At 63.4% G+C, this 55,169-nt stretch carries 57 protein-coding genes (2 of these 57 only partly in view); 26 read left to right on the top strand and 31 right to left on the bottom strand.

Annotated elements, in window-relative coordinates:
- Together pyrF and NKH35_RS06345 are read left to right on the top strand one after the other, a co-directional pair.
- Positions 1-508 carry the 3' portion of an orotidine-5'-phosphate decarboxylase gene (pyrF, locus tag NKH35_RS06350; protein WP_023687488.1) on the top strand. Its footprint begins 206 nt before the window's first position, so the window shows 508 of its 714 coding nt (coding positions 207-714); the start codon falls outside the window, past its left edge; the stop codon is at positions 506-508.
- 13 nt (positions 509-521) lie between these two features.
- Positions 522-809, top strand: coding sequence for a DUF1330 domain-containing protein (locus NKH35_RS06345; RefSeq protein ID WP_023741329.1), 288 nt, complete (start codon positions 522-524; stop codon positions 807-809).
- An 18-nt stretch (positions 810-827) separates the two neighbouring features.
- On the opposite strand, the gene NKH35_RS06340 is transcribed toward NKH35_RS06345, so the two are convergent.
- The 8 genes from NKH35_RS06340 to NKH35_RS06305 form a co-directional block, all read right to left on the bottom strand.
- Positions 828-2,081 (bottom strand): low temperature requirement protein A, encoded by a 1,254-nt coding sequence (locus tag NKH35_RS06340; protein WP_352913815.1) that lies wholly within the window; start codon positions 2,079-2,081, stop codon positions 828-830.
- A 90-nt stretch (positions 2,082-2,171) separates the two neighbouring features.
- Positions 2,172-3,233 (bottom strand): D-alanine--D-alanine ligase family protein, encoded by a 1,062-nt coding sequence (locus NKH35_RS06335; protein WP_352913813.1) that lies wholly within the window; start codon positions 3,231-3,233, stop codon positions 2,172-2,174.
- A 95-nt stretch (positions 3,234-3,328) separates the two neighbouring features.
- The gene (locus tag NKH35_RS06330) at positions 3,329-4,204 is read right to left on the bottom strand and encodes an SMP-30/gluconolactonase/LRE family protein (RefSeq protein ID WP_352913916.1); all 876 of its coding nucleotides are present in this window, start codon (positions 4,202-4,204) and stop codon (positions 3,329-3,331) included.
- Positions 4,204-4,845 carry a 2-dehydro-3-deoxy-6-phosphogalactonate aldolase gene (locus NKH35_RS06325; protein ID WP_352913811.1) on the bottom strand — a complete coding sequence of 214 codons (642 nt, stop codon included), beginning with the start codon at positions 4,843-4,845 and terminating at the stop codon, positions 4,204-4,206. Before NKH35_RS06325 ends, NKH35_RS06330 begins: the two co-directional genes overlap by 1 nt.
- Before the next feature lie 21 nt (positions 4,846-4,866).
- Positions 4,867-5,811: a 2-dehydro-3-deoxygalactonokinase gene (locus tag NKH35_RS06320; protein WP_352913913.1), complete on the bottom strand. Its 945-nt coding sequence runs from the start codon at positions 5,809-5,811 to the stop codon at positions 4,867-4,869.
- A gap of 5 nt (positions 5,812-5,816) precedes the next feature.
- Positions 5,817-6,584 (bottom strand): SDR family NAD(P)-dependent oxidoreductase, encoded by a 768-nt coding sequence (locus NKH35_RS06315; protein WP_023741333.1) that lies wholly within the window; start codon positions 6,582-6,584, stop codon positions 5,817-5,819.
- Positions 6,585-6,753: 169 nt separating this feature from the next.
- Positions 6,754-8,103 carry a putative bifunctional diguanylate cyclase/phosphodiesterase gene (locus NKH35_RS06310; RefSeq protein WP_023681311.1) on the bottom strand — a complete coding sequence of 450 codons (1,350 nt, stop codon included), beginning with the start codon at positions 8,101-8,103 and terminating at the stop codon, positions 6,754-6,756.
- A gap of 100 nt (positions 8,104-8,203) precedes the next feature.
- The gene (locus NKH35_RS06305; RefSeq protein ID WP_352913809.1) at positions 8,204-10,003 is read right to left on the bottom strand and encodes a GtrA family protein; all 1,800 of its coding nucleotides are present in this window, start codon (positions 10,001-10,003) and stop codon (positions 8,204-8,206) included.
- A gap of 124 nt (positions 10,004-10,127) precedes the next feature.
- On the opposite strand from NKH35_RS06305, the gene NKH35_RS06300 reads away from it, so the two are divergent.
- From NKH35_RS06300 to gshB, 3 genes are all read left to right on the top strand, one after another.
- Entirely contained in the window at positions 10,128-11,132 is a 1,005-nt protein-coding gene (locus NKH35_RS06300; RefSeq protein ID WP_352913807.1) for a glycosyltransferase, read from the top strand.
- A gap of 4 nt (positions 11,133-11,136) precedes the next feature.
- A complete protein-coding gene (locus tag NKH35_RS06295; protein ID WP_023681308.1) occupies positions 11,137-11,511 on the top strand; it encodes a GtrA family protein in 375 nt (124 codons plus the stop codon).
- Positions 11,512-11,591: 80 nt separating this feature from the next.
- Complete coding sequence (gshB, locus tag NKH35_RS06290) at positions 11,592-12,545, top strand: glutathione synthase (RefSeq protein WP_352498485.1); 954 nt, start codon at positions 11,592-11,594, stop codon at positions 12,543-12,545.
- Positions 12,546-12,637: 92 nt separating this feature from the next.
- On the opposite strand, the gene NKH35_RS06285 is transcribed toward gshB, so the two are convergent.
- Entirely contained in the window at positions 12,638-13,216 is a 579-nt protein-coding gene (locus NKH35_RS06285; protein ID WP_156937159.1) for a glycosyltransferase family protein, read from the bottom strand.
- 74 nt (positions 13,217-13,290) lie between these two features.
- On the bottom strand, positions 13,291-13,818 hold the full coding sequence (locus tag NKH35_RS06280; protein ID WP_084023689.1) for a glycosyltransferase family 2 protein: 528 nt from the start codon (positions 13,816-13,818) through the stop codon (positions 13,291-13,293).
- Between the two features lie 76 nt (positions 13,819-13,894).
- On the opposite strand from NKH35_RS06280, the gene NKH35_RS06275 reads away from it, so the two are divergent.
- Positions 13,895-14,959 carry a glycosyltransferase gene (locus NKH35_RS06275; RefSeq protein WP_156937160.1) on the top strand — a complete coding sequence of 355 codons (1,065 nt, stop codon included), beginning with the start codon at positions 13,895-13,897 and terminating at the stop codon, positions 14,957-14,959.
- Positions 14,960-15,207: 248 nt separating this feature from the next.
- Complete coding sequence (locus NKH35_RS06270; RefSeq protein WP_352913804.1) at positions 15,208-16,740, top strand: YifB family Mg chelatase-like AAA ATPase; 1,533 nt, start codon at positions 15,208-15,210, stop codon at positions 16,738-16,740.
- A 208-nt stretch (positions 16,741-16,948) separates the two neighbouring features.
- On the opposite strand, the gene NKH35_RS06265 is transcribed toward NKH35_RS06270, so the two are convergent.
- Both NKH35_RS06265 and NKH35_RS06260 read right to left on the bottom strand, forming a co-directional pair.
- Positions 16,949-19,120 (bottom strand): malate synthase G, encoded by a 2,172-nt coding sequence (locus NKH35_RS06265; RefSeq protein WP_023732780.1) that lies wholly within the window; start codon positions 19,118-19,120, stop codon positions 16,949-16,951.
- A gap of 132 nt (positions 19,121-19,252) precedes the next feature.
- Positions 19,253-21,274 carry a hydantoinase/oxoprolinase N-terminal domain-containing protein gene (locus tag NKH35_RS06260; protein WP_352913802.1) on the bottom strand — a complete coding sequence of 674 codons (2,022 nt, stop codon included), beginning with the start codon at positions 21,272-21,274 and terminating at the stop codon, positions 19,253-19,255.
- Between the two features lie 195 nt (positions 21,275-21,469).
- Here NKH35_RS06260 and NKH35_RS06255 point away from each other — a divergent pair, with 195 nt between their 5' ends.
- Genes NKH35_RS06255 through NKH35_RS06245 form a run of 3 tightly spaced genes read left to right on the top strand, consistent with a single transcriptional unit; the run spans position 21,470 to position 23,453 of the window.
- Complete coding sequence (locus tag NKH35_RS06255) at positions 21,470-22,447, top strand: threonine ammonia-lyase (RefSeq protein ID WP_023673293.1); 978 nt, start codon at positions 21,470-21,472, stop codon at positions 22,445-22,447.
- Positions 22,448-22,455: 8 nt separating this feature from the next.
- Positions 22,456-22,836 (top strand): nuclear transport factor 2 family protein, encoded by a 381-nt coding sequence (locus NKH35_RS06250; protein ID WP_023732782.1) that lies wholly within the window; start codon positions 22,456-22,458, stop codon positions 22,834-22,836.
- Positions 22,837-22,853: 17 nt separating this feature from the next.
- Positions 22,854-23,453, top strand: a complete 600-nt coding sequence (locus NKH35_RS06245) for a DNA-3-methyladenine glycosylase (RefSeq protein ID WP_023710377.1) — start codon at positions 22,854-22,856, stop codon at positions 23,451-23,453.
- A 4-nt stretch (positions 23,454-23,457) separates the two neighbouring features.
- Here NKH35_RS06245 and NKH35_RS06240 read toward each other — a convergent pair whose 3' ends face one another.
- Genes NKH35_RS06240 through NKH35_RS06225 form a run of 4 tightly spaced genes read right to left on the bottom strand, consistent with a single transcriptional unit; the run spans position 23,458 to position 27,162 of the window.
- Positions 23,458-24,594 carry an ABC transporter permease gene (locus tag NKH35_RS06240; RefSeq protein WP_023696062.1) on the bottom strand — a complete coding sequence of 379 codons (1,137 nt, stop codon included), beginning with the start codon at positions 24,592-24,594 and terminating at the stop codon, positions 23,458-23,460.
- Positions 24,591-25,511 (bottom strand): ABC transporter ATP-binding protein, encoded by a 921-nt coding sequence (locus NKH35_RS06235; RefSeq protein WP_023673289.1) that lies wholly within the window; start codon positions 25,509-25,511, stop codon positions 24,591-24,593. The genes NKH35_RS06240 and NKH35_RS06235 overlap by 4 nt, the downstream gene beginning before the upstream one ends.
- Complete coding sequence (locus tag NKH35_RS06230; protein WP_023687506.1) at positions 25,508-26,461, bottom strand: HlyD family secretion protein; 954 nt, start codon at positions 26,459-26,461, stop codon at positions 25,508-25,510. Before NKH35_RS06230 ends, NKH35_RS06235 begins: the two co-directional genes overlap by 4 nt.
- Positions 26,458-27,162, bottom strand: coding sequence for a CerR family C-terminal domain-containing protein (locus tag NKH35_RS06225; protein ID WP_023687507.1), 705 nt, complete (start codon positions 27,160-27,162; stop codon positions 26,458-26,460). The genes NKH35_RS06230 and NKH35_RS06225 overlap by 4 nt, the downstream gene beginning before the upstream one ends.
- A 91-nt stretch (positions 27,163-27,253) precedes the next feature.
- Between NKH35_RS06225 and NKH35_RS06220 the strand changes: the two genes are divergently transcribed.
- The 3 genes from NKH35_RS06220 (at position 27,254) to NKH35_RS06210 (ending at position 29,645) form a co-directional block, all read left to right on the top strand.
- Complete coding sequence (locus tag NKH35_RS06220) at positions 27,254-27,751, top strand: CYTH domain-containing protein (protein ID WP_023681278.1); 498 nt, start codon at positions 27,254-27,256, stop codon at positions 27,749-27,751.
- An 86-nt stretch (positions 27,752-27,837) separates the two neighbouring features.
- Positions 27,838-28,776, top strand: a complete 939-nt coding sequence (locus tag NKH35_RS06215; protein ID WP_352560019.1) for a CHAD domain-containing protein — start codon at positions 27,838-27,840, stop codon at positions 28,774-28,776.
- A gap of 41 nt (positions 28,777-28,817) precedes the next feature.
- Positions 28,818-29,645 (top strand): C40 family peptidase, encoded by an 828-nt coding sequence (locus tag NKH35_RS06210; RefSeq protein ID WP_023710375.1) that lies wholly within the window; start codon positions 28,818-28,820, stop codon positions 29,643-29,645.
- Between the two features lie 50 nt (positions 29,646-29,695).
- On the opposite strand, the gene NKH35_RS06205 is transcribed toward NKH35_RS06210, so the two are convergent.
- Together NKH35_RS06205 and NKH35_RS06200 are read right to left on the bottom strand one after the other, a co-directional pair.
- Positions 29,696-31,072 (bottom strand): adenylate/guanylate cyclase domain-containing protein, encoded by a 1,377-nt coding sequence (locus NKH35_RS06205; RefSeq protein ID WP_023687510.1) that lies wholly within the window; start codon positions 31,070-31,072, stop codon positions 29,696-29,698.
- A gap of 174 nt (positions 31,073-31,246) precedes the next feature.
- The gene (locus tag NKH35_RS06200; RefSeq protein WP_352560017.1) at positions 31,247-32,047 is read right to left on the bottom strand and encodes a helix-turn-helix domain-containing protein; all 801 of its coding nucleotides are present in this window, start codon (positions 32,045-32,047) and stop codon (positions 31,247-31,249) included.
- Positions 32,048-32,162: 115 nt separating this feature from the next.
- Between NKH35_RS06200 and NKH35_RS06195 the strand changes: the two genes are divergently transcribed.
- Positions 32,163-33,020, top strand: coding sequence for an NHL repeat-containing protein (locus NKH35_RS06195; RefSeq protein WP_352560015.1), 858 nt, complete (start codon positions 32,163-32,165; stop codon positions 33,018-33,020).
- 18 nt (positions 33,021-33,038) lie between these two features.
- Here the strand turns inward: NKH35_RS06195 and NKH35_RS06190 are convergent, their stop codons facing one another.
- From NKH35_RS06190 to NKH35_RS06175, 4 genes are all read right to left on the bottom strand, one after another.
- The gene (locus tag NKH35_RS06190) at positions 33,039-34,760 is read right to left on the bottom strand and encodes a SulP family inorganic anion transporter (protein ID WP_352462822.1); all 1,722 of its coding nucleotides are present in this window, start codon (positions 34,758-34,760) and stop codon (positions 33,039-33,041) included.
- Positions 34,761-34,839: 79 nt separating this feature from the next.
- Positions 34,840-35,109: a helix-turn-helix domain-containing protein gene (locus NKH35_RS06185; RefSeq protein ID WP_352560013.1), complete on the bottom strand. Its 270-nt coding sequence runs from the start codon at positions 35,107-35,109 to the stop codon at positions 34,840-34,842.
- A 288-nt stretch (positions 35,110-35,397) separates the two neighbouring features.
- Entirely contained in the window at positions 35,398-36,108 is a 711-nt protein-coding gene (locus NKH35_RS06180) for a phosphatase PAP2 family protein (protein ID WP_352560011.1), read from the bottom strand.
- Positions 36,109-36,112: 4 nt separating this feature from the next.
- Entirely contained in the window at positions 36,113-36,454 is a 342-nt protein-coding gene (locus NKH35_RS06175) for a hypothetical protein (protein ID WP_023681268.1), read from the bottom strand.
- A gap of 230 nt (positions 36,455-36,684) precedes the next feature.
- Here NKH35_RS06175 and NKH35_RS06170 point away from each other — a divergent pair, with 230 nt between their 5' ends.
- The gene (locus tag NKH35_RS06170) at positions 36,685-36,909 is read left to right on the top strand and encodes a hypothetical protein (RefSeq protein ID WP_023687518.1); all 225 of its coding nucleotides are present in this window, start codon (positions 36,685-36,687) and stop codon (positions 36,907-36,909) included.
- Positions 36,910-36,988: 79 nt separating this feature from the next.
- On the opposite strand, the gene NKH35_RS06165 is transcribed toward NKH35_RS06170, so the two are convergent.
- The 3 genes from NKH35_RS06165 to NKH35_RS06155 form a co-directional block, all read right to left on the bottom strand.
- Positions 36,989-37,669 carry a GNAT family N-acetyltransferase gene (locus NKH35_RS06165; RefSeq protein ID WP_352519089.1) on the bottom strand — a complete coding sequence of 227 codons (681 nt, stop codon included), beginning with the start codon at positions 37,667-37,669 and terminating at the stop codon, positions 36,989-36,991.
- Positions 37,666-38,151: a MarR family winged helix-turn-helix transcriptional regulator gene (locus tag NKH35_RS06160; RefSeq protein ID WP_023714444.1), complete on the bottom strand. Its 486-nt coding sequence runs from the start codon at positions 38,149-38,151 to the stop codon at positions 37,666-37,668. The genes NKH35_RS06165 and NKH35_RS06160 overlap by 4 nt, the downstream gene beginning before the upstream one ends.
- Before the next feature lie 394 nt (positions 38,152-38,545).
- Positions 38,546-39,718 (bottom strand): flavin-containing monooxygenase, encoded by a 1,173-nt coding sequence (locus NKH35_RS06155; protein ID WP_352913796.1) that lies wholly within the window; start codon positions 39,716-39,718, stop codon positions 38,546-38,548.
- 163 nt (positions 39,719-39,881) lie between these two features.
- Here NKH35_RS06155 and NKH35_RS06150 point away from each other — a divergent pair, with 163 nt between their 5' ends.
- The gene (locus NKH35_RS06150; protein WP_352913793.1) at positions 39,882-40,913 is read left to right on the top strand and encodes a phosphatidylglycerol lysyltransferase domain-containing protein; all 1,032 of its coding nucleotides are present in this window, start codon (positions 39,882-39,884) and stop codon (positions 40,911-40,913) included.
- A 192-nt stretch (positions 40,914-41,105) separates the two neighbouring features.
- On the opposite strand, the gene NKH35_RS06145 is transcribed toward NKH35_RS06150, so the two are convergent.
- Both NKH35_RS06145 and NKH35_RS06140 read right to left on the bottom strand, forming a co-directional pair.
- Entirely contained in the window at positions 41,106-41,867 is a 762-nt protein-coding gene (locus NKH35_RS06145; RefSeq protein ID WP_352913791.1) for an ABC transporter permease, read from the bottom strand.
- The gene (locus NKH35_RS06140; protein WP_023696074.1) at positions 41,864-42,790 is read right to left on the bottom strand and encodes an ABC transporter ATP-binding protein; all 927 of its coding nucleotides are present in this window, start codon (positions 42,788-42,790) and stop codon (positions 41,864-41,866) included. The genes NKH35_RS06145 and NKH35_RS06140 overlap by 4 nt, the downstream gene beginning before the upstream one ends.
- Positions 42,791-43,059: 269 nt before the next feature.
- Between NKH35_RS06140 and NKH35_RS06135 the strand changes: the two genes are divergently transcribed.
- Together NKH35_RS06135 and NKH35_RS06130 are read left to right on the top strand one after the other, a co-directional pair.
- Positions 43,060-44,421 (top strand): cytochrome ubiquinol oxidase subunit I, encoded by a 1,362-nt coding sequence (locus NKH35_RS06135; protein WP_352913789.1) that lies wholly within the window; start codon positions 43,060-43,062, stop codon positions 44,419-44,421.
- A gap of 107 nt (positions 44,422-44,528) precedes the next feature.
- Complete coding sequence (locus tag NKH35_RS06130; protein ID WP_023732791.1) at positions 44,529-45,533, top strand: cytochrome d ubiquinol oxidase subunit II; 1,005 nt, start codon at positions 44,529-44,531, stop codon at positions 45,531-45,533.
- Positions 45,534-45,697: 164 nt separating this feature from the next.
- Here NKH35_RS06130 and msrA read toward each other — a convergent pair whose 3' ends face one another.
- From msrA to NKH35_RS06115, 3 genes are all read right to left on the bottom strand, one after another.
- Positions 45,698-46,423, bottom strand: coding sequence for a peptide-methionine (S)-S-oxide reductase MsrA (gene msrA / locus NKH35_RS06125; RefSeq protein WP_352500157.1), 726 nt, complete (start codon positions 46,421-46,423; stop codon positions 45,698-45,700).
- A gap of 111 nt (positions 46,424-46,534) precedes the next feature.
- On the bottom strand, positions 46,535-46,819 hold the full coding sequence (locus NKH35_RS06120; protein WP_023824047.1) for a hypothetical protein: 285 nt from the start codon (positions 46,817-46,819) through the stop codon (positions 46,535-46,537).
- A 79-nt stretch (positions 46,820-46,898) separates the two neighbouring features.
- Entirely contained in the window at positions 46,899-47,600 is a 702-nt protein-coding gene (locus NKH35_RS06115) for a DUF1223 domain-containing protein (protein WP_023824048.1), read from the bottom strand.
- Between the two features lie 255 nt (positions 47,601-47,855).
- Here NKH35_RS06115 and NKH35_RS06110 point away from each other — a divergent pair, with 255 nt between their 5' ends.
- The 8 genes from NKH35_RS06110 to NKH35_RS06075 all read left to right on the top strand — a co-directional run bounded on the left by NKH35_RS06110 (position 47,856) and on the right by NKH35_RS06075 (position 54,814).
- Complete coding sequence (locus NKH35_RS06110) at positions 47,856-48,167, top strand: endonuclease domain-containing protein (RefSeq protein WP_352913911.1); 312 nt, start codon at positions 47,856-47,858, stop codon at positions 48,165-48,167.
- Positions 48,168-48,308: 141 nt separating this feature from the next.
- Positions 48,309-50,114 (top strand): translation elongation factor 4, encoded by a 1,806-nt coding sequence (gene lepA / locus NKH35_RS06105; RefSeq protein ID WP_023673259.1) that lies wholly within the window; start codon positions 48,309-48,311, stop codon positions 50,112-50,114.
- A gap of 483 nt (positions 50,115-50,597) precedes the next feature.
- On the top strand, positions 50,598-51,011 hold the full coding sequence (locus NKH35_RS06100; protein ID WP_352913783.1) for a hypothetical protein: 414 nt from the start codon (positions 50,598-50,600) through the stop codon (positions 51,009-51,011).
- Positions 51,008-52,210 (top strand): reverse transcriptase domain-containing protein, encoded by a 1,203-nt coding sequence (locus NKH35_RS06095; protein ID WP_352913780.1) that lies wholly within the window; start codon positions 51,008-51,010, stop codon positions 52,208-52,210. Before NKH35_RS06100 ends, NKH35_RS06095 begins: the two co-directional genes overlap by 4 nt.
- Positions 52,211-52,618: 408 nt before the next feature.
- A complete protein-coding gene (locus tag NKH35_RS06090) occupies positions 52,619-52,807 on the top strand; it encodes a hypothetical protein (protein WP_023732796.1) in 189 nt (62 codons plus the stop codon).
- Between the two features lie 505 nt (positions 52,808-53,312).
- Positions 53,313-53,660 carry a hypothetical protein gene (locus NKH35_RS06085; RefSeq protein WP_023732797.1) on the top strand — a complete coding sequence of 116 codons (348 nt, stop codon included), beginning with the start codon at positions 53,313-53,315 and terminating at the stop codon, positions 53,658-53,660.
- Positions 53,661-53,974: 314 nt separating this feature from the next.
- Positions 53,975-54,346, top strand: coding sequence for a hypothetical protein (locus tag NKH35_RS06080; RefSeq protein ID WP_023681251.1), 372 nt, complete (start codon positions 53,975-53,977; stop codon positions 54,344-54,346).
- A gap of 96 nt (positions 54,347-54,442) precedes the next feature.
- Positions 54,443-54,814: an endonuclease domain-containing protein gene (locus NKH35_RS06075; protein ID WP_023834567.1), complete on the top strand. Its 372-nt coding sequence runs from the start codon at positions 54,443-54,445 to the stop codon at positions 54,812-54,814.
- Positions 54,815-54,931: 117 nt separating this feature from the next.
- Here NKH35_RS06075 and NKH35_RS06070 read toward each other — a convergent pair whose 3' ends face one another.
- Positions 54,932-55,169, bottom strand: the 3' portion of a protein-coding gene (locus NKH35_RS06070; protein ID WP_023681249.1) for a hypothetical protein. It continues 83 nt past the right edge of the window; only the last 238 of its 321 coding nucleotides appear in the window; the start codon falls outside the window, past its right edge — the gene reads right to left on this strand; it ends in the stop codon at positions 54,932-54,934.

The raw sequence follows: 55,169 nt of genomic DNA, 5'->3' as shown, positions 1-55,169 counted from the left end.
CATGAAGCTGCTCGACATAGACCACACCGTGGCGAAGGGTGTCGAGAACATCGTGCGCATGGGCATGACGATGCTGACCATCCATGCCTATCCCAAGGCGATGAAGGCAGCTGTGGAAGCGTCGCGCGGCAGCGACCTGTGCCTGCTGGCGGTCAGCGTGCTGACCTCGATGGACGAGCAGGACGTGATCGACGCCGGCTATGAATACGACCCGCACACGCTGGTGCTGAGGCGCGCCGAACAGGCGCTGCATGCAGGCATGGGCGGCGTCGTCTGCTCGGCCGAGGAGGCGGAAGCGGTGCGCCGCATCGTCGGACCCGACCTGGCGGTGGTGACGCCGGGGATACGGCCCAAGGGCAGCGACCATGGCGACCAGAAACGCGTGGTGACGCCCGGCCAGGCGATCCGCAACGGCTCCAGCCATCTTGTTGTGGGCCGGCCAATCGTGGCGGCAAGCGACAGGCGCGCGGCGGCGGAAGCCATACTGGAAGAGATGCGCGCCGCGTAGTGAGGAGAAGAAAATGCCCAAGGGATACTGGATAGCCCGCGTCGATGTGCGCGATGCTGAAGGCTACAAGGACTATGTCGCTGCCGCCAAGCTCGCTTTCGACCGTTTCGACGTGAAGTTCCTGGCCCGTGGCGGTGAGCATGAAAAGGCCGAGGGGCCTGGCCGCGCCCGCAATGTCATTATCGAGTTCGAATCGCTGGCGATGGCGCATGACTGCTACCACTCGCCGGAGTACCAGCGCGCCGTCGCCATCCGTCAGAAAGTGGCCGATGGCGAGATCGTGCTGGTCGAGGGTATCTGACGCGCGAAGCTGCTCTGCTCAGTGCGGCGCTTCCTCCTGCGCCAGCACCTCCAGTTGATGGCGGTGCCCCGACAGCTCATAGCCGACAACAGTGACGGCCGGCGCTAGCGTGAGTAAGATGAGGCAGACCGCCATGTCGACGCCGGCAATGGCGGCGATGATGGCAAGTGCGACGGCCGCAGCCGTTCCCGCCAGCAGCCAGACGTGGAGGGGATCGAAGCGCTGGACGAGATAATAATACAGCGCATAGATCGCCCCCAGGAACACGCCTAGCGGAATGGCGACTGACAGCAGGGTCGCTACCGGGCCGTTATGGGTCTTGTGCTCGATGAAATAGGCCGCGACATGCAGCCCGGCGCCGGTGGCGACGATGGCAGCGACGATCACCATCTGGCCATAGCCCCAGACGAAGGAACGGCTGCGGTGCTGGTGCAGCACCGTCCCCGAGGGCAGCATGTAATAGACCCACCACATGCCGAAGGTGAGACCCATTCCGGCAATGCCGATCAAGGCGGCATCGAGGTTCCAGCCCTGCTCCTCGACCACGGCCGACAGCGTCGTCAGCGTGCCGACCACCCCTTCGCCCAGCGCGATAATGGCGAACAGGCTGTAGCGCTCGGCGACGTGATGCGCGTGCCAGGGCGTGCCGCCATCCCGGCGTTCGGCGATGACCGGTCCGGCAAGCTCGATGAGAAGCAGGACCGCGCCGAAAGCCAGGCTCGTCGCCAGCGAGAAATCGACCAGGATCTGCACCACCCAGCCGATCTGGGCGATCGCGATGGCGATGGCATAGGTGAGACAGGCACGCCGCCGCCCAAGGTCCTGCCGCGCCGCGCGCAGCCATTGGAAGATCATGGCGACGCGCATGATGACGTAGCCCAGCACCATGACCGAATTGTTGAGGTGTTCGCCATGCTCGATCGAGGCGAACATGCGCGGCAGGCCGATGGCCAGCACCAGCACGCCGATCATCTGCACCATGGTGACGAGGCGGAAGATCCAATCGTCGGTGTCATAGGCGGAGGAAAACCAGGAGAAATTGATCCACGCCCAGCAGATGGCGAAGCTGGCAAAGCCGAAGCCGATCAGCGCCGCCGCGTAGTTGCCCTCGGCCAGGGCGTGCGCCAGTTGCGCGGCGGCAAGGCTGAAGGCGGTGACGAAGGTCAGATCGAACAGCAGCTCGAGCGGCGTGGCGACGCGATGCGCCTCGTGCGGATCGCGCCCGGCCATGCGCCTGATGTGATGGTGGAGGGAGCTTGCTGGTGTGCTCATCGCGCGGCCTTGCCTGAGGACTGTCCCGCGACACTAAAGGTGGAGCAAAAGCCGTCAAGGCGCGGTAGGTCGCGCTGGTCCCTCGACCGTTCAGATCGCCTGTCGGTTCAGTCGGTTCGCCGCCGTCTCGGCAACCGCATCGGCCAGCGTCATGCCCCATTGCATCAGGCAATAGGCGCGGAAATCGAAGCAGGGCAGGCCGGGACAGACCTCGAACTCGATGAGGTGGACATGGTCGTTAGCCTCGACCCTGAAATCGAGGGAAAACACGTCTCGCAGGCCGAGCCCGCTGACCAGCCGCTCGGCGATGCGGCGGATGGTTGCCGCGGCTGCCGGCTGGGTGTCGGCAACCGCCTCCAGCACCGGCTCGCTGTATAGTCCAGCCGCCTTGGCGGCCTCGCCGGTGTCGCCGTAAAGCGCCATCGAGTCCGCCATGGTCTGGAAATCGCCGCCGGAGTCGACGAATGCAACGCCGAGCGCTTCCGCCCCGGCATCCGTTCGCAGCCCAAGGAAGCTGGCGCGGACATTGCGACCGCCGACATAGGGCTGGACGACGACATCGTCGCGATAAGCGGCATAGACCCGCCGGCTAAGCTCCAGCGCATGGGCCAGGTCGTTGCAGCGTGAATCCGGCCAGATGCCTACCTTGGAGCCGAGCCGGTTCGGCTTGACGAACCAGCCGGCTTCCGAAGCTGGCGCGTCGGCCAGCCAGCGGCCGTCGCGGGCCAGGCCTGCCTGCGGCGCCGGCAGGCCGAGCGCGCAAAGCACGGCGCCGGAACGGAACTTGTCCTGGCAAAGCGCGAACAGCGCATCGTCGGCTCCGATGGTTCTAAGCCCATTCAGCCTGGCAAGTGCGGGCGCTGCAGCACCGCGGAAATAGGCAATGCCGTCGGTCAGCGTCCAGACCAGCGTGGTTGCGGGATCGGCCTTCGCCAGCGCGCTTGCCGCATCGTCGAGTGCAACCGGCATAAAGGCGAGGCCGCGCCGCCCGCAAGCGGCGGTGATTTCATCGAATTCGGGCGCGAGATCGGTCGATTGCGCCAGATAGGACGAGATTTCCAGGGCGCGCTCGGCGGGAAAGCCGTCGGCGACCAGCCGGTCGAGACAGGCCTTTTCCGGCTCATGGACGAGGATCAGGGTCGGGCGCGGCATGGATCAGGACCTTCGGTGGTGTTGCCCCACCATGGCATGGCCCCTGCTTCAGACTTGCGCGAAACCGACCGAGGCGGACGCCTGCGCGACAGCGCTCAGGCGATGACCACGCGCGGCTCGAAGCGGCCGTTGACGGGGATGTCGAGCAGGAAGGTCATGCCGGCCTGTGGGTCAAGCTTGCGCTGCTTGTCGTCCTTGCCTTTCCAGGCCGAGGTCACCGCCAGCCGATCGGCCTTGGCGCCGACAAAGGCCGGGCACGAGGACTGCCCCGCCGGCACGGCAATTTCGCGCAACAATGTGCCGTCCGGCGCATAAGCCTTCACTGCCTTGCCGCCCCAGACCGCGTTCCACAGCACGCCGTCACGGTCGACAACCGAGCCGTCGACATAGCCCCGCGACGAGCGATGGTCGACGAACACTTTGGACTCGCCGATCGGCAGACCCGTCGCCGGATCGCAGGCGACGCGCATCAACAGGCCGGTCGAGGTATCGGTGTAGTAGGCGATCGTTCCATCCTGCGAGAAACAGATCGAGTTCGACACGGTGATGCCGGTGTAAAGCGTGCGCAATTCTCCCTTGAAGAACCAGTAGATGGCGCCCGCGCCCTTCTCCTCACCCTTGCCCATCGTGCCGACCCAGAAGGCGCCACAAGGGTGGACGCGCGAATCGTTGGAGCGGGTCAGCGCATTGTCGGCCTCGATGGGCGTATGCAGCGTCAGCTTGCCGGTCGAGACGTCGCGGACATGCAGGCCGGTCTCGGTGGCGATGAGCTGGCGATTGTCGTCGATAATGGCGATGGCGCTGGCCATCTGGCCGAGCTCATGGACCTTCCGCGCGCCGGACGTGACACCCTGCTCCAGCAAAAGCCCGTTGACGATGTCGAACCAGAACAGCGTGTCGGTGGCGGGATCGTAGCTCGGCCCCTCGCCGAGTTCACAGACATGGTCCGAAAAAACCGAAACGTTTCCCATCATGCCGCTCCGCCGAACGCCGCATCCCAGGCCGTCACCGCCGCCTGCGCGCGCGAGGCCACCTCGTCGACGCTCATGCCGGGTTTGAACAGGCTGGAGCCAAGACCAAAAGCAGTCACCCCAGCGGCTTTGTAGCCGGCAAAGTCTTTGTCGGAAACGCCGCCGACGGCGCCGACCACGGTATCGGCCGGCAGCACGGCGCGCATCGCCGAAATGCCGCTGGGCCCGAGCACGCTTGCCGGGAAGAATTTTAGCGCCGAAGCCCCAAGCCTAATCGCCTGAAAAGCTTCGGTGGGGGTGAACACGCCTGGCATAGTCACCATGCCATGGTACATGGCGCGGGCCATGACTTCGGCATCAATGTTGGGGCTGACCAGCAGCCGCCCGCCGGCCTTGGCGAGGGCGTCGACATCGGCTGAAGTCAGCACCGTGCCGGCGCCGACCAGCGCTGTCTTGGGCAAAGCGGTGACAATGCTGGCGATCGATGAAAACGGTTCCGGCGAATTGAGCGGCACCTCGATGGCTTCGATGCCGGCGTCAAACAGCACCTGGCCGATGGCAACCGCCTCGCTGGGTTTGAGGCCGCGCAGAATGGCGACAAGACCACGCTTGAGCTTCGGGAAGGGTGCGGTTTGGGTCACGCTATCACTCCACTCTGGTGGTCATTTGGCGATCATGCCATTTTCTCGCGCCGCTTCGATAAGCCCGGCACGCACCGCCTCGTCGGCGTCGACCGTCCTGACGGCAAGCCCTGCAAGGCCGAGCGCCTGCCGGTAGAGGGCTGCTAGCGACCCCGAGGCGACCAGCACGATTGCAGTGGTGCTTTCGCCATAGCGGCGGCCCGCCGAGGCGATCTCGCCGCCGATCAGCAGGCCGGACAGGCAAGCGGCGGCATCGTCGGCCTTGAGGTCCTGCAGCAGGCCGGCGGCGCGGATCGAGAACAGCCGCGAGGTGACATCGCCGCCCTCGGCCAAAGCCTTGCGGCACCATTCCTGGAAGAAGGGATTGTCCGGAATGACCGGCTTCGGGCTCTCGCCCAGCGAATGGCGCAGGATCGAGTGAGTGGCCAGCACCGAAAACAGCTCGCCGGTCGGCCAGGTGCAGAAGCCGTCGACCGCGCCGTCTTCGACCAGAACCCATTTCGAATGGGTGCCGGGCATGCAGACGAGATGGCGACCTTTTGCCGGCAAACCGGCGCCGGCAAGCTGGGTTTCCTCGCCGCGCATTACGTCCGGCGCATCTTCCAGGCGCTGCGCCAAGCCAGGCACGATGCGGATGTCGCGGCTCTGGCCGGGAATGCGGGCGGCCCCCGCGAGGATGGCACTGAGCGGCGCCGGCACGATGACGTAAGGCGCTTCCAGCCAACCCTGGCGCGAGCCGGCCATGCCGCAGATGATGACCGGCAGTGTGTCAGGTGCGCCGAGCGCCGCCAGATGGCCCTCGAGGATGATCGAAAAGCCTTTTTGCTGCGCGGTGATCAACCCATCATCGCCGCGACGCTCGGCAAGCACCCCGCCCGCCTCGTCGACCAGCCAGACCCGCATGCGGGTCGTGCCCCAGTCGACGGCGGCGACTGCTGGCGTGCCTTTTGCCGGATTTTGATTCACCGGGCTCACAGGAAACCCCCGTCGACGATCAACATCTGCGCCGTCAGCATACGCGAGGCGTCGGAGGCCAGGAACAGCACCGTGCCGACGATGTCGTCGGGCTGCATGACCTGCTTGATGCATTGCTTGGCGACATGGGCGGCGAGCCTCTCCTCGGTGACCCAGAGTTCCCTTTGCCGGTCGGTGATCACCCAGCCCGGCGCAACGGCGTTGACGCGAATGCCGTCGACGCCGAGCTTGCCGGCCAGCCCCTTGGTGAGGCCCAGAATGCCGGCCTTGGCGGCGGTGTAGGCCGGCATATCAGGATGGTTGATCAGATAGGAGGTCGAGGTGAAGTTGATGATCGACCCGCCGCCGGCCCGCTTCATGCCCGGCGCCACCGCCTGTGCGGTGAAGAAATGCGGGCGCAGATTGACGGCGAGATTGTTGTCCCAGAACTCGACGGTAACGTCGGCGACGTCGTGGCGTTCGTCCCATGCGGCATTGTTGACCAGCACGGTGACGTCGCCATGCGCCTCAGCCGCTTTGGCGGCCGAAGCGCGCAACGCCTCGACGTCACGCAAATCGGTCTTGAGGTAGAGCGGTCGCCGGCCAAGTTCTTTTTCGACGCGGTCGGCAAGCAGCGTGCTTGGGCCATCGGCGATGTCGATGAAGGCGACATGGGCGCCTTGGCGAACGAAGCCCTCGGTCAGTGCCGCACCAATTCCGGAACCGCCGCCGGTGATCAGCACCGAGGCTCCCCTGAGGTCGGCAAAATCGGCCGATGGCATCATATCTTCATCTCCCGGTCCGGTCGGCGCGCATCCTATCCAGCCAAGTCCGGGGAGCAAGGGCGAAAACGGCGATTTGATTGGCTTATGTCAGACAAAAGGCCGCAAGATGGCGGCCACAGTCGATCTTGGCTCGCGCCGCTGACTTGCTCGACGCAGGCCAGACCGCCGGTCAGACTGCCTTGGCGTAGAGGGCGCCGCGATAGGAATCGCGGAGGTAGCCGAGCGTGGCGTCGGCGTCGACCGGTTTGCCGAAGAGATAGCCCTGGCCGCCGGCGCAGCCGAACTGGACGAGGCGGTCGGCCTGCGCCTCCTCCTCGATGCCTTCGGCGACGACATCCATGCCGAGCCCTTCACACATGGCCAGAATGGCGCGGATGATGTGTTCCGACGGTCGGTCGTCGAGGATCGAGGAGACGAAGGCGCGGTCGATCTTGAGCTTGTCGAAATGGAATTCGCGCAAGCGGCCGAGCGAGGACTGGCCGGTGCCGAAATCGTCGAGCGAGACGCGGATGCCGACGCGACGCAGGTCCTCGACGATCTTCTCGGCCGAGGCCGGATCGTTCATCAGGCCGGTTTCGGTGATCTCGATCTCCAGCCGTCGCGGATCGAAGCCGGTGCGGTCGAGGATCGACAATATGTGCAGGCCAGTGTTCTGGTCGACGAGCTGCGAGGGCGACAGGTTGAAGGACAGGAACAGGTCCTTCGGCCAGCTGCGCGCCGCTTCCGTCGCCTTGCGCAGCACCAGCTGCGATAGCGGGCCGATGATGCCGCGCTCTTCGGCGATCGGGATGAACACGGTCGGCGGCACCACGCCGAGGTCGCGATCGGTCCAGCGCGCCAGCGTCTCGAAGCCGATGGTGCGGCGGGTGGTCAAATCGACGATGGGCTGGAAATGCGGTTCGACCTCACCGGCCGAGACGGCACGGCGCAGCGCCTGTTCGATGCGGGTGACGCGCTTGGCCGCCTCTTCCATTTCGCGGGTGTAGACGACGACGCGGCCACGGCCCGAACGCTTGGCGTGGTAGAGCGCCGTTTCGGCCTTGTTGACGAGGATTTCCGTGGTTTCGTCGCCGGAATAAAAGAGCGAGCAGCCGACCGAGGCCGAAAGCCTGGCGGTGCGTTCGCCGACATCGTAGGGCGCCGACAGGATTTCGATCATCATGCGCGACTTCTCGGCCGCCGCCTCCTCCGAGAACACCATCGGGTAGAGGAAGGCGAATTCGTCGGCGCCGATGCGGCAGACCGTAGAGTGGCTGTCCATCGAGGCGCGCAGCCGCATCGCCACCTGGATCAATATGTCGTCGCCGGCCTTGTGGCCGAACAGATCGTTGATCGGCTTGAAGCCGTCGAGGTCGAGAATGCCGACCGTGAACGGCGCGGGATCGTCTGCACGGTCGCTGATCAGGCGATCGACCTTGTCGAAGAAGCGGCGATGGTTGCCAAGCCCGGTCAGCGCATCGGTGAACGCCAGATCCGAGTTTTCCCTGCTTGCCTGCCCGGTGCCAAACGTCGTTTGCATCGGTATCCCTGTTTGTGACGCCCGAAATTTAGGCTGAGACTGGCAGCAAAGCGTTTAGGAAGCGTATCGCGAAATCGATTTTTCGCTGGCGAATGATGCTTTAGCGGACGCGGTAGAGTTCGACCGGGGTTCCGCGCGTTTCGGCCACCGGTTCGAGCCAATCGGGGACGCTTCCCTGCATCAGCCTGGCCAGGAAGCCTTGCGGCGCCTTGGCGGCAAGCATCTTGCTTTCGGCGCTGCCGCGGCAGAGCGCCATCAGGCCGACGTGATGAGCCGCCGCGATCGTCCTCGCCTGGTCCGCCGATCCGAGGAAGGCATCGAGCGCAAGCAGGTCGCCGGCGATGTTGCGATGATAGGGGCCGGCAAAGACGCGGTGCCCGGAATAGGCCAGGATGGGCGAGCCGAGATTGGAAATGGCAAGCACCGTGGTGTCCGGCAGCCGGGCCAACGCCGCGAAGGAGGCCTTGCGCTCGCAGGACGGATCGCTGTCGGTGTCCTGTGCCTCGACCGAGACCTTGTCGGCCTCGAATACGCTCGACGTCGCGGCGGCAGCACCGGCCCAGACGGCATTCACCGACACCACCCAGACCACCGCCATGCGCAGCGACACGCTGCCCGCAGGGCTGATCCTAGCCCGTTCGCGCCAGCTTGCGATCCAGGCCGACAGCGGGATGACGGCAAAGGCGATCGAGAATGTCGAACCGCGGACCTGCCAGGCGCTGACGATGAAGGCGCCGACCAGCAAGGCGCCGACGAGGCTGTCCTGGCGGCGCCATGGCCCACGCAGGCGAAGCGCCATCAGCGCGATCGCCACCAGCGGCGTGACATAGCGCGCCGCCAGCGACGCCGGCTCGCTGACGGCAATACTGAACAGCGACTGCGCCTCGTCAATGTGATCGAGCCACAATTCCTTGAGGCGCGGATCGAGGTTTGCGTAGGGAGCCGCAAGGCATTGCGGAAACAGCGCCACGATGACGGCGCCCAGCACAAGCGCGAGCAGGCTAAGCGAGATCAGGCGGCGGCTGGCCGTGCCATTGGACGCCGTGAGCGACGTCACGGCGGCAAGCCCCAGTCCGGCGATTGCCGCCACCACGAACTGCACAGCCGAGAAGGCATCGCACTGCGGCTGGCCCATGGCCGATGGCGGGATGGTGGTGACGAAGACGAGGGCTGAAACCCCGGCAAAGCCGAGACCGAAATCCCTGGCGATCCGGCGTTCGCCGCCGGGATCGACGACGAACAGCAAAGCGATGCAGGCGCCGATGGTGGCGACATAGGGCGCGGTTTCCATGCCGACGGCCAGCGTCAGGGCCGCACACAGCCCGGAAATCAGCGCCGCCCAGCGACGCGCCGGCGCCTCGAGCAGCAGGCTGAGGCTGGCCATGGTCAGCGTCAGCTGGACATTGTGATGATCGAGCGCACCCGGCAAGAAAATGCCGATGAAATGCAGCGCTGCAGCGCCGATGACGATAGCGGGCAGCACGGCGCCGACGCCAGCGAAGCTGCGTGCCGCACGGGCCGTAAAAAACACCGCCAGGCAAAACAGCAGCGACGGCCACAGCACCTGTGCGATCGCTTCGGCCATGGCCATGCTGCCGGTCAGCGCCGAGGCGGCGAGGATGATGGCGGCGAGCGGTGCGTCGACCAGCCGCGACCAGTGCATGACGAAACCGCCTTCCGGCCCCATCCTGTACTGATGCAGGTCGAACCAGCCCTGGCCGGCCAGCATGTCGCGAACCTCGACCAGCCGCAGCAGGCTGTCATTGTCGCCGCCGGCATTGCTCAATTCGCGAAAGCCCGTGGCGGCATTGACGGCCAGCACCACCAGCATGGCAAGCAGCGCCAGCGTCATGTCGGACTTCCAGGAGGAAGCACCCGCCTTGGCTGCGTTCATCATCATGACCTTCGTCGGAAAGACTGCGGCCTTAAACCTAGCCTTAACAGCTTCAATAAATAGTAAAGTCGCCTGAGCGAGGCCGCATATGAGCGCGGCCGGAGGCTCCGCCGGGCGTCGGGAGACGGAAATGCCGCACGAAGTCCGCCATGAGCCGGCCATTGCCGTGCTCCTGCCTTGCTACAATGAGGAACTGACCATCGCCGAGGTGGTGCGGCGCTTTCGCGAGACGCTGCCATCGGCCGAGATCTATGTCTATGACAACAATTCGCGCGACCTGACGGCATTAAAGGCCCGCGCGGCCGGCGCCATCGTCATCCGCGAGCCGCGCCAGGGCAAGGGCAATGTCGTGCGGCGCATGTTCGCCGACATCGATGCGGACATCTATCTGATGGCCGATGGCGACGGCACCTATGCGCCGGAAGATGCCTCGCTGCTGATCAACATCCTGCAGACCGAGCGCTGCGACATGGTGGTTGGCACCAGGCGCGGCGTCACCGACGATGCCGGCCGTTCCGGCCATGCCTTCGGCAACCGCATCTTCAATAGCCTCTACAAGCGGCTGTTCGGCGCCGACTTCACCGACATCTTCTCCGGCTACCGCGTCTTCTCGAGGCGCTTCGTCAAGAGCTTTCCCGCCGTTTCCGGCGGCTTCGAGATCGAGACCGAAATGTCGGTGCATGCCTCGCAGCTGAAACTGCCGGTGAGCGAGATCGCGCTCGATTATGGCCGCCGGCCTGAGGGATCGTCGTCGAAGCTGTCGACCTATCGCGACGGCGCCAGGATCCTGTGGATGTTCGCCATGCTGATGAAGGAGACGCAGCCGCTGCGCTTCTTCGGCGCCTTCGCCATTTTCTTCCTGGCATCGAGCCTTACCCTGATGACGCCGGTGCTGATCGAATTCGCCCAGACCGGCCTCGTGCCGCGCATGCCGACCTGGGTGCTGTCGGTCGGCCTGCTGCTCTTGTCGATGCTTGCGATGGTGACCGGATTGATCCTCGATTCGGTATCGCGCGGACGCGCCGAGCAGAAGCGCATTTTCTATCTCTCCGTCCCGTCGGGCCGGGTCGAACGGCGCGAACGCACGAGCGAAACAGCGAAGGCCGAACCGGGCAAGACGCCCCGGGCCGCCTGAGGCCGTGAGCCGGCTCGCCCGCTTCGTCCTGGCCGGCGGCGTTGGTTTCGTCGCCGATGCCGCGGTGCTCTGGCTGCTCTTGGCGGTGACGCCGCTCGGTCCCTTCGTCGCCCGTGTCCTGTCGATCGGCTTTGCGCTGTGCGTCACCTGGCAGATCAACCGGCACCTGACCTTTTCGCCGTCGAGCCGCGGCGTGGCGCAGGAGGGCGCGCGCTATGGCGGCGTCGGCATCGCCACCAGCATTGTCAACTATCTCGTCTACTGCGCCATCCTGTTCGCGCTGCCGGCAATGCCGCCGCTGGCGGCACTTGCCGTCGCCTCGCTGGTCGCCATGGCGCTGTCCTTCCTCGGTTACTCCCGGCTGGTCTTCGACCGGTAAAGGTCTGGGCCAAGCAAGCGCGATTGGCAGAAGCCGCCAAGTTCCGTATATCGGCGACAGAGCCCGCTGGAGACCAGAAGATGCCCCTGAAGATCGCCGTCCAGATGGACCATGTCTCCACCGTCTCGATCGCCGGCGACACGTCCTTTGCGCTGTCGCTGGAGGCGCAGCGGCGCGGCCACCAATTGTTCCACTACACGCCCGACCGGCTGTCGATGCTGGGCGGCAAGGTGTTTGCCCGCATCGAAGAGATGAAGCTCCGTGACGAGAAGGGCAATCATTATACGCTGGGCGACAAGGTGCGCACCGACCTGTCGGAGATGGATGTGATCCTGCTGCGCCAGGATCCGCCCTTCGACATGAATTACATCACCACCACGCATATTCTGGAGCGCATTCACCCGAAGACATTGGTCGTCAACGACCCGGCCTGGGTGCGCAACAGCCCGGAAAAGATCTTCGTCACCGAATTCCCCGATCTGATGCCCGAAACGCTGATCACCAAGGATCCCCAGGAGGTCGCGGCCTTCCGCAAGGAATTCGGCGACATCATCGTCAAGCCGCTCTATGGCAATGGCGGCGCCGGCATCTTCCATCTCAAGGAAGACGATCGCAACCTCGCCTCACTGCTCGAAATGTTCGCCCAGCTGTCACGCGAGCCGTATATCGTCCAGCGCTATCTGAAGGATGTGCGTAAGGGCGACAAGCGCATCATCCTGATCGACGGCGAGGCGGTCGGCGCCATCAACCGCGTGCCGGCCGACCACGATTCTCGCTCCAACATGCATGTCGGCGGCCGCGCCGAAAAGACCGAGCTGACGGAACGCGAACGCGAAATCTGCGCCCGCATCGGCCCATCGCTGAAAGAACGCGGCTTCATCCTGGTCGGCATCGACGTGATCGGCGACTACATGACCGAGATCAACGTGACCTCGCCAACCGGCGTGCGCGAAGTGCAGCGTTTTGGCGGCGCCGATATCGCCAGCCTGTTCTGGGACGCGGTGGAGGAAAAGCGGCGGAATTCGACCGCGTAGTGTGCGTTGCTACGGAGGACTTTGGTGGGTCCAGAGAAGCATCGAAAGATGCTCTTTATCGGGTAAGACTGCCGAGCAAGCGGCTCATCAGATCAAACTATGTCCCGGAAGCGCCGAGGCCTCAGTTTCGGAGGAAGGAGACCGATAAGTCTGGTCTGCAATTTTCGCTGTGGTGTTGCCCAGTCTTTCAGCAGAAAACCCGCATCGGAGTTCTTTTCCAGCAATGCAAAAGCCGCAGACAGTCCGATCAGGTCGACCAAGGTCCTGCGCATTGAGTGGCGGGAGATTAAATGCGCCAGTCCCGGCGCCACTTCGCACCAACGATTGGCCAGTGCCCGCCGTATCGCTATTTCAGTATCAGGCGACATCCTGCCGAGGCCAACTCCGGTACCCAGGATGCGCCCGTCCGCCCAGCCATTGCCGCCGTGAAGCCGATAACTGCCAAGAGCCCGCCCAATCCTCACGGTTCCGCCGATCATATGGGCGGCACGAGCCATATAACCATCGGCACATATCTTTATTTCGTCCGGATCGGATGGACGCATGATTTCAAGCGGAGCTCGACGAAACATCATCCCCGATGTGGTTGACCAAAACCAACCCACGGTACCCCGATCAATAAATAATAATGTCGGGTCAGCTTCGGTGTCGACATGCAGGTAGCCGCTCATTTTCGGCATCGATCGCGGGTCGTTCAGGTGGAATACGGGATGACCGCCCGCAAGCAGGTTGCCGGCCGTATCTATCACCACCTCATCGGAGCTCGACATTGCCGCGATACGGTTTGGCTGAGATGCGCTCTCACATGGCATTCTATGAAGTCAGGATGCCAAGCATCGTCACCGTCAAGAAAGGAGATCAGGGGCCCGGCTGTCGCGTCAAGCCCGGTCATCATTACTGTCAACTGCCCGCCATTTTGCAGTCGGGGCAGAAAGCGGAAACGACTGTCGCCAAGCTGGGACAGACACTCTTCAATCCTTCGGCGGGAACCGTCGGTCGAAAAATCATCGACCACCACGCATTCGAACGCAGTGTATGTCTGCGCCGCTACGGATCGGATCGCAGTGTCGATGAATGCCTCTTGATTGAAACAGCCTACGCAAACGGATACGGTTGGTAGCGCGATGTGAGAACCAGCTCCGCTTGGGACGATGTTTTCTTTCAAGAGGCGCTTCTCCGTACACCAGTTTTGATCGCCTGAGATATTCCGTCGATCAAATGGCGGTGTTTCTTTGCCAAATTTCTCTCTATCGAAGCGAGTTTTTCTCCGCACTCAAGATCGCAATTGCCGCATGTTGACCCTACAGCACGGGTATCGCCCTCCTACCAAATTCGAGATTGTCAGAGCCATGCTGCGTCATGGCCACAACCTCAGAAAAGGGCACCCTTCCGCGAAGTCGCAACCTGCTCTTCAGGCCAGTTTGCTGTCGGACGATCCGTTCATATCCTATTCGGGAATGTCCGGTACGCCGCTCGGATTAGCAAGTCATATGCCTTTCCGTCCACGCAGCCACCGCGCCTGGTTTCTCATCTCGCCAACCTGGTCCATCGAAAACAGTGCTAGCGTCAAAACCATCCGGACCTATGCCGTTCTGCATAGACTCAAGAACCCCCGTCACTCGCTAATCTTCCTATCCAACACTCAGGCAGAGGCTGATCTGTTGAACCAGTCCGGCGAGGCCGCCGTCCTGCACAACAAGACGTCAACAACCTCCGAACACATATTCAGGCCTCTCGATGACGTCCCTGTAGAATTTGATGCAATCTACAATGCGCAACTGGCTCCGTGGAAGCGCCATGACTTGTCGCTTGGCATCCAGCGTTGCGCATTTGTCTTCTATCGAGATTCAAGCGGATCCTCCACGACGGAGTCGGAAAGAGCGCGAATAAATCGGCATAGGGAGCTCGCGCCGCATCACGTCTTTATCAACGAGTTTGACGGCACCGGCAAGCCTGTCCGATTGGCACCGGCTCAGGTGAACACGCATCTAAATCGTGCAGCCGTGGGAATCTGTCTCTCTCACCTTGAAGGACCAATGTTCGCAAGCACGGAATATCTTCTCGCGGGGCTTCCAGTGGTCACGACGCCGAACCATGGCGGCCGAGACCTTTATCTGGATGATGACTATTCGCTTACAATTCCACCCGATCCTCGATCCATCGCGGAGGCTGTCTTAGCGCTGAAGGAGCGACGAATTCCCCGGGATTACATTCGTTCGCAAACTTTGAAACGAATCGAACGAGACCGCGGGCGGTTCATAGACCTTGTAAACGAGATTTTTCTGGAGAGCGGCTCTTCGCGCCGGATCGCCCTGCCTTGGCCTTTCAGATATCCTGTCATGGAGTGGCTTCCACCGCAGGTCGCGATCGATCGATCGCTTTCAGGTTCGGTCGATGCCTTCATCACCGCTTAGAAGCAACACCCTCAGATTGCCGAAGGGCCTAGTCGCCTTGTTAACGCGGTCGAGGAGGCGGAGCAGCCGTTCCATTTTGCTCAACCATCTTCCGTTTTTGCAACCGGCACAGCGCGCTGCAACCACAACGAATGCATGTTCCTGTAATGTTCTTGCCTTGGCCTGAAATCTATGGTTGTCTTGTCCTGACGTCGCTCGCGGTCTGAACCACAAGGCCGAGGCGAGCTGATATCCGGGGGCAGAGCAAGATGGTGGCGCGGGTTCGCACGGTTGCTTTCCAGGGCATCGAGGCCGTACCGGTCGATGTCCAGGTGATGATCGCGCCGGGCAAGGTCGGCATGCAGATTGTCGGCCTGGCCGACAAGGCGGTGGCCGAAAGCCGCGAGCGGGTGCAGGCGGCGCTGCACGCTTCGGGCCTGTCAATGCCGTCGAAGAAGGTGACGGTCAACCTGGCGCCTGCCGACCTGCCCAAGGAAGGGAGCCATTACGACCTGCCGATCGCGCTCGGCCTGATGGCGGCACTCGGCGCCATTCCGGGCGATATGCTGGCGTCTTATGTCGTGCTGGGTGAATTGTCGCTCGACGGCACCATTGCCGCGGTGGCCGGCGCGCTGCCGGCGGCGATCGGCGCCAATGCCGAGGGAAAAGGCCTGATCTGCCCGTTCGGCTGCGGGCCGGAAGCGGCCTGGGCGGGCAAGGATTTCGACATATTGGCGCCGCGCAGCCTGATTGCCATCGCCAATCATTTTCGCGGCACGCAGGTGCTGTCGCGGCCCGAGCCCGGCATCCATGTCTCGGCGCGCGACCTGCCCGACCTCTGCGACATCAAGGGCCAGGAAAGCGCCAAGCGGGCGCTGGAAGTGGCGGCGGCCGGCGGCCACAATCTGTTGATGGTCGGGCCTCCCGGCTCGGGAAAATCGATGCTGGCGCAGAGGCTGCCTTCAATTCTGCCGCCACTGGCACCGAAGGAACTTCTTGAAGTCTCGATGATCGCCTCGGTGGCCGGCGAGCTCGGCGAAGGCAAGCTCACCGACCGGCGGCCGTTCCGCGCCCCGCACCATTCGGCTTCGATGGCGGCAATGGTCGGCGGCGGCATCAGGGCGCGGCCGGGCGAAGTATCGCTTGCCCATAACGGCGTCCTGTTCCTCGACGAGTTTCCCGAATTCACGCCGCAGACCTTGGATGCGTTGCGCCAGCCGCTGGAGACCGGCGACTGCATGATCGCGCGCGCCAACCACCGCGTCACCTATCCAGCGCGCATCCAGCTGGTAGCGGCGATGAACCCGTGCCGTTGCGGCATGGCCGGCGAGCCCGGCTATCGCTGCCTGCGCGGTGAACGCTGCCGCACCGACTACCAGGCGCGCATCTCAGGCCCGCTGCTCGACCGCATCGACCTCAGGATCGAGGTACCGGCTGTCTCGGCCGCCGACCTGATCCGGCCCGACCGGGCGGAGAAGAGCGCGGCGGTCGCCCAGCGCGTGGCGCGCGCCCGCACCATCCAGCGCGAGCGGTTCGAGCGGCTGGGCGTCACAAGCGCCACCACCAACGCCCATTGCTCGCCTTCTGTTATCGAGGACATCGCCGCGCCGGATGCAGCCGGCCTGTCGCTGCTTAAAGATGCCAGCGAGAAACTCGGCTTTTCTGCGCGCGCCTATCACCGCGTGCTTAAAGTGGCGCGCACACTGGCCGACCTCGACGCCAGCGAAACCGTCGGCCGCATTCACCTGGCCGAGGCGATTTCCTACCGCATGATGTCGGAGCGGGTGGCGCAGGCGGCGTAACCCTCCCCCCTTGAGGGGAAGGTGACCGCGAAGCGGCCGGGTGGGGTCGCCGAAGAATGCTCGATCTTTTTTTTGAAGCCGAGCCGAGAAAGGGCCTCTGCGATGACATTGCTTGTAGTGCCGTCCGAAGGGAGTCGCCGCACTTCACGCAGGACCCCACCCGGCCCTTCGGGCCACCCTCCCCTCAAGGGGGAGGGAAACGCAGGCGCTAATTCGCCCGCTCTTTCGCCTTCAGCTCCAGCCTCCGCGCGTGAAGCACCGGCTCCGTATAGCCGTTCGGCTGCTCGCGACCCTTGAACACCAGGTCGCAGGCGGCGTGGAAGGCGATGGAATTGTCGAAATCGGTGGCCATCGGGCGGTAGAGCGGGTCGCCGACATTTTGGAGGTCGACGATCGCTGCCATGCGCCGCAGCGAATCCATCACCTGAATTTCGGAGCAAACCTTGTGGTGCAGCCAGTTGGCGATGTGCTGCGAGGAGATGCGCAGCGTGGCGCGGTCTTCCATCAGGCCGACATCGTTGATGTCGGGCACTTTCGAGCAGCCGACGCCCTGGTCGATCCAGCGCACGACATAGCCCAGAATGCCTTGCGCATTGTTGTCGAGCTCGCGCTGGATCTCGTCGGGGGTCCAGTTCGGCCGCACCGCCACCGGCACCGACAATATATCATCGAGCTTCGCCTTCGGCCGGCTCTTCAGCGCCGCCTGGACGGCGTGGACATCGACCTTGTGATAGTGCGTGGCGTGCAGCGTCGCCGCTGTCGGCGACGGCACCCAGGCGGTGTTGGCGCCGGCCTTGGGATGGGCGATCTTCTGTTCCAGCATCGCCGCCATCAGATCCGGCATCGCCCACATGCCCTTGCCGATCTGGGCATGACCGGCGAGCCCGCATTCGAGCCCGATGTCGACATTCCACGCCTCATAGGCGGAGATCCAGGCGGCCTGCTTCATGTCGCCCTTGCGGATCATCGGCCCGGCTTCCATCGAGGTGTGGATCTCGTCGCCGGTGCGGTCGAGGAAGCCGGTGTTGATGAACACGACGCGCTCCTTGGCGGCGCGGATCGCCTCCTTCAGGTTGACGGTGGTGCGCCGCTCCTCGTCCATGATGCCCATCTTGATGGTGTTTGCCGCCATACCGAGCAGCGCTTCGACGCGGTCGAAAATCTCGACTGCGAAGGCGACTTCCTCCGGCCCATGCATCTTCGGCTTCACCACATACATCGAGCCCGTGCGGGAATTCATCCGACGCCCGTTGGCGCCGACATCGTGCAGCGCGATCAGCGCCGTCATCGCCGCATCCAAGATGCCTTCCGGCACCTCGTTGCCATCGCGGTCGAGGATGGCCGGATTGGTCATGAGGTGACCGACGTTTCGCACCAGCATCAGCGAGCGGCCAGGCAAGCTCAGCGCGCCACCACTGGGCGCGGTCCAGGCGCGGTCCGGATTGAGCTTGCGCGTGAAGGTTTTGCCGCCCTTGCTGATTTCCTCCGCCAGATCGCCCTTCATCAGGCCGAGCCAGTTGCGGTAGACGATGACCTTGTCCTCGGCATCCACCGCCGCGACCGAATCCTCGCAGTCCTGGATGGTGGTCAGCGCCGATTCCAGGATCACGTCGGCAATGCCGGCCGGGTCGGTGCGGCCGATCTGGTTGGTGCGGTCGATGAGGATCTCGATGTGCAGGCCGTTCTGGACCAGCAGGATGGCTTCCGGGTTGGCACCGTCGCCGCGATAGCCGGCAAATTGTTTCGGGTTGGCCAGCGTGGTGCCGCCGGCGCCGGCGCCGAGCCGCAAGGTGCCACCCGAAACCGTCAGCCCGTTCACGCCGGCCCATTTGCCCGAGGTGAGCGGCACGGACTCGTCCAGAAAACTCCTCGCCCAGGCAACCACCTTGGCGCCGCGCACGGGGTTGAAGCTTTTACCCTTCTCGGCGCCACCGGTCTCGGCAATGGCGTCGGTGCCGTAGAGCGCATCGTAGAGCGAGCCCCAGCGGGCATTGGCGGCGTTGATCGCATAACGCGCATTCATCACCGGCACCACCAGCTGCGGCCCGGCAACGCTGGCGATCTCGGGGTCGACATTGTCGGTCGACACGGAGAAGGCCAGCCCTTCGGGCACGAGATAGCCGATCTCACGCAAGAAGGTTTTGTAGGCCTCCATGTCGATGGCCGCGCCATTGGCGCGGTACCAGGCGTCGATCTGTTCCTGCATGGCGTCGCGTTTGGCCAACAGCGCCCGGTTCTTCGGCGCGAGATCATGGACGATGGACGAAAAGCCGTTCCAGAAGGCGTCGGCGGCAATACCGGTCCCCGGCAGCGCTTCGCCGACAAAGTCATGCAGTTCGCGGGCAATCCGCAATCCGGCGATCTCGACGCGATCGGTCATCAGGGCTTCTCCAGATGAAAGGCTTTGCGGCCTTTGGCATGTCAGGGGTGAAGGGTCAATTCAGCTTAGGGTGAAGGCGGGGATTTTGAAGCTGCTGATCTCCCCCCAAGGGGACCCCAAGGGGGAGATTACCTAAACCGCAATCCTCGGCCGACCCGATGCAACCGCCACCACATGCGCTTCGATAAACATCCGTTGGGCCTCAACGGTAGACACCTTGAACTCGGTCGAAACGTCGATCTCGGCATTATCCGTGCCGGCATCCTTCGCCCGCTCGGCTACGATCGCCCGCACATCAGCCTCCGCTGCCGCGATCGCCTTGGCCTCGTCCGTGAAGTCGCGCACCGTTTGCCCCGACGCCAAACGAAACAAACCTTCCTTAGGCTGGCTGACGCGGGCTTCGGCCGAGACGCGGACCTGGCCGACGACGGCGCCGAGTGCGTTGGCGACGTCGGTATCCTCCGGCACCACGCACTCATTACCGACCAGCTCGGCCAAGCCGGCATAGTGCAGCGGCGCCGAGGCGCCGAGGCCGATGACCGGACGATCGAGCGCGACGCTGAGCCTTGCGATGCCGGGATGGGAATCGACGGCGCGCTGCACCAGCGCATGCGCGACGGTGGCGGCGCCATCCAGCCCGTCTTCGGCAAAGGCGGTCTCCAGAATGTATTCGGCCGACCAGCGCGTCAGCGTCAGCAGCACCCGTTCGGAAATCACCTCTGGAGACGGCGCGATGTACTGGCCGCGGCCGTCGCGCTTGCGGGCAAACAGTTCGGCGCCGAGCCGGGCCGCAAGCGGGTCCCAGTTGGCCTGCTTGCCGAGCACATGGGCGGCGTCCGAAGGGGTGAAGCCCGAGATATGCACAAGACCGCGCGAGACCAGCCGGTTCAGCGTGGCGTTCTGGGCGTTCGAGGTGAGCAGCCTGTCGATGGCGAGCGGCACGGCACCAATGAGTTCATACAGTTTCGCCTCGGGCGCGGTCAGGCCGGCGGCGAGCCTGTCCGGCACGCCCGTGCGCAGCGCAAAGCGGCCGTCCATGCGGCCGGGGTTGGGCGCCCTGAGCTGGCGCTCGAGCTCCGATGTCACGGAAACACCATGCATCATGCCGGCCAGCGCCAGCGGCACCAGGCGGCGCGGCCCGAGCAGGATTTTCGGGTTGAGCGCGCCATCTTCCAGTGCCACTTCGGAATCGCCGCCGAGGCCGAAAGTGCGCATGGCGACCGCCTCGACCATGGTGCGGAAGCCGCCGACGGTGGCGCCTTCGGGATCGAGCCGAGGACGGCCGCCGTCGAGCACGGCGACATCGGTGGTGGTGCCGCCAATGTCCGACACCATGGCGTTGTCCAGGCCCGTCATGTGGCGGGCGCCGACCAGGCTGGCGGCCGGGCCGGAGAGGATGGTCTCGATCGGCCGCTGGCGGGCAAACGCCGCCGAAACCAGCGCGCCATCGCCGCGCACCACCATCAAGGGCGCTGCGATGTTGCGGGCTTCCAAAAATCCTTCGGTTGCCGCCACCAGCCGGTCGATCATCGAGATCAGCCTGGCGTTGAGCAAGGTGGTGAGCGCGCGACGCGGACCGCCGAGCTTGGCCGACAATTCATGGCTGGCGGTCACCGGCAGGCCGGTCTTTTCGCGGATGAGGTCGCGCGCGGCGAGTTCATGCGCCGGGTTGCGGGTGGCGAAATAGGCGCACACGGCAAAGCCCGACACCGAGGCGCCGAGTTCAGGGAGTGCTGCTTCCAGCCCCGACAGATCGAGCTTGGCCGCATTGCCGTGCACGTCATGGCCGCCCGGACAAAACACCACCGGATCGGTGCCGAGCGCCGTCTTCAGCCCGTCGCGCGCAAGGTCGGCCCCGGTAAAGCCGATCATGATGAGCGCCACACGCCCACCCTGGCCCTCGACCAGCGCATTGGTGGCGAGCGTCGTCGACATCGACACGAGTTTGATCGCGGCCGGATCGGTGGCCGATTTTCCCAGCACCGCATCGACCGCGCCGGAAATGCCGACGGCAAGATCGTGCCGCGTGGTCAGCGCCTTGGCCTTGGCCAGCACCTTGCCTTTTGGCCCGCCTTGTTCCGACCACAGCACGGCATCGGTATAGGTGCCACCGGTGTCGATACCGAGGAACAGGGGTTTTGGCTTGGCGGTCATGTCTGGCGGTCCGGGATTCTGCTCCCCCGCCCTTAGCCGATACGGCCCGGCGGATAAAGGCGGGAGAGGTGGGCCAGTTTGACCCTCGTCGCCGCTCATGCCCGCCAAACTTTGTAACGGTCACATTTTTTCATTGGTGCGTGGCCTGCCTTTGCGTGCACCATGCGCCGATCTCATCCCTTTCAGGACTTCGCCATGACCACGCTTCCCGGCATCGCCGACATCCATGCCGCCGCCGCGCGGCTCTCCGGCCTGATCGCCGAAACGACCTTGATCGAATCGCTGGAACTCAACAAACGCTTCGGCGGCCGCATCCTGTTCAAGCCGGAGACGCTGCAGCGCACCGGCTCGTTCAAATTCCGCGGCGCCTACAACAAACTGTCTTCGCTGAGCGAAGAAGAGCGCAGCCGCGGCGTCGTCGCCTTCTCCTCAGGCAACCATGCTCAGGGCGTCGCCGCGGCGGCTGCCATGTTCGGCGTCAAGGCGGTCATTGCCATGCCGGCCGACGCGCCGGCGATGAAGATCGCCAATGTTCGCAAGATGGGCGCAGAAGTGGTGCCGTTCGACCGCTTTCGCGACGACCGCATGACGGTGGTGCGACCCTACATGGACAAGGGCATGGTGCTGGTGCCTCCTTTCGACGATCCGGCCATCATCGCCGGCCAGGGCACGATCGGTCTCGAACTGATGCGCCAGGCAAAAGCGCTCGGCGTCAGCCTCGATGCGGTCGTCATTCCCTGTGGAGGCGGCGGCCTGACGAGCGGCATTTCGATCGCCGTCAAGGATGCCTCGCCGGCCACAGCAGTCTGGGCCGTTGAGCCCGAGCATTTCGACGACACCCGCCGCTCGCTGATCGAAGGAAAAAGGGTTTCCAACGAGCCCGGCCACAGTTCGATCTGCGATGCCATCCTCACCGCAGAGCCCGGTGCCATCACCTTCGAGATCAACCGCAAGAACCTCGCCGGCGCCATCGCCGTCTCCGACAAGGCGGCCGCACAGGCGGTGCGCGACGCCATGGCCCATCTCAAGCTGGTGGTCGAACCCGGCGGCTGCGTGGCGCTGGCGGCGCTCTCGTCAGGCGAGATCGAACTGTCGGGCAAATGCGTCGCCGTCGTGCTGTCAGGCGGCAATGTCGATTTCACCACCTATGCCGAGATCATGGCCGCGGCCTGAGAACCGATATGGCAGACGCTGAGATAAGGGCGGCTCTCGAGCGCCATTGGGCTGCCTCCGATGCCAATGATCTCGAGACGGAGCATCAGATCTATCGCGAGGACGCGGTGCTCGATTATCCGCAATCAGGCGAGCGCATCAGCGGACGGCACAACATCCAGTCGTCGCGCGCCACGCAGCCCAACCGGAAGCGCTTTGCCGTGCGGCGGATCACCGGGTCAGGCGACCTCTGGATCACCGAATATGTCCTGACCTATGACGGGATTCCGTCCTATACGGTGAGCATCATGGAGTTCGTCGATGGCAAGGTGGTTCGCGAGACCCAGTATTTCGGCGATCCGTTCGAGCCGGGGCAGTCGCGCGCGCAATGGGTCGAACGGATACCTTGAAACACGGCGGCGGTAGCATGACCGGCCACCATCCGCTCGATCGTGCCGAACTGCCTGATGATACGGCCGATCTCGCCCGCTATCTCATCGGCAAGCTCGTGGTGCGGGAGCTGCCGGAAGGCATCGTCAGCGGCCGTATCGTCGAGACCGAGGCCTATGTCACCGGCGACGCCGCCGGGCACGGCTATCGCGGCATGACGCCGCGCAACCGTTCGCTGTTCCTCGGGCCCGGACACGCCTACGTCTACCTCGCCTATGGGGTCTCCTGGATGCTCAATGTCTCGAGCGAGGGGCCGGGCACCGGCACCGGCGTGCTGATCCGGGCGCTGGAGCCGCTCGAAGGCATCGCCATCATGCGGCTGAACCGGGGCGTGGAGCGCCTGCGCGACCTGGCGCGCGGGCCGGGGCGGCTCGCCCAGGCATTGCGGATCGACCGTTCGCTGGACGGCCTCGATCTGTGCCGCCAAGGCCCGCTATGGCTGGCAGCCGACGAGCATCAGGCCAGCGACATCGGCCAAGGCATCCGCATCGGCATCACGAAGGATGCGGACCGCCCGCTGCGGTTCTATGTCAGGGGCAGCCCGTTCGTCAGCGGTCCGCGATCGGTCAATTCCTGAACGCTCAGTCGAGCGTGCGCCTGAACCGCACCAATGCGACGCCGGCAAACAAGGCCACGAACCCGACCAGCCAGGCGATCTCGCCCGCAACCGCCGGCAGTTCAGCGCCCTTCAGCATCACCGCGCGGGTGATGCGCAGAAAATGCGTCAGCGGGAAAATCTCGCCGAAGGTCTGCGCCCAGCCCGGCATGCCGCGATAGGGGAACATGAAGCCGGACAGCAGGATCGACGGCAGGAAGAAGAAGAAGGTCAGCTGCAGCGCCTGCATCTGCGTGCGGGCGATGGTCGAGATGGTGTAGCCAAGCAGCACCAGCGCCAGCACGAACACCAATACGGCGGTAAGCAGCAGCGACATCGAGCCGGTGAAAGGAATGGCGAACAGAAGCTTCGACGCCGCCAGCACCACCACCACCTGGACGCCGCCGACCACCAGATAGGGCAGCACCTTGCCCAGCATGATCTCGAACGGGCTGGACGGCATGGCGAGCAGGTTTTCCATAGTGCCGCGCTCGGTCTCCCGGGTCAGCGCGATCGAGGTCATCATCACCAGGGTCATCTGCAGGATGACGCCGAGCAGGCCGGGCACGATGTTGTATTGCGAGATGCCTTCCGGATTGTAGCGCTGGTGCACCACCACATCGAGCTGGCCCCTGGCGGCCTCACTCGCCGCCTCCTGCATGCCTTGCGCCCGAAGCAGCGCCTGGCTGGCCACTTTGCTTAGCGTCGAGATGGCGCCGCTGGCGGCGGCCGGGTCGGTTGCGTCGGCCTCGATCAGGATCTGCGGATTGTCGCCGCGCTCCACCCGGCGGCCGAAATCGGCCGGGATGGTGACGACGAAGGCGACATCGCCGCGCGCCATCAGGAATTCAGCATCCTCGGCACTTTGCGCGACATGGTCGAAGCGGTAGTAGCCGGTCGTCTGCAGGGCCGCGACAATGGCGCGGGTGTAGGGGTCGTTGCTGGTCGCCACCAGTGCGGCAGGCAGGCTTTTGGGATCGTTGTTGATGGCGTAGCCGAACAGCACCAGCTGCAAAAGCGGCACGCCCAGCATCATGGCGAAGGTGATGCGGTCGCGCCGCATCTGGATGAATTCCTTGATCAGCAGCGCACCTAGCCTTGCGAAGGAGAAGACGCTGTTCATGCCATATTGTCCTTCGAGCCGGACATGAACTGGATGAAGACGTCCTCAAGGCTGGTCTCGCCGGGTTTTACGCTGACACCCTTGTGCTCCTTCTCGACATCGGCGAGCGCCTTTTCGAGCTTTGCCTTGTCGGAGCCGACGACATGCAGCGTCGCGCCGAACGGCGCCACCTGGTCGACGCCGGGCCGGTCCCTGAGTGCATCGGCGACCTGGTCGAGGCGCGGTCCCTGCAGCACGAAGGTGGTCAGACCGGCATTCGTCACCACCTCGTCCACCGTGCCGGTGGCCAGCATCTTGCCGTAGGAGATGTAGCTGATGCGGTGGCAGCGCTCGGCCTCGTCCATGTAATGGGTGGAGACCAGCACGGTCAGACCGCCGCTCGCCAGCCGGTGGATCTCGTCCCAGAATTCGCGCCGCGCCTTCGGATCGACGCCGGCGGTCGGCTCGTCGAGCAGCAGCAGCTTCGGCTTGTGCATGATGCAGGCGGCCAGTGCCAGCCGCTGCTTCCAGCCGCCCGACAGCGTGCCGGCGAGCTGGTTGCGGCGGCTCGTCAGGCCAAGCTCTTCCAGCGTTTTCGACACATGCTCCTCGACCGGCTTCAGCCGGTAGAGCCGCGCCACGAATTCGAGATTCTCGCCGATCGTCAAATCCTCGTAGAACGAGAATTTCTGCGTCATGTAGCCGACTTCGCGCTTGATGCGGAGCGACTCGGTGCGGATGTTGAAACCCAGCACCGTACCTTCGCCCTCGTCGGGCGTCAGCAGGCCGCACATGATGCGGATGGTCGTCGTCTTGCCGGACCCGTTGGGCCCGAGAAAGCCGACGATCTCGCCCTCGGCCACCGTCATCGTCACATGGTCGACGACAGTCTTGTCGCCGAAACGCTTGACCAAGCCATGAACGTCGATGGCGTTCATTTTGCGGAGGCCGCCAGCTCGACATCGACGATCTGTCCCGGCTGCAGCGCTTGCGCCTTGCCCTCAGGCCGCGCCTCGACGAGGTAGACCAGCTTCTGCCGGTTCTCGAGCGAGTAGATCACCGGCGGGGTGAATTCCGGGTCGGGCGAGACATAGCTGACGCGCGCCTTCACCTCCGGCCCGCAGCCGTCGCAATGGACGACAAGCAGCGTGCCGACCTTGATCGACGAGAACGCACTTTCCGGGACATAGACGCTGAGCTTTACCGCACCGTCCGGCAACATCGAAATGACAGGCGCGGTCGGACCGGCGGTGTCGCCGGGATTGCGGATGACGTCATTGATGCGGCCGGGCGAGGGTGCCGCCAGCACGCGCTTCGATAGCCGCCACTCAGCCTGCTTCAACGCCGACTGTGCCTGTTTGACCTGATTGTCTGCCGCCTTGATCGTTTCGGGACGCGCAGGCAGACCACCGACGGCGAGGTTGGCCTGCGCCTGGCCGACCTGCGCATTGGCGGTCTCCAGCGTCGCGGCGGCGGTGTCGTAGTCGGCCTGCGTGCCGGCACCGCGCTTGAACAGGTCGGCGGCGCGGTCGTATTTGCGCTTGGCATCCGTGGCCTGGGCCTTGGCCATGTCGACCTCGGCCTTCAGCACCGCGATCTCCTCCGGCCGCTTGCCGATCTGCAGGTCGGCCAGCTGCGCCTGCGCCTGGGCGAGCGCGGCCTCTGCCTGGGCGACGGCGATTTTTGCGTCGGCGCTTTCGAGAGTCACCACCGGCGTGCCTGATACAACACGGTCGCCGCGCTTGACCGCGACGGTCTCGACCTGCGCCACTTCGATCGGCGCCAGCAAGACATAGTCGCCCTCGACATAGCCGACGGCAAGCGGCGCTGCCGGCGCGCAGGCGCCGAACAGCTGGGCTGCGAGCGGCAGGGAACAGAGAAAACTCATCGCTTGCCCTCCTTGCGGGCGACCGGATTTCGGGCCGCCAGTATGGCGCCAAGATTGCTTGTGACCGCCGCCACCACCTTGGCGGCTTCGGTGTTACCGATCTCGCGCCAGCCCATACGACGCATCACTGCTTCGCGGCCGATGCGGAAATAGATGACCTGGCCGATCAGCGTGAAGACCACGAGCTTGGTGGCCTCGCTCTCGGCCGGCTCGCCCGTCGCCTGTTCCCAGATCTGGCAGAGGCGGCGATGCGTCGGTTCGAACACCCCGTCATAGATGCGGTCGAGGGCGGCCGTCGGATGCGACAACTCTCTAAGTACGAATTGTACGATCTCGCCCGCCTCCGGCCTGGCGACGACAAATCCTACCATCCGCTCCAATGCGGTCGAGAGCTGCGCCCGCGCCGTCTCTGAACTGGCTTGACCTTGCAGCTGCATGCCGCCGAGCGCCTGGCCGGCAACCGCCTGGATGGTCTCAACGATGTGGTCGGCGGCGGCCCCGCGCAGCCCTTCCTTGCCGCCGAAATGATAGGCGATGGAGCCGATGTTGGCCTTCGCCTCCGCCGCGATCTCGCGCGTCGAGGTGCCGTCGAAGCCCTGCCGCCCAAACAGTTTGAGCGCGGCCAGCACCAGTGCGGCGCGCGTCTGCTCGGCGGGCGATGTCTCCTGGCGAGGCATTTTGTTGGGCGCGGATTTGATCATGTGGCCTGTTTAATCAAACGATTGATTAAAGTCAAATTGATTGTCTACGGCCGCTTGCCATGTCGCGCCGCAGACGCTTTAGTGCGCGGCCATGGGCAAGGAAGTCGAACGCAAGTTCCTGGTCTCCAGCGCCGAATGGCTAGAAATGGCCGAGGCGAATATACGCATTCGCCAGTTCTATCTTGCCGCAGCACCTGGCCGCACCGTGCGCGTGCGCATCAGCGACGGCAGTTCGGCGAAGCTGACGCTCAAATTCGGCAGCAAGATCCGCGAGCGCGACGAATACGAATATGAAATTCCTCTGACTGATGCCGAGGAGATGCTGGCCTTCGCCATCGGACATGTCATCGAGAAGACACGCCACCATGTTAGGCATCGCGGCTATCTCTACGAAGTCGATGTTTTCGGCGGGATCCTAGCCGGCCTTGTGGTGGCCGAACTGGAGACGCCGGAGGATGTACCTGACGAAATGCTGCCTGATTGGCTCGGCCGCGAAGTGACCGGCGAGCAGAGATTTTACAACGCGTCGCTCGCCCTAGAGCCGGATGATTTTAGGTCGGGTCGACCTAAAATCGGAATCCGGCTCTAAATCAAAAGAGATGGAGCATGATGTCGTCCGAAAACCGCTTCACACTTTTCGGCATCATGCTCTAGGGGGATTCCGGAGATCGCCGCATGAGCTTTCGCATCGATCCGCGCCTGCCGCTGACCGGCGAGGTCAGGCGTATCCTTGGCGAGGAGATCGGCAAGGCGCTTGCCCATCTGGCCGTCGCGCGCGACCAGCCGGAGCAGGCATTGCACAAATGCCGCAAGCGGCTGAAGAGCGCGCGCGCCTTGCTGCGGCTGGTCCGTTCCGGAAATGAAACATTCTGTCGGACTGAGAACCAATGCTACCGTCAGGTGGCGGCGCTGCTTGCCGGGCCGCGCGAGGCGACCGCGCTGGTCGAGACCGTCGACCGGCTGGCAGCCGCCTTTCCCGAGCAGGTTGCCGGCGGCGGCCTCGACAGCGTGCGCGACCGGCTTATCGCCCGCCAGCATGAAATCCATGCCGGGGCTGGTCTCGACGCCGCCATAGGCGCGGCCACCGCCGCCTGCGAGGAAGGCCTGATCCGGATCGAGCGGCTGCTGCTCCCCGATCTGCCTGAGCATGCAGCCGATGTGCTTGCGGAAGGCGCTCGCAAGACCTTGCGCCGGGCCAGGAAGGCGCTGGACCGGGCGGGATCGCGCGGCGAAGCAGAGGATTTCCACGATCTGCGCAAGGCTGCCAAGACCCACTCGATGCATTTGTCGCTGCTCGGCCGGCTGTGGCCGACGCCGATCAAGGTGCGGCGCAAGGCGGTCGACGAACTGGGCGAAAGGCTCGGCGAACTGCACGACGTCTTCGTCATGCGCGTGTTGCTCGAGGCCGACGGTGAGCCGCTCGGCGATGCGCAGGACACAAGGCTTCTTGGCAAGCTTTTGAAGCGCTCGGAAAAAAGCCTGAAGAAGAGCTGCCTCGCCGGAGCGGCCGAGCTGTTCGGCGACAGCCCCAAGCGCTCGACAAAGAAACTCGCGCGCAATGCGCGCGACGACCTCGCCGGCCCGGTATTGTCGAAAGAGGTCCCGGTCGGTTGATCATGGCCGAGGACGTCACCTCGTGCTAGTCACACTTTACCATGACCGCGCCGCGCGACACGCTTCTCGACCGACTTGGCCGCTGGCTTGCCGGCCGGCTGCAGGACGAATCCTCGGGCTATGAGCCCTACACGCCGTCCGACGCCGAGACGTTGCGGCGCACGCTCGAGCCCGGCGACATCCTGCTCATCGAAGGCAACCAGAAGATCTCGGCGGCGATCAAATACCTGACCCAGTCGACCTGGTCGCATGCGGCCTTCTATATCGGCGATGCCTTGTCCGAGCCGGAGGACGGATCGGAACGGCGTCGGCTGATCGAAGTGACGCTCGGCGAAGGCTGTGTCGCCGTGCCGCTGTCGCGCTACCGCACCTACAACACCCGTATCTGCCGGGCGAGCGGGCTGACCCCGGAAGACCGCGACCATGTCGTCGCCTTCATGATCGGCAAGCTCGGCCTGAAATACGATCTCAAGAACATTTTCGACATGCTGCGCTTTTTCCTGCCGACGCCGCCGGTGCCGGTGCGCTGGCGCCGCCGCATGCTGGCTTTCGGTTCCGGCGATCCGACGCGCGCCATTTGCTCGACGCTGATCGCCGAAGCCTATGGCGAGATCCGCTACCCGATCCTGCCCGAGATCACCCGCGCGCCCGGCCGCGCCTCGGCGCAGTCGAACTATTCGCGCCGCGAAATCCTGCACATCCGCCACCACTCGCTTTACACGCCGCGCGACTTCGACCTGTCGCCCTTCTTCCGCATCGTGAAACCGACGCTGGAATTTGGTTTCGACTACCGCGCGGTGACCTGGGAGGACAAGGCAGGCACCGACGCCGCAGCCGCGAAGGCTGGCGCAATCGCCTCAGACACGTGATGGCTTCGGCCTGAGTCATGAGGTGCAGGCGTCTCACATGGCGGCCTGCATCACGCCGAAACCGCGATGGCGCCCTGGTTTTCGGCCCTGTGTTCGACCCAGACATGGACCGGTTCGTCCCGGCCGCGGATGCTAACCGGTCCATGATCGCGCGCATTCAGCTGTGTCCCGAGCGATTCCGCCTTCGCGGCCTCGATCAGTCGTGACCCAAAGCAAATATTCGCCTGAAGCTCCCGGCAGAGCGCCTGCAAACGGCTGGCGACGTTGACGGTGTCGCCCACCACCGCGAAGGACAGGTTGCGCTCGCTGCCGACCGCGCCGAGGACGACGGCGCCATATTGTGCACCGATCCGAACGTCCAGCGGCGGATATCCCCTGGACACACGCTGGACATTCCAGTCTTCGATAGCGGCGATCATCGCTTCAGCGCACCGGATGGCCCGGGTTGCGTCGTCATGGCTGGCCTGCGGAACCCCGAAGGTCGCCATGATGCAATCGCCGATATAGTTGTCGACGGTGCCATGGTGGTCGAAAACGACCTGCTCCATGCGACGGTGGAACTGACGCAGTAGTTCGAACACTGCTTCGGCCGGATGATCCTCGGAATAGTGTGTGAAGCCGACGATGTCGGCGAACAGCACCGCGATATCCTGCCGGCGGACCGGACCGAAGGGCTCGTCATCCGAGGCGAGCTGGTCGACGACATTGGGCGAAAAATGCCGGGCGAGATTGGCGCGGGCGCGCTCTGCCTTGACATAGTCTTCCGACAGATGCCGGGAACGAGAGACGACCAGCGCCATGATCGCGCCGATAATCAGCACAACCAACACATTGGTCGCCTGCGCGAACGTATCGACGAAATTGGGGTTGAGATAGAGATTCAGTCGCTCTGTCATCGGCAGCGAATAGAGGTTCGTTGCCGGAATGACGGTTCCCGCATGAAAAACCACCCATCCCACCCCGATCGTCCACGTCAAGGCCGCGAGCGCGCCGAGATAGAGCGCCAATCGTGTCGAAAGGGTCAGCGCGCCAAGGCATACGAAAATCAGCAGGAATTTGAAGCTGCCCTCGCGCAGTTGCATCGCGGCCGGCGCGACCTCGAGGGAAAACGGGTTGGGCGTTACCAGCAGAACGGTCAACAGAATGATGTCCAGCGTACCGACGAGGTAACCGATCCACCATGGCGCGTTGCGACGGCGCGCAAAGCGAAACTGGATCAGGCCGACGAGCTGGAACAGCGCTAGGCCCGCCAGCACGAAGAGCAGCGAGGCATCCCAGCGGCTGATCAATGAAAAGAAGCAGGAGATCACGGCGAGCGATGCCGTGCGCGCCCAGAACTGCAATGCAGCACCCTGGCGTTCTGCGCGCTCCCGCAAATTTTTCAGGCGCGAATAGCGGCGAAGTTCAAGTGTTGGCGCGGTCGGCATAGGATCACTTCGATTTTGCGGGGACGGTCACGCATTCGGCAAACCCGCCCCGTGCAGTCTGGCAAATCAGCGCGCGAACTCTATCATGAATGTGGCTTCATTTTTGAAGCACCTCCGGACTGGAGCGCGACAAGCTCAGCCGCCAGATGCAATCCTGCTCGGATGATGGCCCAGTCAGGCCGGCAACGGGCGGCGTCCCTTTGCCGGAGCGGTGGGCCGGTCGGACGCACCGGCATCCCTGGGGTGCGGGCCGATCGGCATGATCGCCGGAAACGGGGTTGCGCCAAAAGCAAATGTCCATTTGTAGCCGGTCAGCCCGTCTTCCGGCGTCGTGTGCTGGTCGTGATGGGCGAGCAGTTTGGCGCGCTCGGCCAGTTCCTCCGCCTCGCGCTTCACCATCTCCGCCGTCTCCGGCCGCATCCGCCTGGAGAAAGAGACGAAGGTCGCTTCCCGCTCCAGATCGGTGATCGCCCAGCCGATGAAATTCTTGTTTGTCATCTCGAACAGCGGCCTGAGCGGCCCTTCGAAATTCCACTGGATCGGTGTGTCGACCAGCAGCCGTGCCGACAGCCCGCTGCCCAGCGCAATGAGGCCGAGCGCTTCGAGATCGCGCAGGTAGAGGAACATCGACGCTTCGCTCAAGCCCTGCGAGCGCATGACGCCCTCGGGCGTGAATTTCTCCGACAGCATGACGAAGATGAACAGCAACGCCGGCCGTCCGGCAAGCTTGCGCTCGACCTCCGGCGCGATGCGGTTGACCGGTCCCGGCCCCCGGTTCATCGACCCCAGCACGTTTTCCAGCTCGACGCCGGCGGCAGCGCAGATCCCGACGAGACGGTCGAGCTTGCAGTTGCGCTCGTGGAAGATGCGCTTGACCGTCGGCTCGGAAACGCCCATCCGCCCGGCAAGCTCACGATAGGTGACGCCCTTGGCCTTCAGCGTCCGCTTCAGCGCCTCGAAAATCAGGCCGTTCATGGAATGCACCTCTTTTGCGCCATTTCGTATCGGTTTCCGATACTAGCTCGAATCGTCCTTCCGGAAAAGTATCGAAACTCCTAGCTCTCCGCCATCCATCACAGGAGACCTGGCCATGAAAACCCTCATCACCTCGATTTGCGTCGCCGCCTTCGGTATCGCGCTCGCATCTGCGGCCGAGGCCGCCGAACTCTGGCGCGCCTCGGGCTTCGAGCAACCGGAATCGGCGCTGTTCGACGCCGCCAACAATCGCATCATCGTCTCCAACATCGTCGGCAATCCCGGGGAGGCCGACGGCAACGGCTATCTCTCGGTGCTGTCGCTGGACGGCAAGGTCGTTAGCCGGCACTGGACCGACGGCATGGATGCACCAAAAGGCTCGGCGATCTCCGGCGGCAAGCTCTACGTCGCCGATATCACCAAGGTGCGCATCGTCGATCTCGCCAGCGGCAAGCTCATCTCGACCATCAATGTGCCCGGCGCCGTTTTCCTCAATGACGTGACATCGGACGGTTCGGGCAAGGTTTATGTCACCGACATGCTGGCCGATGCGATCTACCGCATTGACGGCGACAAGCCGGAACTGTTCGTGAAGGATGCGAAGCTCGCCGCACCCAACGGCATCTTTGCCGATCGCGATCGGCTGATCGTGGCGTCCTGGGGCAAGGGCATCAAGCCGGACTTCAGCACTGCCGCGCCCGGGGGCCTGCTGTCGGTCGATCTCGCGACGAAAGCCGTGACGCCGCTGCCTGGCGCACAAAACTTTGCCGACCTCGACGGCGTCGTCGCCATCGGCGACAGCATCTACGCCACCGCCTTCATGACCGGCACGCTCTATCGGTACAAAGTCGGCGAGGCGCCGGAGGCTGTAGAGCAGTTCAAGCCGGGCAGCGCCGATATCGGCACAGACGGCACGCGGATTTTCGTGCCGCTGATGAACGAGGGCGAGATCGCGGTGCTGAGCCTGGACTGACGGCGCACACTTGCCGGCTCAGCCAGCGGGCGCGGCTTTGAGTTGCGCCCGCGAATCCTTGATCGAGGCGGCAAAGGTCACCAGCGGCCGCTTGACGCCGTGGTTGATCAGCATGCGCCGTGTCTGCGGCGAGGCACCGGCGATGATGAAACGCACCCCTGCGCGCTTCGCCTTGTGCGCCGCGCCCTCGATGACATTGGCCGCGGTGGAATCGAAGAACGGCACCGCCGAGCAATCGAGGATGAAGTTCTTGCGCTGGTCGGCGATGCGGTCGAGCACCGTGCCGACAGTCGAGGCGGCGCCGAAGAAGAAGGCGCCGGAGATGCGATAGACGACGGTGTCGGCGTCGCTTGCCTCGCTTGCATCGTAGGCGCGGCCGCTGCTGTCGGCGACATCGTCCTGCACCAGCGGCAAATCCGCCTCCACGGCGATCGACTTGGCCATGCGGTCGATGAACAGGATCGAGCCTAGCGCGAAGCCGACGACGATGCCTTCGGTGAGATCGCGGAAGACGACGATCAGGAAGGTTGCCATCAGCACCAGGGCGTCGCCGCGCGAAGCGCGCAGCAACGTGGCGAAGGCCTGCTTCTCGAACATGTTCCAGCAGACAACCGCCAGCACCCCGGCAAGGGCGGCAAGCGGGATGTAGCTCGCCATTGGTGCGGCCACCAGCATGAAGACCAGCAGAAAAAGCGAATGCAGCATGCCGGAAACCGGCCCATGCGCGCCGGCCCGCACATTGGTGGCGGTGCGGGCGATGGTGCCGGTGGTGCAGATGCCACCGAACAGGGCAGACGCGATGTTGGCAAAGCCTTGCGCGACAAGCTCGCAATTGGAACGGTGCCGCCGCCCGGTCATGCCGTCGGCGACCACGGCCGACAGCAGCGATTCGATGGCGCCGAGCAGCGCAAAGGCCACCGCATCCGGCAGCACCGCAAGCGCCTTGTCGAGGCTGAGCGCCGGCAGCGCCGGAAATTGCAGGCTGCGCGGAATGCCGCCATAGCGGGTGCCGATCGTTTCCGCCGGCAGCGAAAGCAGCGCCACGACAAGGGAGGCCAGTCCGACGGCGATCAGCATGCCCGGCCAGCCGGGCCGCCAGCGCTTCACCCCGACGATGGTGGCGATGGTCAGCGCCGCCACCAGCGTTGCCGAGATATTGAGCGTGCCGGCCGCGTGGCCGATCGCCATTAGTTTCGGCAGCAGCGGCCCGGGCTCCGGCCCGGCAAGCCTCAGCCCGAACAGTTCGACGATCTGGCCGGAGAAGATGATGATCGAGATGCCGGCGGTGAAGCCGACTGTCACCGGGTAAGGGATGAATTTGATATAGGTTCCGAGCCGGAGATAGCCGATGGCGAGCAGGAAGATGCCGGCCATCATCGTCGCCAGCAGCAGCCCATCGACGCCTTCGCGCTGCACCGTCGCCGCCACCAGCACGATGAAGGCGCCGGCCGGGCCGCCGATCTGGAAGCGGCTGCCGCCGAGCGCCGAGACGATGAAGCCGCCGACAATAGCCGTGAACAGGCCGCGCTCCGGCGTCACGCCCGAAGCAATCGCAATCGCCATCGACAGCGGCAACGCGACAATAGCGACGGTCAGCCCGGCCATGAAGTCGGCCTTGAACTGCGGCAGGCGGTAACCTTCGCGCCAGACCGTCACCAGCTTGGGCGTGAACAGCTCTGAAAATGTCGGCTTTGCCGACTTCTGGGCCGGTTGATGCACTGCCCGCCGGATCTGATCCATGGAATGCCTTCCGCTTGCGTGAAGGCGGCGGGATCGTCGGCAGGACTGTCGGCGGTCGCCGTCGCGACTATATGCCGGCTCAGCCTTGCGGGTCCGGCGGCGCGACCGGCTTGAGGCGCACGCCCCGGCCGCCGCGCTCGCTGGTCTGGTTCTCGCCGATGAGCTCCACCCCGGCCTCGTCGAGAGCCTGGATAACCTTCATCAGCGTATCGACCACACCCCTGACCACGCCGTCACTCGCTTCCATGCGCTGGATTGTCGGAAGCGAAACGCCGGCACGCTCGGCGAGCGTCTTCTGATCGATGCCGGCCAGCGCCCTCGCGGCGCGCATCTGGGCGGCAGTGATCATCGGTCGGAACCCCCGTCTGAGTCTGCGGAGACGACGTGTAATACAATCATAGTGATGTTTCAACCATCATAAAGCATACATGAAACATGATCTCTCCACAAAGCCGGATGGCGGGATACGGGATGAGCATGCTACGTTAACCGCCTTGGCTCTTATTGGCGGGGAAATATCAGTTGAAGATTTTCAGGACCTTGACGACGTCGGCAGCCTTGCTGTCGGCGGTTTTTCTGCTGGCAGGCTGCGGACACGGGCTGATCAACCGGCTGATTTGAATGTCGCTCCGGATCGTCAGTCTTCGGGCTCGTTGCCATCGGCCACCGCCTTGTTCCGCTGCAGCATTCGCGCCGCCAGCCAGCACAGCGTCGCCCAGGTGAAGCCGGCGCACCATCCGGCCAGCACGTCGGAAGGCCAGTGGACGCCGAGATAGACGCGGCTGACGCCGACCAGCAGCGTTACCAGCACCGCCAGGCTGAGGACATAGATTTTCGTCGTTCGTCCCGGCAGGAAGCGCGCTGCCAGCGAGCCCAGCGTGAGATAGGTCACCGCCGACAGCATGGCGTGGCCGCTGGGAAACGACAGCGACGTCTCGTTGGCCAGGTGCGAGACAAGATCGGGGCGCGGCCGGTCGATGCCGGCCTTGAGCAAGGTCGACAGCAGCTGCCCGCCAGCCATCGCGACAAAGATCAGCAGCGCCGTCCTCGGCCTACGGATCAGCAGGAGGTAGACGATCACCGCCGTTACGATCAGCACCAGCACGCTGGAGCTGCCGAGGCTGGTGATGTCGCGCATCGCGCCTTCCAGCCATGCCGGGCCGACGGGAACATCCGGCTGACCCACTTTTCGGAAAGCGAGCAGGATCTCAGTATCGAAAGCGTGCGGCGTGGTGGCCCGCGCCACCTCCATCAGTTCCTCGAAGCCCCACAGCCCGGCGGCTATCACCAGCCCGGCCAGCAGCACCGGAAATTCAAGCCAGTTGGTGAACGCACGCGGGGTCTTCATCGGATTACAGTCGCCCCTGCAGGTAAGGCCCGAGCGAGATCAGCACCACCGCCGCGATGGCCAGCACGATGCCGGTCGCCTGCAAGGCATTGACGCGTTCGCCGAAGAACACCAGCGCCACCACATTGACCGCCACCAGCTGGATCACCGCCGACAGGCTGAACGACACCGACATGCCGAACTCACGAACCAGCCGCAGCATCATCAGATTGCCCGCCGTATAGAGCGCCAGTGTCAGCACGATCTTGCCAAGGCTTGGCGCCAGCCCCCATTGCTTGGCCGCGATGGCCGCCAGCAGGAAGATCACCGTCGAAATGACGAGCTGCGCCAGTCCCCAGAAACTCACTTTTGTGCCTCGCTGTCCTTTGTGGCAGCTCTTGTTTCGCAAGCGTGGCGGCACGTCAAGCAGACTGCGGCGGAACAGGCCACGGCCGAGGTGCTGAATGAATGGCAGCGCGATCGCGGTCTGACTGCCACGCTCGGTCGGATTCGTGCAAACCCAGGCAGCTGCGCTCAAGCATTAGAAAAGAATGGACTTTTAAACATGGCGTCCTACGTCTTCTGGAGGAGACTGCGATGCCAAAGTCCGTCTATGACCGTGGCCTGCTGAAACCCGACGACATCGCCAGGCTGCAACGCGTGTTCGACGAAGCCTGCCGCAGGCGCGACGTGCATCCCGATTCCGCGGATGCGCGGGAGATCGCGCTGAACCTGCTTGCGCTGCACAATGCCGGCATGGTCGAGGAAGATATGCTTATGGAAACCGTGGGTTTCCGCCGGTTGGAGCCGAAATCAGCCTGAGGCCTGCAAGGCGGCCTGGAGCAATTCCAGAAAAGTGTGAAGCGGTTTCCGTCCGGAATTGGGTAAAAAACAAAGGCCTCTAGCTGGCGCGCTGCACGACGGCCACATTCATCTCTGCCCTCAGCCTGAAGCCGATGGACTCGTACAACCGGACCGCGCCGGCATTGCTGGCATAGGCATGCAGGTAGGGAATTTCGCCGCGCGCAAAAATTCGGTTGGCCACGAACACCGACAGCAGCCGGCCGAGGCCGCTGCCGCGAAATTCGGGATGCGAGCAGACGCCGCTGAGTTCGCTGTAGCCGGGCTGCTTCATGCGCTCGCCGGCCATCGCCGCCAGCCGGCCGCCGATCTTCACGCCCCAGAACTCGCCGAGGCTCAGCGCCTTGAGCGTGAACGGGCCGGGCTTGGTCAGTGACGCCAAAGCAAGCATCTCGGCCGCGTCGTCCTGCGTCAGCTGCTGCACACGCTCGTCCGACACGGAAGGCAATGGCGCCTCGGCAACCATCTGAACGCCGAAGGCGGTCACGGTCGCGGTCAGTTCCGGCGGCAAGGCAATGGGGTCCGCCTGGAGCATGAACACGCTCTCACCTGCAGGAATGAGGCTTGCGAGCGCCTGCAGGCTCTCAGCGCCGTCTGCCCCGGAAGCCGCGAAGGGGACGATCGAGGAGGGATAGCGCCTGGCGAGCCTGTCGCCATACGCAAAGATCCGATGCCGCGTGTCGAGCGCGCTCCAGACCGGACGATCGAGGACATGGCTCATGGCGCAGCATCCTGCTTCACACGACGATCGAGCGGGGCCGCCGCCAGGCCGTCCTCCATTGCCGAGAGTTGTTCGAGAAGCGGCCCTGCAAGGCCTTTGCACAAGTCGGCAACGGCGTTCTCGATGCGCGGCCAAACGTTCCGCTTCGCCTTGTCGACCAGGCGCTGGCCGTTCGCGGTCAGCGAGATCATCCTGCGGCGCTGGTCGTCGTCCGATGGCGCGGCCTCGACCAGCCCCAACTCGGCCAGCAGCGCCACGCTGCGCGTCACCCCCGGCTGGGTGATCCCCAGTGACTGCGCCAGTTCGCCGACAGGCAGCGGCCCAAGCCGGTCGAGCGCGGCCAGCAGAGGATACTGGCTGGACTGCACCGGCACCTCCAGCCCATCGAGCATGCGCTGCGTATCGGCCTGCAACTGCTCGCCGATGCGCTTCAGCCTGCTGCCGAGGGTGAGATAGCCAAGGGATCGAATGATGTCTTCCATGGGTGGTCCGTCTCCTGGATAAGTATAACATGTTATATAATAATGCAATGAACGAGTTCAAGCGCCTGCTTTGGAAGTTGGCCGCAAGCATCTCAACTTCGTCGTCCTTGGGCGAAGCAGGAGCGAAGCTCCGTCGCGGAGACCCAGGGATCATGCCTTGGCCGTGGAAGCAGCGGAGCAGAACCTGCAACGCAGCGTAGCTCAGAAGTCACGGCATGGATCCTCGGGCCTGCGCCGCGTCGCTACGCTCCTTGCTTCGCCCGTGGATGACGACGGGATGGCGTTTCGCCCAATCGCCAGGATATTCGATCCCGTCTTGCAGATGCGTTGAACCACCAGTCCGCGCCACAGCAGCAGCCCGAAGTGCGGTGGTTCTCCGTCCAGAAGCGCTCGTCTACAACCCCTTGGCGATCTGACGGGCAATCGCTTCGGCTTGCAGGCCGGCGCTGTGAAAATAGCTGGTCAGGCTTGGCCGCATGCCAATGAACCGCAGGCCGGGCTGGCCGCTCGGGGTGCCGCCATTGGCCTTCGGCACGCCCTTGGCGTCGAGCACGCCGAGATCGCCCAGCATGGCCTCCAGGCCGGTGCGATAGCCGGTTGCCGCAATCACCACATCCGGCTCGAGCACCGTGCCGTCGTTCAGCCGCACGCCAGCGCCTTCGAAAGCCGCCACCGGCGCCACCACCGAAATCCGTCCGGCCTTCAGCGCGGCGACGGCGCCGTCATCAACGGCAATCGCGATCTGCTCGACACCGAGCCGGCTGGCGCCGCCCTTCGGCGCGGGCGGCAGGCCGAAGCGGGTGAGGTCGCCGAACACCAGCCGCTGCGTCGCGGCAATCGCGGCATCGGCAATCCAAGTCGGCAGCATCGCCATGAAACCGCCGAAGCGCGCCACCGCGACCTTGCCGATCCGCTTCGGCATCAGTGACGGACCCTGCCTGGCTGACAACCAGATGGCCTTGGTGTCGGCACGGGCGAGGTGGTTGAGCACGTCGAAGCCGGAATTTCCGGCCCCGACCACCAGCACGCTTTTGCCCACATAGTCCTGCGCTGTGCCGAAATCGGCGGCGTGGACAAGTTTGCCAGTGAAAGTCGCCTTGCCTTGCCAGTCCGGCGTCCATGGCAAGCGGTCGCGGCCGGTGGCGACGATGACATTGCGGGCGCTCAGCGTTTCCTGGCCCGTATGGACGAGCCAGCCATTGCCTCTGCGTTCGATCCGCTCGACGGCGGTGCCGAATTCGACCCTTATGCCGCGGGTGCGGGCAAAGTCCTGGAGATAGCCGACGATGGCATCCTTGTTCGGAAAGGCGGCGGTGCGTGGCGGATAGGCAAGGCCGGGCAGGGCCGATAGCGCGCGATGCGTGTTGAGGGTCAGCTTCTCGTGCCGCCGTCGCCACGGTTCGGCGATCCGCGGCTCCTTTTCAAGCACGACGACCCACACGCCGCGCCGGCCAAGCGCGTCGGCGGCCGCCAGCCCCGCCGATCCGGCGCCGATGACGATAACCGTATAGTCGGGTCCTTTCGGCCCCAGGACGATAGGCATCGTTTCGCTTGTCGTAGCCGCCATTCGGTCGAGATTTCCTTTTAGGTGCGCCATGGGGACCCGTCCTATATGGCACGTCCCATATGGCACAGGGGCGATATGATCGATAATGAGGTCGCGTCAATGCGACTGATTCGAGGCCTTGGGGGCAAGCCTCTGTTTATCATCGGCACGCGGAAGCTCGACCATGCCCTCCTTGCGTATCTTTCTCGACAGACTGCTTGAGGGCGCCGCAGCCAAGGTGCCGCGCCAGGATTTTTCGCATGTCGAGCGGCTGGCGCTTGTCCGCCAGCACGGCGACTTCTCGCTGGCCTATTCGACCGCCGTGCAGCAAAAGCTGTCCTATTTCGGCGACGCCGACGGCTACATCGCCTTCGGCACCAAGATGAAGCACCATTTCGCGCTCGGTGACCCGGTGGCCCATCCGGCCGATCGGCCCGACTATATCAGGCGCTTTGTCGAAGCCGCCGACAGCCCGTGGTTCGTGCAGATCGGCGAACCGACGGCGCGCGTTCTGGCCGGGCTCGGCTACCAGGTCAACCGCCTCGGTGTCGACACGCGGCTGGAGCTGCCGGCTCACGATTTTTCCGGCAAGCGCAACGAAACCGTGCGCTATTCCGAACGCTGGCTCTTGAAGAAGGGGTTTTCCTTTGGCGAAGGAGCGGTCTATCTCGACGAGGTCCAGCGCCTGTCGCAGAACTGGCGGGCCGACCGCATCGTCAAGCGCTGGGAGATGGCGTTCCTCAACCGGCCCTTTGCCGATCATCTCGGCATCGATATGCGCCGTTTCGTGCTCTACAGCCCGGAAGGCGAGCTCGTCGCCCTGCTCGATTTCGATCCGATGTTCAGTGGCGGCAAGGTGATCGGCTACACCACCTCGTTCAAGCGCAAGCACATCGATGCCTCGCCGCATGCCGAGATCGGGCTGACCAAATTCGCCGTCGACCGGTTTCGCAATGAGGGCATTTCGGTCGTCACGCTCGGCCTGTCGCCGATGCTCGATGTCGGAGCCAACGGCTTTGCCGAATCAAGCTTCTGGCGCAACGCCTTCGAGCGGGCCTATGAGTCGCCCTGGGTCAACCGCAGCAAGTTCAACCTCAAGGGCCAGGCGGCGTTCAAGCGCCGCTTCCACGGCGTCGAGGAACCGACCTACATCGCCTTCCGCCAAGGCAGGCTGATCGAGATGCTGGGGTTGCTGCGCCTCATCAAGGCGATCTAGCGATATCCGTGGCGGCCAACGTGGCCAAATTGCCCCCAGCAAAACTGTTGATTTGACCGGCGCACGGGCGATCGCCTATTTGCATGTCGCTCAAAAGTGGTCCCGATTTGAGCAAACGACATGCATAAAAACAAAGACCTAATGCGCGTCGCCTGAATCCGTTCAAACGCGACGCGCTTTAGAGCGGCAGGGTCAGTTGCGCAGCCGGTAGCCGGTGCGGAAGATCCAGGCGACGATGGCGATGCAGATGGCGAGGAACACCATCGTCATGCCCAGGCTGACGGCGACCGAGACATCGGACGTGCCGTAAAAGCTCCAGCGGAAACCGCTGATCAGGTAGACGACCGGGTTGAACAGCGTCACCGTGCGCCAGGTCTCGGGCAGCATGTTGATCGAATAGAAGCTGCCGCCGAGGAAGGTCAGCGGCGTGATGATCAACAGCGGCACCAGCTGCAATTGCTCGAAGCTTTTCGCCCAGATGCCGATGATGAAGCCGAACAGGCTGAAGGTCACCGCCGTCAAGACAAGGAAGGCCAGCATCCAGAACGGATGCTGGATGGTGAGCGGCACGAACAGCGAGGCCGTCGCCAGGATGATCAAGCCGAGGATGATCGACTTGGTCGCGGCGCCGCCGACATAGGCGATGACGATCTCCAGATACGACACCGGCGCCGACAAGAGCTCGTAGATGGAGCCGACGAATTTCGGGAAATAGATGGCAAAGGAGGCGTTGGAGATCGACTGCGTCAACAGCGACAGCATGATCAGGCCGGGCACGATGAAGGCGCCGTAGCTGATGCCGTCAATCTCGGTGATGCGCGAGCCGATGGCCGAGCCGAAGACGACGAAATAAAGCGATGTCGAGATCACCGGCGAGACGATGCTCTGCAGCACGGTGCGGAACGCACGCGCCATCTCGACCCGGTAGATCGCCCATACTGCTCGCCAATTCATGGCTCTTGCCTCAACAGATTGACGAAGATCTCCTCGAGCGAGCTGTTTTGCGTGTCCATGTCGCGAAACTGGATGCCGGCCGTCTCGAGTTCGCGCAGCAGCGATGCGACGCCGGGGCGTTCGCTCTGGTTGTCATAGGTGTAGGTCAGCTGTGTGCCATCGCCCGACAGCTCCAAGGCGTAGTGCGAGAATGCATCGGGAATGGCGGTGAGCGGGTTGCGCAATTCCACGATCAGGCGCTTGCGGCCGAGCTTGCGCATCAGTTCGGCCTTGCCCTCGACCAGGATGATCTCGCCGCGGTTGATGACACCGACACGGTCGGCCATCGCCTCGGCCTCTTCGATATAGTGCGTTGTGAGGATGATGGTGACGCCATCGTCGCGCAGCCGCCGCACCATCGCCCACATGTCCTGGCGCAGTTCGACGTCGACGCCGGCCGTGGGTTCGTCGAGGAACAGGATGCGCGGCTCATGTGACAGCGCCTTTGCAATCATCAGCCGCCGCTTCATGCCGCCCGACAGCGTGATCGCCTTGGCGTCCTTCTTGTCCCACAACGACAGGTCGCGCAGCACCTTTTCGACGAAGCCCGGATTGGGCGCCTTGCCAAACAGGCCGCGGCTGTAGGTGACGGTTGCCCAGACGCTCTCGAACGCATCGATGGTCAACTCCTGCGGCACCAGCCCGATCAGGCTGCGCGCGGCGCGGTAGTCTCGGTTGATGTCGTGGCCGTCGACGGTCACCGTTCCCGACGAACGGTTGACGATGCCGCAGACGATCGAGATCAGCGTCGTCTTGCCGGCGCCGTTCGGCCCCAGCAGCGCGAAAATCTCGCCGCGTTCGATGTCGAGGTTGATTTCCTTCAGCGCCTTGAAGCCGGTGGCGTAGGTCTTGGTGACCCCGGCAATCGAAATGATGGAAGGCAAATTCGTGGAAGACATGAGGCCGAAAACGACTGTTTGAAAGAGGCGGGGATTATTATTGCGCTGAATGTCGGTGTGCAGGCTCGGAAGTCAATGCCGCTGCTGACAATTGTGGACAAACGTTCCCCTTTTGCCGTTTCGTCATGGGGTGTCGGGGCGCTGACGGTTTGATACGATCTGCTGCGACAACGCGCCCCGCGTGACGCCAAGCCGCTTTGACCGGACCGCATCCGCCGCCTATTCTGCGCCAACAAACAGCAGCCGGAGCCCGCATGGACCCGCTCATCCTGTCGCGAATGCAGTTCGGGGCGAATATCTCGTTCCACATCCTGTTTCCGACCATCACGATTGCGCTTGGCTGGGTGCTGCTGTTCTTCAAGCTCCGCTACAACGCCACCAATGATTCCGCCTGGATGCGCGCCTATTTCACCTGGGTAAAGGTGTTCGCGCTGTCCTTCGCCATGGGCGTGGTCTCGGGCGTCACCATGAGCTTCCAGTTCGGCACCAACTGGCCGGGCTATATGGAGCATGTAGGCAACATCGCCGGGCCGCTGCTTGCCTACGAGATCCTCACCGCCTTCTTCCTCGAAGCGGCCTTCCTCGGCATCATGCTGTTCGGCTTCCGCCGCGTCTCCAACCGCGTCCACACGCTGGCGACGGTATTGGTCGCCGGCGGCACCACGCTGTCGGCCTTCTGGATCATTGCGCTCAATTCCTGGATGCAGACGCCGGCCGGCTTCGAGATGATCGACGGCAAGGCGCATCCCGTCGACTGGTGGGCGATCGTCTTCAACCCGTCCATGCCCTACCGTCTGACGCATATGCTGCTTGCCTCCGGCCTGACGGTGTCGTTCCTGATCGCCGGCCTGTCGGCGCTGCGCTACCTCACCGGCGACCGGTCGGAATCGATGTGGAAGGCGCTGCGCACCGGCGTCTTCACCGCCGCCATCCTGATCCCGATCCAGATCTTCGCCGGCGACCAGCACGGGCTGAATACGCTGGAGCACCAGCCGCAGAAGATCGCCGCCATGGAGGCGAACTGGAACACCGGCCCCAACGTGCCGCTGGTGCTGTTTGCGCTGCCCGACGAGGCGGCGAAGGAAAACAAATTCGAGATCGCCATTCCCGACGGCGCCAGCCTGGTGCTGCGCCATTCCACCAGCGGTATCGTGCCGGGGCTCAACGACTATCCCGGCCTGCATCCGCCGGTCTTCCCGGTGTTCTGGGGCTTCCGCATCATGGTCGGCACCGGCATTTTGATGCTCATCGTCTCGTGGTCGGCGACCTTCTTCCTCAAGCGCCGCCACAGCCTGCCGAGGCCGCTGGCCATGCTGATGGTGCCGATGGCGCTCTCCGGCTGGCTGGCGACGCTGGCCGGCTGGTACACCACCGAAATCGGCCGCCAGCCCTGGCTGGTCACCGGCGTGCTGAAAACCGCCGACGCTATCGGCCCGGTCGCCGGCAGCCATGTCGCGCTGACGCTCTCCATCTATCTTATCCTCTATGTGCTTTTGCTGATCGCCTATCTCGGCGTGCTGGTGCACCTGGCGCTGAAGGCCGCCAAGGACGGCGATACCTCGCCGCTGCCGGGCGTGATGAAGACGGCGATGTCGCAACCGGCCGCAGCGGAGTGAGAATGGTCCGCGTGGCGGACGAAAAGCCAACGATTTGGCTTTTCGAATGACGAACGCCCGGAGCCATAGCGAAGGGCAGAACCGTTGATGAGAGGGATGACAGACCGATGAGCTTCGACTGGCCAACCGCGCTGCCCCTGATCTTCGCCGGCCTGATGGGCCTCGCCATCCTGATCTACGTCATTCTCGACGGTTTCGATCTCGGCATCGGCATCCTGTTCTCGGTCGCCGAAGATGCCGAGCAGGACACCATGATCGCGGCAATAGGCCCGTTCTGGGATGCCAACGAGACCTGGCTGGTGCTGGCCGTCGGCCTGCTCCTGGTCGCCTTCCCGCTGGCGCATGGCGTCATCCTCACCGCGCTCTACATTCCGGTCTTCGTGCTTTTGGTCGGCCTCATCCTGCGCGGCGTCGCCTTCGATTTCCGCGCCAAGGTGCCGGCCGGCAAGAAGCATCGCTGGAACCGCATTTTCTTCCTCGGTTCCGTCATCGCCTCGGTGGCGCAAGGCTATATGCTCGGCGTCTATGTGCTTGGCCTCGATGTCGGTTTTGGTGGCATCGCTTTCGGCGCGCTGGTGGCGCTCTGCCTGTCGGCGGCCTATGCAGCGATGGGCGCGGCCTGGGTCATCTACAAGACCGAGGGCGAATTGCAGAGGAAGGCGGTGGCCTGGCTGCGGACAGCCCTGGTGCTGACCGCGCTCGGCATGGCGGCGGTGTCGCTGGCGACCCCATTCGCCAGCCCGCGTATCTTCGCCAAATGGTTCGTCTGGCCCGAAATGCTCTATCTGTCGCCGCTGCCGATCCTGTCGGCGCTGCTGTTCATGTGGCTGTGGCGGCAGACCTTCCACCTGCCCAAGCCCGACGACCGCCATGCGCTGCGGCCGTTCCTGACGCTCGCCACCATCTTCGCGCTCGGCTTTGCCGGGCTTGCCTGGTCGTTCTATCCTTTCGTGGTGCCCGACAGGCTGACCATCTGGCAGGCGGCGTCGGCGACGGAAAGCCTGGCCATCATCCTCGCCGGCACGGTGGTCGTGCTGCCGGTGATCATCTTCTATTCGTTCTATGCGTATCGGGTGTTCGGGGGCAAGGCGACGGATCTGACGTATGATTGAGGGGAGCTGATCTCCCCCCTTGAGGGGGAGATGGCCGGCAGGCCAGAGGGGGTCGCCGCGCGTGGAGCGCTAACCTTCTTCTGCCGCAGGAGGTCGCGTCCGGTCGGACCGACCCCCTCTGTCGCCTCCGGCGACATCCCCCCTCGAGGGGGGAGATTAGGTGCTCAGCTCTTCCCCGCCAGCACGAGCACCGGCTTCTCGCTATACAACCCCGGGAACAGCGCCTTCAAATTCGCCACCTTGGGCAGGTCGTTGTAGACGATGTAGGGGTAGGTCGGGTTCAGCGTCAGAAAGTCCTGGTGATATTCCTCGGCCGGATAGAAGGTTTTGCCCGTCTCCAGCGTGGTGACGATCGGCTTGGCAAACACCTTGGCCTGGTCGAGCTGGGCGATGTAGCTCTGGGCGATCTTCTGCTGCTCGCCATTCTCGGCAAAGATGGTCGAGCGGTACTGGGTGCCCGAGTCCGGGCCCTGGAAGTTCAACTGCGTCGGGTTGTGGGCGACCGAGAAATAGACCTGCAGCAGCTGGCCATAGGTCACCTTGGACGGATCGTAGGTGATCTCGACCGATTCGGCGTGGCCGGTGCGGCCGCTGCCCACCGTTTCGTAGACGGCGTCATCCTTGGCGCCGCCGGTGTAGCCGGAGACGGCCTTGGTCACGCCCTTGACGTGCTGGAACACGCCCTGCACGCCCCAGAAGCAGCCGCCGGCGAAGATAGCCTTCTCGCTGCCGCTGGCGGCCTTCTCGTCCACTGCCGGCGGCGGGATCACCACCGCGTCCTCGGCCGAGCGCGCCGGGCTCTGCCAGAAGGCGGCCGCGGCGGCGGCGACGATGAGCGCGGCAAGCGCGCTCTTGAAGATCGGCGTTCTCGTCCTTGCAATGCCGGTCATGTCTGATCTCCTTGATGGTGGCGAAGACTATACGACAGAACGTCCCGCCTGGTTTCTCAAATTGCCGTGCGCCGGCCCGGCCACTGTGCGGCCGGGCCATGGGATCAAGTCTTATTGCGCGGGCGCCATGGCGTCCGCCGGCTTCATCGCATCCGTTGCGGGTTTCATGGCATCGGCCGGCTTCATGGCGTCGGTGGCGGGTTTCATCGCATTCGTCGCCATTGGGTCGGCTGGCTTCATGGCATCGGTCGCCGGCGCCATGGCATCGGTAGCGGGCTTCATCGCCTCGGTTGCCATCGCCGGCTTCATGGCGCTGGTCGCGTCTTCGGCGCGGGCGCCGGCGGCGAAGGCGGTCATCGAAAGCGCAAAGGCGAGTGCGGTCAGGATCTTGGTCATGATGGTATTTCCTCCTTGAAGAGGGCGCGCGGATGCGGGCCCGGTTATGCCGCGCTAGCGGCGTTGCGTAGAAAAAGAATCAGTCGGCGGCTGCAGCCAGGATCGGCCCACCACCCGGCGACTGCACCAGCACCGCGGTGCTCAGCCCGCCGCTTGCCGCCGGCAGCGGCAGTGTGGTGGCGTCGCCGCTCCAGCTGCCGAGTTTCTCCAGCGAGTGCACGACATTGGCATGCGGCAGCGTGCGCCCGGTATTCTCGCCGCGCGCCACCGGCACTTCGATGACGCCCTTGTTGTAGCGGACCAGCCAGACATCGGCGCGGCCGGCCGGCGCGGAACCGGCGCCGATGCTGATCTTGCCGCCGTCGAGCGACAGCGTCGGCCCGTTCGTGTGACCGCTCGCGGAAATCAGCTGCTCGATCTCGCCGGGCGCTGCACCCACCGCATCGGCACCGCCATTGACCACGACCTGCGGCGTGAACGGGCCGGAGCGGCCGAGCGACGGCTCATAGCGCACCTGGCGCTGGGTAAATTCCTCGCGGCCGAAAATGTCCTTCCAGCCGAGATAGTCCCAGTAGGTGACGTTGAACGACAGCGCCAGAACGCCCGGCTCGTCCTTGACCTTGATCAGATTGGCATTGGCCGGCGGGCAAGACGAACAGCCCTGGCTGGTGAACAATTCGACCACGGTGAGCGGCTGGGCGAAGGCGGTGCCGCCAAGCATCATCAGCGCGGCGCCTACGGCAGCCAGCATGCCGGCGCGTTTTGGGTTAAGTCCAGTCATCGGGGGTCTCCGTTGCGGCGGGTTCATCCCACACTTCGCCGCTGCCCGAGGCTTCGTTACATGGTTCACCGCTTCGTGATTGGGGGCGGACGCGTCGTTGCCTTCTCCCCTTGTGGGAGAAGGTGGATCGGCGCGAAGCGCCGAGACGGATGAGGGGTGTTCCAGCGGAGTGAGACGTTGGTTAATCTAACGTCATGCCACATCAGCCCGTTCGCTCCTGCCAAACGAAACTTTGCCCATTCGCTCCGACGTGAAATGACGGAGGCGGAAGACAAACTGTGGCACGAACTACGTGACCGCAGGCTCGATCGGATCAAATTTCGGCGCCAAGTTCCTGTTGGAAAATACGTCGCCGATTTCGCTTGTCTTGAATCACTCCTCATCATCGAGATCGATGGGAGTCAGCATGCGGACTCAGAGTCAGACCAGGCCCGTAGAACGGAACAGGAGGCGAGAGGCTTTCGTGTGTTGCGCTTTTGGAACGACGATGTCCTGAAAGACATGGACAGCGTCTGCACCACGAAAATCGCTTATGTAAGGGATGTCAGTTTGCAGCCATGGCGGTGAAAGAACGCCGGCGTCAAGCTGGAACACCCCTCATCCGTCTCGGCGCTGCGCGCCGATCCACCTTCTCCCACAAGGGGAGAAGGCAAGGGCACCGCCACCCCGCTTGCCCCTGCAACCCGCCCCTGCTAAAGCCGCCCCATCATGAGCACGCCTCTCGACCACATCCGCAATTTCTCCATCGTCGCCCATATCGACCATGGCAAATCCACGCTTGCCGACCGGCTGATCCAGTCGACCGGTGGGCTGGAGCTGCGCGACATGAAGGAGCAGGTGCTGGACTCGATGGACATCGAGCGCGAGCGCGGCATCACCATCAAGGCGCAGACCGTGCGGCTGAAATACCGCGCCAACAATGGCGAGGACTATATCCTCAACCTCATCGACACGCCCGGCCATGTCGACTTCGCCTATGAAGTGTCGCGGTCGCTCGCCGCCTGCGAAGGTTCGCTGCTGGTCGTCGACGCCTCGCAAGGCGTCGAGGCGCAGACGCTGGCCAATGTCTACCAGGCCATCGACAACAACCACGAGATCGTCGTGGTGCTGAACAAGGTCGACCTGCCGGCCGCCGAGCCCGAGCGCATCCGCGAGCAGGTCGAGGAGGTCATCGGCATCGACGCCTCCAACGCCGTGCTGATCTCGGCCAAGACCGGCCTTGGCATTCCCGATGTGCTGGAAGCCATCGTCCACCAATTGCCGCCGCCGCGCGAGGGCGATGCCTCAGCACCGCTCAAAGCCATGCTGGTCGACAGCTGGTACGACGCCTATCTCGGCGTCATCGTGCTGGTGCGCATCATCGATGGGGTGCTGAAAAAGGGCGCGACCATCCGCATGATGGGCACTGGCGCCAAGCATCTGGTCGAGCGCACCGGCGTGTTCACGCCGGCCCGCATCAATGTCGACGAGCTTGGCCCCGGCGAGTTCGGCTTCTTCACCGGCTCGATCAAGGAAGTGGCCGACACCCGCGTCGGCGACACCATCACCGAGGACAAGCGCCAGACGGCGCATGCGCTGCCCGGCTTCAAGCCGGCGCAGCCGGTGGTGTTCTGCGGCCTGTTCCCGGTCGACGCCGCCGATTTCGAGGATCTGCGCGCCGCCGTCGGCAAATTGCGCCTCAACGACGCCAGCTTCTCCTATGAAATGGAAACCAGTGCCGCGCTCGGTTTCGGCTACCGCTGCGGCTTCCTTGGCCTGCTGCATCTCGAAATCATCCAGGAGCGGCTGGAGCGCGAGTTCAACCTCGACCTGATTGCCACCGCGCCGAGCGTCGTCTACCGGCTGCTGCTCAATGACGGCTCGGTTAAGGAATTGCACAACCCCGCCGATATGCCCGACGTCGTGAAGATTTCGGCCATCGAGGAGCCGTGGATCCGCGCCACTATCCTGACCCCCGACGACTATCTCGGCGGCATTCTAAAACTCTGCCAGGACCGGCGCGGCATCCAGGCCGACCTGTCCTATGTCGGCAAGCGCGCCATGCTGATCTACGACCTGCCGCTCAACGAGGTCGTCTTCGACTTCTATGACCGGCTGAAGTCGATCTCCAAGGGCTACGCCTCCTTCGACTATCACCTGACCGACTACAAGGAAGGCGACCTGGTGAAAATGTCGATCCTGGTCAATGAGGAGCCGGTCGACGCGCTGTCCATGCTGGTCCACCGCACCGCGGCGGAAAAGCGCGGCCGGCAGATGTGCGAGAAGCTGAAAGAGCTGATCCCGAACCATCTGTTCAAGATCCCTATCCAGGCCGCGATCGGCGGCAAGGTCATTGCGCGGGAAACCATCTCGGCGCTGCGCAAGGACGTCACCGCGAAGTGCTACGGCGGCGACGTGTCCCGCAAGCGCAAGCTGCTGGACAAGCAGAAAGAGGGCAAGAAGCGGATGCGGCAGTTCGGCAAGGTGGATATTCCGCAGGAGGCGTTTATCCAGGCCTTGAAGATGGGGGATTGAGAAGCCGGTTGGCGCGCAAAGCCCGCCAAGTCATCGATCCAGTGAATCGATGACAGGCTTCGAAAGCGGGGGAGCTGCCGGAGGCAGCGGGCCCCCCGCCAGCGCGACACTGAAGCTGCGCGGTGAGATACTTTCCGGGCAGCGGCGCGGTATGGCTTCCGGCGCTGCGACGATTCTTCTTTCGAAATTGCAGTAATTTTCTCGATCCCATCGAAACGTGCGAATATCAGCCGATGGGACGAACAGAGCGCGCTGCGCAAGCAATTTGGGTTGCGCTCTAGTTAGAGCATGCAGCAAACGGCCACCAACTCTCTTCCCATTCGCTGTAAATACTGTAATAAGCGAGTCAAGCACGTGTCGTGCTAGTTGAGCCGCGAAGCTTCACCATGCAGTTGATGTCGCAAGCATCGTCGCCCCTCGCAAACGCCGTCTCCCTAGGGAGACCCTGACTTAGCGCGGCCCAACCCCGCAAGGGTTTAAAAGATGGAAGATGCAATAAGACGTGCAATCGAATTTCAATCCAAGAAATTGCTAAAGAAAGAAGAGCGAAGCCGCTTTGCGGATAGGAAGTATCAGCGAAAACATAAGCTAAGAACTGGCACTCCTGGACAAACAGGGGTATACCGCGAGCCGCGAATCTGGGGCGTGGCTCCGCATTTCAATCCTAAATATTGCTTAGCTCATTCAAAATTTCTGGCTCGTGTTATCTGGCTGAAGATTCGAGAGCGGACATATCAGCCGCAACCAGCCGTCAGATACAAGATCGCTAAGGATTCTGGTGGCTTCCGCGAGATAATGGTTTTCGCCATCCCAGACGCAGCCATCGCGAACCTCTTCTACAGGAAACTTCGGGATAAAAACAGAAATCTATTTCCCCGTTTAGCTATGCGTATATGAAAGACCGAGGTCTTTTCGATGCCGTTATTCAGCTGAACTCATATTTGACCGGGTCAACCAAATACATTATTCAATTCGACTTTGCAAAATATTTCGATAGTATAGATCATAAATATATTGAACACCTGTTCAGCGTTTTGAATTTTAACATTTCAGACACCGAAAAATACGTACTTAGAGCATTTTTGCAACATCCTATCCATGATGCGAAACACTACGCGGCTGGTCCGCCGGAGATTCGGCAGATAGGTGTCCCCCAAGGCTCCTCACTGTCTCTTTTTCTCGCGAATCTAGCAGGCCACGAGTTGGATCGGCGCCTTGAGGCGACCAACGGCCAATTTGTGAGATTTGCTGACGACATCGTTGCGGTTACTAACAACCACGATGACGCACTCAAAATTTTAAAGGCCTTTGAGGAACACTGTAGATATTCCGGCATCACAATTAATCACCAAAAGTCTCCAGGGATCTCGCTGATGTCGTCAGATATACGTTCGGAGCGCAGATCGTTTTTTGTGAACGACGGTGATGGCGATGACATTATGATCCTCAGCGATTTCGATTACATCGGGCACAAGTTTTCAAACAATAAGGTGGAAATCTCCACGAGAGGATTTAAAAGAACGAAAAGGCGGATAAGCAAGATTTTGTATATACATCTGTTGTACAGTTTGAAATCTCTCGGGACGATGGATGTATCGCGCGTCATAGGGAAACATTTCGACTGGGATTTGGTGACGTGTGTCAATGAAATACGCAAATTCATTTATGGGGGGATTACCCAAAGTGAGCTTGCCGGATTCCTTAGTGGCAATAGCAAATTGGGAAAGATGCGGGGGTTCATTGGCTTTTGTCCGCTTATGGATTCAATCGAGCGGTTCCAAGAACTTGATGGTTGGCTTGTTAATGTTATGAGAAGGGCTCTCGCTGAGAGATATCGGTTGGTTGACGCCTTACTGAAGAAGTCCGGTAAAAGTCCGCTTTCGAAGAAAGTCCCGAGTCAAGGGGCGTTGATCTCGGGCGATTGGTACGATGGCCCATCGAAGTTGGAGTTGGAACTCGGACTGCCTAGCTTTGTGATGGCTTGGAGGGCCGCGAGAAAGAAGTACAAGCAATATGGCTTGGATGATTTTGAAAGCCCGAGATACTACTCTCATGCATCGGACTTTCCTGCTGTCCTAGATCACTACGACGCCTGACGACAAAGGTCGTCGGCTGAGAGCGCGGTAGCCAACTGCACGCTCCGACACCACCCTCCGTTTGGGCTCACTTCGCCCTACGTCCGCATCAAGCATGACCTTCCAGATCGCCCGCGCTTTCGGCGACGCATTCGGCGTGTCGGCGATCTGACGCTTCTTGAGACAGGGCTTGGTAGTTCTACAGGCCCGATGATTGTCCGACGCTCTCCGCTTTGACGCTATCCTGCGCTCCTCGTTGGAGAAGCCACATTTTAAAACACCCCATCCCAGAGTATCTTTCTCGCCAGCTCGGGGGAAACATCACATGCGCACCACTCTCGACACCGTCGCCGCAATCGGTCTCGCCATCGGTGGCGCCTTCGGCCTCGCCGGCACCTTCGTCGCCAGCGCCCCACTGCGTGAAACACTATGGAGATCGACGGCGTGGCCGCTCGTAGTGGTGGCCGCGCTGCTGACCATGAATACCAAGGGCTGGGCAATGACTGCGTCGCGGCCGGATTCCTCCCCTTTCTTGCCGGCGAGAGCTTGCTCATGGCCGGCAATGCGGCGGGGCTGGAGGCCAGCGTGCCTTGCTATGTCGGCGGCATCTCGCTGTGAGCAGCGACGCTCGTCTTGATAGGCGCGTCGAACAACCTTTGCGCTGTGGATGCGGCTCACCGGCGCGCCATCCTGTTTGTCGTGACCGTGCCATGGTGCTGTGGGGCGCCGTTGCTGCCCACCTCGGCGCCGCTGCCCCGCCGCCGGCTATCCGTTCCTGGTTCTGACTTTTGCCGGCTGGATTTGGACGTTGCTGAAGACGCCGAGGTGATTGACGCGATCTGGCGGCTGGCGCCGCATGTGAAGTGGGGCAGTAGGGGGCGTAGGGTATCACGAGGCCGCCCCCTCATCCGGCCGCTTCGCGGCCACCTTCTCCCGGCTGGGGAGAAGAGGCGAGCACCAGCGCCGAGCGAGCTCCTCTCCCCTCGGGGAGAGGTCGGATTGCCCCGAATTGCCTTTCGCAATTCGGCTGGCAATCCGGGTGAGGGGGACTTGCCTAGCCGTGGCTCTAGGCCCGGCCCTCGCGGCGTGCGACCCTCGCATCTCCGATTCGGGACCGCCCATCATGCTCCGCCTCACCCTTGCCGCTCTCCTCCTCGCCACCCCGGCGCATGCCGCCGATATGGCGTTCTTCGTCAAGAACCTGCGCAGCCAGGCGGTGGCGGTGGAACTGTTCAGCCATGACCGCAAGATGTCGTGGCCGGGCGGCGACCAGGTGTTTCTGATCGAGCCGAGCTCGCAGAAATCGGTGCCGATCTCGTGCAACTCGGGCGAGAATATCTGCTATGGCGCCTGGGTGAACGGCAATGATGCGGTCTCCGCCGGGGTCGGGCCGGATAATGACCAGCCGTGCGATACATGCTGCTTCATCTGCGTGGAGAAGACGACCGAGACGATCGATCTGGTGGAGTGAGGGGCGGGGCGCCGAAGCTGCTGATCTCCCCCCTCGTGGGGGAGATGTCCGGCAGGACAGAGGGGGGCGCGAAGGATCGCCAGCGTATGGATCAGCAAGCCTAAAATTGAATGACGTGGCTGCAGGAATGAGAGGTCGGCGGGACAGCGCCCCCCTCTGCCTTGCCAGGCATCTCCCCCACGAGGGGGGAGATCAGCCGTTCCGCCCTCCACCAATCACCCCAAAATCAGTCAGCCGCTCCCCTTCAATGTCAGCCGCCATCATGCGATGCTGGCCCCCTCGGCCGGGGGGCCGATTTGCCTCGGGGGAACACCATGTCTTTCACTTGTCTGCGCCGCGTCGTCGTCGCACTGTCGCTTGCCGCGCTGTTTGCGCCGGCCGCTCATGCCGCCGACATCACCTTCGCCGTCAAGAACAGCCATCCCAACGCCATGCGCCTCGAGCTCTACAGCCAGGACCGCGACTATGTCTGGCCGGGCAACGACAAGGATTTTTATCTCGACGATGGCGAGACCAAACAGATCCCGGTCTCGTGCGACGAAGGCGAGTCCATCTGCTACGGCGCCTGGGTCGACGGCGACGAAGGGACCTACTGGGGCGTCGGCCCCAACAACAAGGAAAGATGCGAGGATTGCTGCTACACCTGCAATGGCGGCGAGACGGAGGAAATTGAACTGACGCCGTAGGAAGTACAGCCAATCTCCCCCCAAGTGGGGGAGATGTCCGGCAGGACAGGGGGGGGCGCCATAGAGCGCAAGCCTCGGCAACCACCCAGCATCGTAATGCCGCACACGCCTCTATCGCCTCGACATCGCGCAAACGCCAGATCGATGCGCAAAGTCCTGACGCCAGCCGAACTCAAGCTCTGGAACGAACTTCGTGCCCACCGGCTGATGGGGCTTGGCTTCCGGCGACAATTTCCGATTGCCGCCTACATCGTCGATTTCGCTTGCCCGGAGAAGAAGCTGGTCATCGAAGTCGATGGCTCCCAGCATGCGGACGCGGGCGCGGCTGCCGGTGATGAAACGCGGACATCGCACCTCGAACAAGATGGCTGGACCGTCCTGCGGTTCTGGAATGACGACGTCATCCGCGACGTCGATAATGTCTGCCAGCATATTGTGATTGCGGCTGGGCTTGGCGGCGCATCCTGAACGGTGCCGGTGCTGGGCTTTAGGCAGGGAAAGGTCGGCGGGACAACGCCCCCCTCTGGCCTGCCGGCCATCTCCCCCACGAGGGGGGAGATCGGGTTTCGCCTTGGCTTTCGCCAATTATCCCAGCAATGCCCTCTGCCGCTTCGGCCCGCCTGCCTTGCGCCAGGAGTTGAACCGGTGCGTGGCGGCGGCAAACGAGATCTTCATCTGCTGGGCGACCGAGTAGCGCGACTTGCCTTCGTCGAACAGGCGGTAGCAGCACTCGACGCCCTCCTCGGTCAGCTTGCCGTCGGGCGCCTTGTTGTGCGGATTGGCGGGGTCGAATTTCTCGACCTGCTGTTCGACCAGGCCTTTC

The organism is Mesorhizobium sp. M1143, assembly GCF_040318435.1.
Classification (GTDB): Bacteria; Pseudomonadota; Alphaproteobacteria; order Rhizobiales; family Rhizobiaceae; genus Mesorhizobium.
The sequence above is the reverse complement of the archived record's forward strand: the minus strand, read 5'-3'. Positions and strand labels throughout refer to the sequence as shown.

Coding starts and splice junctions, on each gene's coding strand:
- NKH35_RS06345 (WP_023741329.1), top strand. CDS start 522: ATGCCCAAGGGATACTGGATAGCCCGCGTCGATGTGCGCGATGCTGAA.
- NKH35_RS06340 (WP_352913815.1), bottom strand. CDS start 2,081: ATGAGCACACCAGCAAGCTCCCTCCACCATCACATCAGGCGCATGGCC.
- NKH35_RS06335 (WP_352913813.1), bottom strand. CDS start 3,233: ATGCCGCGCCCGACCCTGATCCTCGTCCATGAGCCGGAAAAGGCCTGT.
- NKH35_RS06330 (WP_352913916.1), bottom strand. CDS start 4,204: ATGGGAAACGTTTCGGTTTTTTCGGACCATGTCTGTGAACTCGGCGAG.
- NKH35_RS06315 (WP_023741333.1), bottom strand. CDS start 6,584: ATGATGCCATCGGCCGATTTTGCCGACCTCAGGGGAGCCTCGGTGCTG.
- NKH35_RS06310 (WP_023681311.1), bottom strand. CDS start 8,103: ATGCAAACGACGTTTGGCACCGGGCAGGCAAGCAGGGAAAACTCGGAT.
- NKH35_RS06305 (WP_352913809.1), bottom strand. CDS start 10,003: ATGATGATGAACGCAGCCAAGGCGGGTGCTTCCTCCTGGAAGTCCGAC.
- NKH35_RS06300 (WP_352913807.1), top strand. CDS start 10,128: ATGCCGCACGAAGTCCGCCATGAGCCGGCCATTGCCGTGCTCCTGCCT.
- gshB (WP_352498485.1), top strand. CDS start 11,592: ATGCCCCTGAAGATCGCCGTCCAGATGGACCATGTCTCCACCGTCTCG.
- NKH35_RS06285 (WP_156937159.1), bottom strand. CDS start 13,216: ATGAGCGGCTACCTGCATGTCGACACCGAAGCTGACCCGACATTATTA.
- NKH35_RS06275 (WP_156937160.1), top strand. CDS start 13,895: ATGCTGCGTCATGGCCACAACCTCAGAAAAGGGCACCCTTCCGCGAAG.
- NKH35_RS06270 (WP_352913804.1), top strand. CDS start 15,208: ATGGTGGCGCGGGTTCGCACGGTTGCTTTCCAGGGCATCGAGGCCGTA.
- NKH35_RS06265 (WP_023732780.1), bottom strand. CDS start 19,120: ATGACCGATCGCGTCGAGATCGCCGGATTGCGGATTGCCCGCGAACTG.
- NKH35_RS06260 (WP_352913802.1), bottom strand. CDS start 21,274: ATGACCGCCAAGCCAAAACCCCTGTTCCTCGGTATCGACACCGGTGGC.
- NKH35_RS06255 (WP_023673293.1), top strand. CDS start 21,470: ATGACCACGCTTCCCGGCATCGCCGACATCCATGCCGCCGCCGCGCGG.
- NKH35_RS06250 (WP_023732782.1), top strand. CDS start 22,456: ATGGCAGACGCTGAGATAAGGGCGGCTCTCGAGCGCCATTGGGCTGCC.
- NKH35_RS06245 (WP_023710377.1), top strand. CDS start 22,854: ATGACCGGCCACCATCCGCTCGATCGTGCCGAACTGCCTGATGATACG.
- NKH35_RS06240 (WP_023696062.1), bottom strand. CDS start 24,594: ATGAACAGCGTCTTCTCCTTCGCAAGGCTAGGTGCGCTGCTGATCAAG.
- NKH35_RS06235 (WP_023673289.1), bottom strand. CDS start 25,511: ATGAACGCCATCGACGTTCATGGCTTGGTCAAGCGTTTCGGCGACAAG.
- NKH35_RS06230 (WP_023687506.1), bottom strand. CDS start 26,461: ATGAGTTTTCTCTGTTCCCTGCCGCTCGCAGCCCAGCTGTTCGGCGCC.
- NKH35_RS06225 (WP_023687507.1), bottom strand. CDS start 27,162: ATGATCAAATCCGCGCCCAACAAAATGCCTCGCCAGGAGACATCGCCC.
- NKH35_RS06220 (WP_023681278.1), top strand. CDS start 27,254: ATGGGCAAGGAAGTCGAACGCAAGTTCCTGGTCTCCAGCGCCGAATGG.
- NKH35_RS06215 (WP_352560019.1), top strand. CDS start 27,838: ATGAGCTTTCGCATCGATCCGCGCCTGCCGCTGACCGGCGAGGTCAGG.
- NKH35_RS06210 (WP_023710375.1), top strand. CDS start 28,818: ATGACCGCGCCGCGCGACACGCTTCTCGACCGACTTGGCCGCTGGCTT.
- NKH35_RS06205 (WP_023687510.1), bottom strand. CDS start 31,072: ATGCCGACCGCGCCAACACTTGAACTTCGCCGCTATTCGCGCCTGAAA.
- NKH35_RS06200 (WP_352560017.1), bottom strand. CDS start 32,047: ATGAACGGCCTGATTTTCGAGGCGCTGAAGCGGACGCTGAAGGCCAAG.
- NKH35_RS06195 (WP_352560015.1), top strand. CDS start 32,163: ATGAAAACCCTCATCACCTCGATTTGCGTCGCCGCCTTCGGTATCGCG.
- NKH35_RS06190 (WP_352462822.1), bottom strand. CDS start 34,760: ATGGATCAGATCCGGCGGGCAGTGCATCAACCGGCCCAGAAGTCGGCA.
- NKH35_RS06185 (WP_352560013.1), bottom strand. CDS start 35,109: ATGATCACTGCCGCCCAGATGCGCGCCGCGAGGGCGCTGGCCGGCATC.
- NKH35_RS06180 (WP_352560011.1), bottom strand. CDS start 36,108: ATGAAGACCCCGCGTGCGTTCACCAACTGGCTTGAATTTCCGGTGCTG.
- NKH35_RS06170 (WP_023687518.1), top strand. CDS start 36,685: ATGCCAAAGTCCGTCTATGACCGTGGCCTGCTGAAACCCGACGACATC.
- NKH35_RS06165 (WP_352519089.1), bottom strand. CDS start 37,669: ATGAGCCATGTCCTCGATCGTCCGGTCTGGAGCGCGCTCGACACGCGG.
- NKH35_RS06160 (WP_023714444.1), bottom strand. CDS start 38,151: ATGGAAGACATCATTCGATCCCTTGGCTATCTCACCCTCGGCAGCAGG.
- NKH35_RS06155 (WP_352913796.1), bottom strand. CDS start 39,718: ATGGCGGCTACGACAAGCGAAACGATGCCTATCGTCCTGGGGCCGAAA.
- NKH35_RS06150 (WP_352913793.1), top strand. CDS start 39,882: ATGCCCTCCTTGCGTATCTTTCTCGACAGACTGCTTGAGGGCGCCGCA.
- NKH35_RS06145 (WP_352913791.1), bottom strand. CDS start 41,867: ATGAATTGGCGAGCAGTATGGGCGATCTACCGGGTCGAGATGGCGCGT.
- NKH35_RS06135 (WP_352913789.1), top strand. CDS start 43,060: ATGGACCCGCTCATCCTGTCGCGAATGCAGTTCGGGGCGAATATCTCG.
- NKH35_RS06130 (WP_023732791.1), top strand. CDS start 44,529: ATGAGCTTCGACTGGCCAACCGCGCTGCCCCTGATCTTCGCCGGCCTG.
- msrA (WP_352500157.1), bottom strand. CDS start 46,423: ATGACCGGCATTGCAAGGACGAGAACGCCGATCTTCAAGAGCGCGCTT.
- NKH35_RS06120 (WP_023824047.1), bottom strand. CDS start 46,819: ATGACCAAGATCCTGACCGCACTCGCCTTTGCGCTTTCGATGACCGCC.
- NKH35_RS06115 (WP_023824048.1), bottom strand. CDS start 47,600: ATGACTGGACTTAACCCAAAACGCGCCGGCATGCTGGCTGCCGTAGGC.
- NKH35_RS06110 (WP_352913911.1), top strand. CDS start 47,856: ATGACGGAGGCGGAAGACAAACTGTGGCACGAACTACGTGACCGCAGG.
- lepA (WP_023673259.1), top strand. CDS start 48,309: ATGAGCACGCCTCTCGACCACATCCGCAATTTCTCCATCGTCGCCCAT.
- NKH35_RS06100 (WP_352913783.1), top strand. CDS start 50,598: ATGGAAGATGCAATAAGACGTGCAATCGAATTTCAATCCAAGAAATTG.
- NKH35_RS06095 (WP_352913780.1), top strand. CDS start 51,008: ATGAAAGACCGAGGTCTTTTCGATGCCGTTATTCAGCTGAACTCATAT.
- NKH35_RS06090 (WP_023732796.1), top strand. CDS start 52,619: ATGGAGATCGACGGCGTGGCCGCTCGTAGTGGTGGCCGCGCTGCTGAC.
- NKH35_RS06085 (WP_023732797.1), top strand. CDS start 53,313: ATGCTCCGCCTCACCCTTGCCGCTCTCCTCCTCGCCACCCCGGCGCAT.
- NKH35_RS06080 (WP_023681251.1), top strand. CDS start 53,975: ATGTCTTTCACTTGTCTGCGCCGCGTCGTCGTCGCACTGTCGCTTGCC.
- NKH35_RS06075 (WP_023834567.1), top strand. CDS start 54,443: ATGCCGCACACGCCTCTATCGCCTCGACATCGCGCAAACGCCAGATCG.